This window comes from Novosphingobium sp. SG754 (assembly GCF_013149315.1).
GTDB classification, from domain to species: Bacteria; Pseudomonadota; Alphaproteobacteria; order Sphingomonadales; family Sphingomonadaceae; genus Novosphingobium; species Novosphingobium capsulatum.
In genome coordinates this window covers 1-56,341 of sequence record NZ_JABGCC010000001.1, presented here as the reverse complement: position 1 = coordinate 56,341, position 56,341 = coordinate 1, and the positions used below count along the sequence as shown (strand labels likewise).

Genomic DNA, 56,341 nt, shown 5'->3' with positions numbered 1-56,341 from the left:
GGTGCCGGCGCCGGCAGCGCCAATGAGAATGTCAACATGGCGAGCAGCGTCAACTTGCGTGGCCTCGGCGCCGATGCCACGCTGACCCTGCTCAACGGCCATCGCCTGCCTTACGATTCCTCGAACGGCGGCGTAGATATATCCGCGTTCCCGGTGGCCGCGGTCGAGCGGATCGATGTCGTCGCCGACGGTTCCTCGGCCCTCTACGGCTCGGATGCCGTGGCCGGCGTGGTCAATGTCGTGCTGCGCCCCGACTATGTCGGGCTCGCCACGTCGACCCAGATCGGCACGAGCACCCAGGGTGGCGATTTCCAGCAGCAGGCCGATCTGGTCACGGGTACGCGGTGGGCCTCTGGCGGCATGATGCTCGCCTATGATTTTGCTCACAATTCAGCGATTGCGGCCCGCCAGCGCGACTTTGCCGGGACCTTGTCAGCAGACAACACGCTCTACGGCGAACAACAGCGCCACGCCGTCACCGCCACGCTGCACCAGGATCTCGCGCCAGGGCTGACGCTGCGCCTCGACGGGTCTTATAGTACGCGCGCCTCGCAGACCGCCGGCGGCACCGATGCCTCGCGCATCCTCTTCCGCCCGCGCGTGACGATGCTGTCGCTCGCCCCCGAGTTGACCGCCGCGCTGGGCCGCGACTGGACCGCACGTATCCTCGGCACCTGGGGCCAGGACCATACCCGGCTCAGCTCGGACTTCGATATCACCAGCAGCAATCCCTCGATCAACAGCGGGTGCGTCTGCAACCGCGCCTGGTCGGCCGAAACCAATGTCGAGGGTCCGCTGTTCCGGACCCCCGGCGGCACCGCGCGTCTGGCGCTCGGCGGCGGCGTGCGGCGCAATGGCTTTGCCTATTCGGTCGTGAGCAATGGCGTGACAACGCAGGATTACAATGTCGCCCGCTCGAGCCGCTATGCCTTCGGTGAACTGAACTTGCCAATCATTGCTCCGGGCAACGCCGTCCCCGGCGTCACGCGCCTCAACCTTTCGGCGGCACTGCGGTACGAGGATTATCCTGGCATGGCGCGCATGACGACACCGCGCCTGGGCCTGATCTATGCGCCGGCTCGCGCCATCACCATCAAGGCCTCATGGGGGCGCTCGTTCAAGGCGCCAAACCTCTACCAGCAATATATGGGCTACCAGACCTATCTGCTGCCCGGCAGCTGGTATGGTTTGCCGAGCGGCAACCTGCTGCTGGTCAGCGGCGGCAATACCCACCTCACCCCCGAGCGGGCACGGACCTGGCAGGCCGGGGTAACGGTCGAGCCGGCAGCCGTGCCGGGCCTGCGCGTCGAAGCCAGCTATTTCGATGTCCAGTACCGCGACCGGGTCGCCGAACCTTTTCCCGGCAGCATTGCCAATGCGTTGAGCAATCCTGGCAACGCCGGGCTGGTCACCTTTTCGCCCTCCGCACCAGCATTGACCACGCTGGTCGCTGGTTCGCGCCCGGCCCTGGTCAACTACACCGGTGCGGCGTTCGATCCCGCGGGCGTCGCGGTGCTGGTCGACGATCGCTACGTCAATATCGCGCGCCAGGCCATCCGCGGGATCGACTTGCGCGCGACCTGGAAAAAGCCGCTGGACGATCGGCGCACATTGGCTTTCGACCTCGCCGGGGCCTGGCTGGACAGCGACCAGATCCTTTCGGCCGGTCAGCCGCAGACCCGCCTTGCCGGCGTGATTTTCCAGCCCGCCAATCTGCGGGCACGCGGCGGTGTCAGCTATGAAGACACCCGGTTCAGCGGCGCCGTGCATGTCAATTACATCGGTGCCCTGCGCGACCAACGCTTTGCCACGCCCGCACGCTTGTCGCCGCAGGCCACGGCCGATCTTGCGTTGCGTTATACGCTACTGCCAGCCCGCCGGTCGGGCGAGGATCCGGGCCTGGTCGTGTCGCTGACGGTCAACAACCTATTCGACGCGCAGCCGCCAGCGATCGGTCAGACCGGACCGACCGACACCCCATTCGATTCGACCAATTACTCAGCCATCGGTCGCTTCATCGCGCTTGGCCTGGCGAGGCGCTGGTAATGGCGCTCGCGCTTGCCCTGCTCCTGGCCGAAGCCACCATTGCCTGGCCCGTTAGTCCAGCGCCGGTAGCCGATCGCTGCGATCCACCGGCTACCCCGGCCTCGGCTCCACCAGCATCGCGTCTGGTCACGGCCCAGGATCTGGCCCGGCTGATCGATATCGGACGATCCGATCCCTATGATGCGCCGCCGCCGTTCGGCCTGTCACCGGATGGCAAGACCATCGCGGTGATCTTGCGCCAAGCCGATCCGGCCCACAACGCCTACTGCCAACGCCTGGTACTGGTCCCCGCCGTGCCGTCGGGTGGACCGCCGGTAGCACCCAGAGAAATCGACCGCGGCGGCGCGTTCATTCGGGCGACCTACCCGTTGCGCACGTTTCCGGCGCTGCGGGCCGGCTATGGCCAGGTCATCACGCCGCACTGGTCGCCCGATGGCCGGACGATTGCCTATATCAAGCAGACTGCCGGGCCACCCCAGGCCTGGCTGGTGCCCCGCGACGGTGGCCCGGCGCGGGCCCTGACCGCGCTGCCCGACGCGGTCGAGAACCTCGCCTGGAACGCCGAGGGCAGCGCCGTGATCATTGCGACCCGCCCTGCCCTGCGTCAGCAGAGCGAAGCAATCGCCGCGACAGCGGGCGAAGGCTATCTCTACGACGATCGCTTTGCGCCCGAACTGGCCGACCATCCCATTCCCTCGGCACCGATGCCCCTGGTCTACAGCCGTGTCGACATCGCCAGCGGCACGATCCAGCCGGCAACGTCGGCCGAACGGGCAATCCTGGTGCCGCCAACGGCACCAGGCCAACCCCCGCAGGCCAGCAGCGCGGCGCGCAGTGCCAATGGTCGCTGGGCCTGGATCGAGCCGGTCCATCCCGCATGGGTGGTCAGCGCGCGCCAGGTGGTGATCGAAGCGCCGGCACGACGGGGGCCGCAGCGCCGATGGCTGTGCCCCGAGGCACTGTGCGACGGCACCATGCATCTCTGGTGGTCGCGCGACGGCGCCACGCTCTACCTCCTGCAGCGCACCGGCTGGGGCCGCAGCCAGACCCGACTGCTGCGCTGGCGCAGCGGCGCGCCGCGCCCGGAAGCCGTGCTCACCACCGACGACGTGCTGGTCGGGTGCGTCCCCAGACCCGATGCGCTCTACTGCGCCCGGGAAAGCAGCGCGCATCCACGCGTACTGGTGCGTATCGACTGGCGCAGCGGGGCATCGCGCACCGTGTTCGATCCCAATCCGCAATGGGCCCAGTTCCGGCTCGGCACGATCCAGCGGCTCAAGGTGCGCAATGCCTACGGCGTCGAAAGCCATGCCGACCTCGTCTTGCCGCCCGACCATCGCCCCGGCGAGCGCCATCCCCTGGTCGTCGTGCAATATCTCAGCGAAGGCTTCCTACGCGGCGGCACCGGCGACGAAAATCCGATCCAGCCGCTGGCTGCGCGCGGCTTCGCGGTGCTCAGCTTTGCCCGTCCCGGCGCAGTATCGAGCGTGCGCGACGCGCCCGATGAAACCGAACTGATGCGCCGCGAGCACGTCGACTGGCTCGATCGCCGCAGCGTCCAGTCCGCGCTGGAAGAAGCGCTCCGCCAGGCCGTTGCGACCGGCACGGTCGATCCCGCGCGCATGGGCATTACCGGGATGAGCGAAGGCACGTCGATGACGCAGTGGGCGCTGCTCAACAGCAAGCTGTTCAAGGCCGCCGAACTGGGCGTGTGCTGCGAAGGCCCGACGATCTACCCCCTGGTCGCTGGGCCGGTGTTCGAGCGGCTCGGGCGCCAGCTGGGCACGGCCTGGTTCGAGCCCCAATCGGAACAGGTGTGGAAGCCGATGGACCTTGCCGCCAACGCCGAGCGGATCACGGCGCCGATCCTGATCCAGTCGGACGACAGCGAATATACCAATGCGCTCGATGTCGTCGCGCAGTTCCGCCTTCACGGCAAACCGATCGAAATGTGGGTCATGCCCGGCGAACCGCATTTCAAGTGGCAACCGGCGCATCGATTGGCGATGTACGAACGCACGATGGACTGGTTCAGCTTCTGGCTGCAGCGCCAGCGCGATTGCGACCCGAACAAGGCCACACAGTACCAGCGCTGGCTGGCCATGCCTGGCGCTCCCAGCAAAGACGAGGTCACCTGCCTCCCATCACGACCATGAGCGTGCCCAGGCCTCGGCTTCGACCAGATCGAGCAAGCGATAGATCCGGTCGTCGTCCGCCTGGGGATCGAGCGCCAGTGCTGCATCGATGGCAGCAAGGTCGAGCAGCCCCTGTCCGGCCAGCAGGCCATCGTGCAGCATCGCCCGCAACCGGACGCGGTCCCGCGCGAAGACCGCGCGCATGACCGTGTCCGGTCCGGCCTTGGCGACCCGCCCGGTGATCGCAGCCGGCAGCTCAGCGGCGAACGCCGCGCGCGCCGGCGCGCGGTTGATGCCGCCCTGACACCAGACCCAGGTCGGAATGCCCAGGCAGGTCTCGACCAGCGGCTGGCTGAACAAGGGTGAAAAGCGCAAGGGATCGTCCAGGCCATGGACGTGATGCTGGGCCGCCTCGATCAAGCGCAAGTGCGCCCGCGCCCCTGTCGCCGTCATCGGCACCTGCGCCTCCCAGTCCGTCAGCGGCAGCGAGGGGGCAGTCTCACCCGGGCCAGCTAGAAGACCAAGGTTCGGTGCGCGTCTCGCAGAGCGCTGGCGCCGCCACCATTGCCGCAGAATGGCGCGCACCAGGGTCGGGGCGTCGGCGCCGGTCAGTCGGCACAGGTCGACAAAGACCTCTGCCAACTGGCGCGACGGCCCCAGCGCGCGCCACGCATCAAGAAACGGCGCTGCCGAGTGGAGGAAGCAGAACACATTGTCACCGCCATTGCCGTCGAACACGCGCGCCGCGCCGACTGCGGCACAGGCTTCCCCGAGCTGACGCCGCAACTCGCCGACGAACATCTTGCCCACGGGCCGCGCACTGTGCGCAAAACTTGCCGCACCCGGATCGACCGCGGCGATTTCGTATTGGGCCGCACGCCACGAGACGTCCAGTCGCGCCGCAAGAGGGGCGACATAGGCGGTTTCGTCGCCGCTGGGATCGCGGGTGGAGACAGTGGCGCAGGCGAACGGCCGCCCTTCGACGGCCAGGGCCGCGCAGACCAGCGAGGAATCGACGCCACCGGACGCGGCGACAACAACCTGCCCGAAATGTCCCGACCAGGCGCGCATGACCATGCGCGCACAGTCCCGCACACGCTGCGCTGCGACCGCCAGCGTGATGTCGCCCGATGCCGGCACATGGAGCGCCGGTTGCCAGATTGCCACCTCATGCGCCCTTCGCTCAAGGGGGTAAAGCACGCCGGGCGACAGTTCGTCGACACCAGCCAAGCATGTCGCGCGCTGCCGGCGCTCGGGATCCTGCAGAAACTGCTGCACGTGAGGCCAGGAGACACTCATCGCAATGCCCGCCTGCGCGAACAATGCTGGGGCCGTTGCCAGCAGACAGCGACCAGCGTCGATACGCCGATAGAGCGGCAGCAGGCCGGAAGGATCGCGCAGGATCGCCACCGACTCACTTCGCGGATCGACCAGGACAGCGAACCAGGCGCCCCAGGTGTGGCGCACCAACCAGTGCGCCACGGCCGATCGGTCGGCCAGGGCCGGAGCGCCGGCCAGGGGATCCACCAAGACATTGCCGTCCCGATCGAAATTGCACCCCACCAGCCAGCCCCAGGCTCCCAGGGAACGGACGGACCAGCCCTCCCCCAGCCATAGGCCGCTGCGTGCCGCGCGCAGGTCGCGCAACTGGCGCAGCGGGACAAGCCCTTCGCCAAGCCCACCGTGCAGCGGTAAGACCAGTGCTGCGGCGAGGGGCTTCACAGCGCCAGAATCGGGGTGAAGCATGCCACGGCCTCAGGCGTGTCGTTGAGCACCATGCGTCCGGCCTGGACCCAGCAGTGGGCGGCAAAAGGGCCCTGCCGGACACCCAGCACGGCATGGGCGCGCCAGCCGCGCCGGGCGAGCAGGTCGACCAGCGCAAGGGAACGCGGCAGGCAGCGATCGGCCGCCGTTCGCAAAAAGCAGGCAAACTGAAACCCGCGGACCAGCCGCCCGGCGGCATCATCGATGCCGATCGGGCGTGGTGTCGCCTTCACCGTCAAGACCGCGAGTTCATCGCAGAGCGGAGCGAGACCGCGGCGCGCCAGAGCCCGCTCGTAGCTCCGTTGCTGGCGCAACGCCCGGGCGGTCTCCGCCAACGGCAACCCGCCATGGTTCAAGGCGTCACACGCCTGATCGGGCAAGGCCCAGCGGCAGGGTTCCAACGCCAGCGGCTTATCAGCGACGCCAGCCAGATCGCCAAGGCCCGCAGTCTGCAGCGCGATGCGATCGACCATTCCTGACGCGACAAGCGCACAGAATGCCTTGGCCTGGTGATCGGGAAGTCGAAAATAGCGGCCGCTGACGAGATCGAGAAATATGGGGTCGTCGCCGACAAGGCAGAAGTGCAGGCCCGGCCGCAAGAGTGATGGTGCCATTGCACGATCCTCCGGGCATGAGGGCGCGAGCCGGTCAGGTTCCGGCCCGCGCCCAAGTGGGAGGATCAGTCTTCGACGATGCCGAGCGCGAAGCTCTGCTGGCCGATGCTGGCATCCTGCCGGGCCACCGCTTGGCCGCGGGTCACGGTGGCGACATCGCCGAGGTCGATCAGGGCGGTGTCGGTCTGGTCACGGTCATTCATGGTTCAGTCCTTTCCGGTTGGTGCGACTCCTTGTGTCGCCCGGACAGGATGCGAGGCCCAACCTCGCATAACCATTTTATAATCGGTTTATTTTCAGTTAGAAGCACACCGCGAAAACTGGCCATTCACAGAGCATGAATGACGGAACCGACACGTCGGCCCCCCGGCGCGACCTAGCGCGCCGGGGACCATGTTAGTTAACGCGGGCATTTGATGAATTTGCCCTTGGCATCCCGGCACGGCTTCTTGGGGGCTGGCTTGGCAGCCGGACACTTGACGAAGCGCCCCTTGGCGTCCTTGCAGGGGGCTGCGTAGGCTGCGAGCGGCGTAGCAGCCATAGCCATGGCTGCGGTCAAAGCGATTGCAAGCTTGCGCATGAAGACACTCCTAGTTTGCACCCCAAATGCCATAGATACCCGATTTTGGCAGGACCGCGAGCCTGCAAATGTCAACAAGGGTCAAGACCGCGTCCAGCAGACGTCTGCGACCGAAATTGCGGCCATGACCCTTGGCGTCGCTGCAAAACTGCTGGTCTCGCAACACGAAGTCAGCCGCGCACCAAGGTTTAGATTGGCGCGCCCTGTGCCACGCAGCCCTGGAAGAGGGAGGAATTACCTTTCGATTGCAGATCGGTGGAATTCAGCACGTTTTCGCGCTCAAGGTCCACGATCACGATATTCGCCTCAAATCCAGGCAGCAGCCCGCCGTTGCGCGAAAGGAGCGCTTTCTCGTGCCGTCATTTCGGTCCGCGCTCGGATCAGGATGAGCTTATCAGCCGGGCAAAAAAGGCGGCAACATCTCCAATCTCGCTGCCGTACGACGAAGCGGCAAGACAGCCGGGCGGTGGAAGAGCGTTCTTGGGACGTCTTGTCGGCACCTTTAGCATCACGCCTGGACATGCGCGCCGACCACCCGGCTGATTATCGACTATACGGCAAGCGACCGCGCGCACGATACCAGACCTTTGCGATTTTGCCGTGCGAATTGAACGGCTTGTCTTTTCGCCGATCTGCCACCCTCATGGGCATGCCCTGTCTATACCAAGAACAGGGGAGCCCCCCTCCTCGCCCGGGGAATGGCTGCGCACGATAGCGATGACCATGCTGCGTCTCCGAGACAAGGAGCGCCACAATGGTCGTGCCCGATCCAGCCTGTGACTTTGCCAGCTATGCCCAGGAATTCCTGCGCAGGAACGAAGCCTATCGCGCGGCCTGGCTGGGCATGCAGCGCCACGGTCGCGCGCGAAGAAGGGGGTGGGCCCAAGCATGGGGCCTGGCGTTTTCCGTTCAATCCCGATGCTACAGTCCACGCCATGCCGGCACTCTGGCAGCCGACATGGCATCCCGCCACACTGGTCCTGGTCGCGGCGCCGCCCGGCACGCCCGGCCTGTCACGCGCTGCGCTCAGCGCCAGCCTTTATGCAGCATCGCCAGCGCCGACCAGTTGGCCCCATCATATGGCCGTACGCGCCGGCAATGGCTGGTTACGCTTACTTTTGCCGGAAAGCGACGATTGGCTGCACTTGACATGCTTTGCCACGCCCGATCGCCATTGGCGACTGCGCCGCTGCGCACTGGGACGCCTCCACAACCTGCTCAATGACGGACGCACTGCTGGCTGGGATACGATTGACAGGCCTAGCGCGTACCAGCGTCATCGCCTCGATCTGTTGCTGCGCCTGCTCGATGCCCGCCGGGCGCAGCCCGCCACCAGCATGCGCGAGCTCGCCGAAGCCGTGGTATTCCCCGGTGGGCGCTTCGATCGCGCGATTGACTGGACAACGAGCGCTGAGCGTCGTCAGGTTCATCGCTTGCTGAGCACCGCCGAAGCCCTGGTTGCCGGCGGCTATCGGCAGCTGTTGCATGCCACATCCAACAAGGGCTGAGGCGCAATGTCTCCAGTGGCTTGCCAGGGGCAACGATACTCGTCGGCAAAGATCCAATCCGTTTTGGCAATTGGGCATGGCGCCGCCGCCGGTACGCCTGACGTTGCACAAGCGTCAGACACAGATGATACCATTGTCCGTTGGCAATGGCAGCCAGGACCCGGCGCCTCACGGCGTCGCTCCGCTGGCCTCGAACACGAGATCACGCGTCACCAGGACGCGCACCGGATAGCCGGGGCGGATCGTCAAGGTGGGCGGCACGTCGAGCGCCCACGCCACGATCTGCGTGCCGGCGCGGTTGACGCTGTCCTGTCCGCCCTGGCGCAGAGCGCGGACCAGCGCATTGTCGCTATCGCTGCCCCATTCTGCCCCGACTGCGAGAAGCGTCGAGACCGCAGCCGCGCGCATGATGCCACCCCAGTGAAAATCCGTGCGATCCTCAAGCCCGGCCTGCCCGGCCGGATCCGTGCCGGGCAACCGGGCAAGGTCGAGCGAGCGACCATCGGGCAGGATCAGGCGTGTCCAGACCAGCAAGGCGCGGCGCTGTCCGGCTGCAATGGCGGCGTCGTATTCGCCGATCAGACGCGCGCCTTGCGGAACGAGCAGTTGCGTGCCGGACAGGCTGTCATAAACGTTCTGAGTCACTTGCGCGGTGATCTGGCCGGGCAGGTCGGAGCGCAGCCCGGTGATCAGCGCAGCCGGAATGACACTGCCGGCCTGCAGCACCGCCTGGCCACCCGGCGGCACGAGGCGCGCGGCCGAGATGGTCGACGCCGAGCCCGGGCGATCCAGGAAGGCCTGGCGCGCGTCCGTCACCGATGGCGGCGCGGAACCCGGCTGAGCGGCAGGGAGTATCACACCGGCAGCGGGTTGGCTGCTGACGCCACCCGTCTCTGCCAAGTTGTCGCCGTGATGGACCGCTTCGCTGGCAAACAGGCGGCTCTGGCGCGCGGCATCACGCTCGGCCTGGCGGCGCTGCCGTGCCGCGGCAAGGCTATCACCGCTCGGTCCAGCCGGCGGTGCGGCTGGTCCGCTCCCCTGCTTTTCCGCCATGGGCTGGTCATGGGGCCTGGTCGAACCGCTGCGCGGGTCCGACTGGTCACCAGCTTGCGCCTGATCACCGGGCAGGACGGAAGCAAGCCGGGGAACCTCGGTGTAATCGCGCGGTGCCTTGGCCAACACATTGCCAGGCTGGGCAGACGCGACCGGTGGCGTGTCCGCCTCTGACGATGCACGCCCGCCTTGCAGCCCGAAGGCAAAAGCCAGAGCAACAAGAGCGGCGCCCGTCGCCGTCAGAGCGAGGACCGCCTTGGACGACAGGCGCTCGACGACAGGCCAAGCGGGACGCAGGCGGACCATGGCTGCGGCCGCCACTTGTATGCCACCGCGCCGATCATGGGGCGCGGCGCCGTCGGACGCCTGCTGGTTCTGTGCAGCGGGGCTTTCGCCATCGGGTTCGCCGGCGGACTCGCCGTCGGGCGCCGTGGCGCCATGATCTGCAACAGCGCGTTGCGATCGCTCCCGAGCGGTCATGACCGTGCCTTCCTGGCAAGGGCGGTGATCGTCACGCGCTGCGCCGATTTGCGGTCGCCCAACCGCAGTTCGGCGCGATCGAACAGGCGATCGACCACCAGAAAACGACCAGCCACGCGGTAATTGACCAGTTCGACCTGGTCCCCAGGCCCAGTGACAAACAGCGGCGGCATGTCGCCCGCGGCAATGTCTGCAGGAAAGGCGATGTAGACCCGGTGGCCATCGTCGAAGACCCGATCAGGCCGCCAGCGCGGCTTATCCCCGCCGATCCTGTAGCGGAAATCGAGTGCACCCGGATCGATACCCGCTGCAATGAGTGTGGACTGCTGCGCGGCCTGGGCACGGGCGCGCAGGGCAACGAGCTCGTCCTCGGGATAAGTCCACGACACCGCAGCGAGCCAGGTCGAGGGTGTCGCGCGCAACTCGAGATAATAGGTGCGCCGATCGGTATTGATGACCAGGTTTGTGGTGATGTCGTTGCGGGTTGGCTTGATCAGAATGTGCACCCGTTGGGCCACCCCGGCGCCACTGGTGGTATCGCCGATGAGCCAGCGCACCGTGTCGCCGGCCGCGACTGGCCCACTGCCCACCAGGTGCTCGCCATCCTGCAGGGCAATATCGGTCACATGGCCGGGGCTGGCATAGACCTGGTACAGCGCACCGGTCGCAAATGCATAGCGCTGGATAGCATTGGCAAAACCCTGCGGGTCGGGCTCGACGCGCGCCGCGCCAGTGGCCGCGGCCACGCGCACGGATGCTGCCGACTGCGCCGCAACGCCATGATGGGCTGCGGCAACACGCGCTGCCTGGCTCGCGGCGCCAAGCGGCGCAATGGCCAGTAGCGACACCAGAGGCGTGATCATAGAGCGGCGCAGACGCGCGCAAAGGGCAGACCAGGCAAAGTCAGGCAGACAGGTCATGGCGTAAGCTCCCTCGACCAGTTGATAGCGGTGATGAACAGCCCGAGCGGGTTCTTGCGCAGCGCATCGGCCGAACGCGGCGCCTGGAGCGTGATGGTCAGGATCGCGCTCCATTGCTCGGTATCGGCCAGGCCGCCATCGCGATAATGGCGCTCGCGCCAGGCGACGCGAAAGCTGTCGGGTGAAGCGCGCACCACGCTGGTCACGTCGACCGCGACCTGCTCCTTGCCGATCCGCGCGAAGGGATCGTTACTGCGCGCATCGGCGCCAAGCGCCTGCCCGCCGCTGTCGCTCACGAAATCATAGGCCCGCAGCCAGTTCTGCCGAACAACCACCGGGTCGGCCGGGAGGCTGCGCACATCCTCGATGAAACGGGCAAGCTGGTAGGCAATCTGGGGATCGGTCGGCCGGTACCCGGCCTGAGCGGGCGCCACCGCGCGGACTTCGCCGAGCCGGTCCACTTCGACAACCCATGGCACGATCGTGCCGCGGGCACCTTGCCAGACAAGACCCGCAGCAAGCAGACCGGACAGGCCAAGCGCGGCCAGACAGGCGTAGCGCCAGTTGCGCGCCTGCACGCGGGCCGAGCCGAGCCGTTCGTCCCAGACCTGCGCGGCGCGCTGGTAGGGCGTGACCGGCTCTGGGGTCGTGGCATAGCGGATCGAGGAACGCCGAAACATGGATCAATCCTCCCTCTGCGAAGTGTCGATGCTGGTACCGGCGCCCTGGCTGTCGCCGCTGCGCAGCGTGTGGGCGGCCATCATCGCGCCCTGCCCCAGCGCCTGGCGTCGGCGCAGCGCGCGCGCCCAGGCCGGTGGACTGGCCGGTTCGGCAGATGCGCCCGCGCCCTTGGCTAGAGCAGGTTCACTCCGCCCACCCTCGCCTGATCCGACGCCGGCCTTGCGCAACGGTGCCGTGGCCCCGCGCGCAGCCGTGCTGCCAATCTGGCCAAGCCCGTGTGCGACGCCAGAAAGCCCGGCATGCCCCGCCGCGCCTTCGCGGTAGGCGGTCCCGGCCGCGCTGACGCCGCGCAGCGTGCCCATGGTCGCGGCGGCTGCCGCGCCGCCGGCAAGGCCAACGGCAGCAGCGCCACCCGCAGCAAGCCCGCCGGCACCTAGCACAGTGGCTGCCGCCGCACCGGCGCCGAGCTGCGGGCCACCCGACACCAGCCCGCTGGCAATGCCTGGGCCGAAGACCGCGAGCGCCAGGAGCGTCAGGCTGGCCAACACCAGCGTCATCGCGTCCTCGAGCGTTGGCGTGCCCGAGATGGCGGCGGTAAACTCACCGAAGATCGTCGAGCCGATCCCGACGATGACGGCCATGACCAGGACCTTGATCCCGGAAGCCACGACGTTGCCGAGCACGCGTTCCGCCAGGAATGCAGTCTTGCCGAACAGCCCGAACGGTACGAGCACGAAGCCGGCCAGTGTGCTGAGCTTGAATTCGACAAGCGTCACGAACAGCTGGATGGCGAGGACGAAGAAAGCGAGCACTACCAGGACCCAGCAACCGAGCAGGACGACGATCTGCACAAAGTTCTCGAAGAAGCTGACATAGCCCATGAGGTCGGAAATCGCCTGGAGCAGCGGGCGGCCGGCATCGAGCCCGACCTGGGCGATGCGGCCGGGCTGGAGCAGTTGCGCGGTGGTCGTGGCCGTGCCGCTGGCCTTGAGGCCCAGTCCGGCAAAGCTGGCGAAGACCACGCTGGCAAGATGATTCCAATTGCCGATGAGCCAGGCAAACATGCCGACGAACAAGGTCTTGCGCACCAGACGGGCAAGAATGTCTTCGTGCTCGCCCCAGGCCCAGAACAACGCAGCGAGCGTGATGTCGATCGCGACCAGCGTGCTGGCGATAAAGGCTACATCGCCATGGAGCAGGCCAAAGCCGCTGTCGATGTAGCGCGAGAAGACCGCGAGAAAGCGGTCGATGATGCCGGTGCCGTTCATGTCACCAGGCCTCCTTCGCCGGCGACGGAGCGGCAGCCGGCCCTGCCCCGGCGGACTGGCGCGTGGGCAGACCAAAAAAGCGGCGACGGCGGGCGTCCCACAACGCCGCGCAGGATGCCATGGCCGGGTCGTTCGGCGCGATCGTGGTGCAACGCCGCTCGGAGGGAGCGCCGAACGGCGGCGCTACGACAACGGGTCGCGGATCGGGCAAAGCGCCCGGTTCGTCGCTGCGCGGTGCCGGCAAAAGCGCCGCAATCAGCGCCATCATCGCGGCGAGGCCAAGCAAGCCGAGCAGCAGGATGCGATGGACACGGGGGTGCGCCATGGCGGTTACTCGTGAAACAGCGTGACGGGCTCAGCGACATAGCCGCGGCCGGGAGCCAGGAACCGACGCAACTGCTCGCGCGCCTGGGCCTTGGCCGCAGCTGCCGCCGCCGCGTCGAGAGTCTGGGCGCGCCCCTGGGCGACTAACGTCGCAGCAAGGTCGGCAAGCTGCTGCGACTGCACCGCCAGGATCTGGTTGCCCGCTTCGATGGCCTGGAGCGCGCCTGTGGCATCGTGACTCGCCTGCATCAGACTGGTCAGCGACTGACGCGTGGTATCGAGATGGCCGACCGTCAAAGCCTGGGTCCTGAGCGCATCCTCGAATGCCGCAACACTGTCTTGCCAGCGGCTTTGCGCACCAGTGACCAGCGCCTGGTCGGACGCCGACAGGTCGATCGCGCGATAGCGGGCGGAAAAGCCCGACTGAACCGTATCGACATTGTAGCTAAGTCGCTGCGCCTGGCGCAGCAGTTGCCGGGTCTGGTCGAGCTGCTGCTGGATCGGCGCGACCAGCGAGAGCGGCAGGCTGGCGAGATTGCGCGCCTCGTTGAGCAGCGACTGGGTCTGGTTCTCGATCTGGCGCAACTGGTTGTTGACCTGCTGCAAGGCACGCGCGGCCGTGAGCACGTTCTGCGCGTAGTTGGACGGGTCATAGACGATGCCGCTGAACTGGGCCTGGGCTGGCCCAGGCAAGGCGGCCAGCAGGCTGGCTCCCAGCCATGCGGTGACAGCGCGCGGCGCGCGCCCCAGATGAACACTCATCGCAGCAGGTTCTCCGCAGCAGGTGGCAGAATTTCAGGGAGCAGTTCCGCGGCCCAGTCGAGGCCGCGGGCGCGCAGCCAGGCGAGCGCAAAAGGCGTGCCTGCCCCGGCCTCGGCCAATGCGGTGATCGCCTGCTGGTCGCGCGGCCCGCCGGCTGCGGCAAAGGTCAGGGCAATCTCGCCCAGCCCGAGTTCGAACAGGCGGTTGCCGCTGCGCGACTGGCAGTAGTAGTCGCGCTTGGGCGTAGCTTCGCTGAGGATCGCGATCTGGCGATCGTTGAGGCCGAAACGGCGGTAGAGCCCGAGAATCTGGGGCTCGCGGGCCCGGGCATTGGGCAGGAACAGCCGCGTCGGGCAGCTTTCGATAATGGCCGGCGCGATGGTCGATCCGGCGATATCGGCAAGGCTCTGCGTGGCAAAAACCACGCAGGCATTCTTCTTGCGCAAGGTCTTGAGCCAGGCGCGCAGCTGGGCGGCAAAGGCCGGACTGTCGAGCGCCAGCCAGCCTTCGTCGATGATGATCAGCGTCGGCGCACCGTCGAGCCGGCGATCGATGCAGTGGAAGAGATAGGCCAGAACCACCGGTGCTGCCGGCGAACCGGCGAGCCCCTCGGTCTCGAAAGACTGGAACGTCGCTTCGCCAAGGTCTTCGTGCTCTCCATCGAGCAGGGAGCCAAACGCCCCGCCCAGGCACCAGGGCGCGAGCGCCTGCTTGATGTCCTGGCGCTGGAGCAGAATGGTCAGCCCGGTGAGCGTGCGTTCCACCGGCGGGGCCGAGGCCAGCGAGACCAGCGCGCTCCAGACATGGGCCTTGATGGCAGGATCGACGACAATGCCTTCGCCGCCGAGGATGGCCAGCAGCCAATCGAGCGCCCAGGCCCGTTCGGCTGCATCGTCGATCCGCGCCAGCGGCTGCAGCGCGAGGCCAAGACGCTCGGGAGGCTCCATGCTTTTGGTGCTGGCTGGGGCTTGGCCCATGATGGTCTGGCCCAGGTCCTGCCAGGTGCCGCCGCACGCCAGGGTGGTTGCACGGATCGCTCCGCCAAAATCGAACGCAAAGATCCGCGCCTCGGGATAACGGCGAAACTGCAGGGCCATAAACGCCAGCAGCACCGACTTGCCCGCACCGGTCGGGCCGATCACCAGGCAATGGCCGACATCGCCGACATGGAGCGCGAAGCGAAATGGCGTCGTGCCCTCGGTCCGGGCATGGAACAGTGGCGGAGCGTGCCAGTGCAGATCTTCGTCGGACCCGGCCCAGACCGCCGACAACGGGATCATGTGGGCGAGATTGAGCGTCGAGACCGGCGGCTGGCGGACATTGGCATAGACCTGGCCGGGCAGCGTGCCGAGCCACGCCTCTAGCGCATTCATTGTCTCGCTGATCACCGTGAAATCGCGGCCCTGCAGCACTTTCTCGACCTGCCGCAGTTTCTCGGTGGCCAGGGTCGGATCCTCGTCCCACACCGTGACCGTCGCTGTGACATAGGCGGCGCCGGCATGATCGGCTCCGAGTTCCTGCAACGCCAGGTCGGCATCGAGCGCCTTGTTGGCAGCATCGTTATCGACCAGGACAGCCGCCTCGTTGGTCATGACTTCCTTGACGATCGCGCCCAGCGACTTGCGCTTGGCAAACCACTGGCGGCGAATGCGGGCGAGCAGGCGCGTGGCATCGGTCTTGTCGAGCATGACCGCGCGGGTCACCCAGCGGTAGGCAAAGGCCAGGCGATTGAGCTCGTCGAGAATGCCGGGGAAGGTCGCCGACGGAAATCCGATCACGGTCAATGAACGCAAGTGCGCGGCGCCCAGCCGCGGCGCGAGGCCACCGACCAGCGGCTCGTCGGCGAGCAGCGCGTCGAGATAGACCGGGATTTCGGGGACGCGCACCCCGTGGCGACGGGTCGAAACGCAGGCATGGAGGTAGCGCAGCGTCGCCGCATCATCGAGCCAGGCGACGTCGGAGAGGAACCCCTCGACCAGACGCAGCAAGCGCTCGGTGCGATCGGCAAAACCCTGGAGCCAGTCACTGGCATTGCTGCTTTGCCCTGCGCGGCCTTCGAACAGCCAGCTTTCAGCGCGCGCGGCGTCCTCGGCCGGCGGCAGCCAGGTGAGCGTCAGGTAATAGCGGCTTTCAAAATGGGCGCCGTGCTCCGCAAACTGGGCCGCCCGCTCGCGCTCGACCAAGGCCGAGACAGGATCGGGAAAGGCATCGTCGGGATAGCCGCGCGCCGGATCGCGCGCGGCCTCGACAAAGATCGCCCAGCCCGACCCGAGGCGGCGCAGCGCGGCATTGAGCCGGGCCGTAACGGCGACAAATTCGGCCGGGGTGGCAGAATCGAGATCGGGACCGCGGAAGCGCGCCGTGCGCTGGAAACTGCCGTCCTTGTTGAGCACGATGCCCGGCGCGACCAGCGCAGCCCAGGGCAGGAAGTCGGCAAGGCGGCTCGCACCAGAGCGATATTCGCGCAGCGACATCATGACACCCTCACACCGCAAAATAGGCCGGGAAGCGCAGATGGCGCCGCGCGACGTCCACGAATTGGGGATCGCGGCGTCCGGCCCAGACGCCAAGCCCATGGCCCACCGCCAGCAGGGCCAGTCCGACCAGCCACAGCCGCAAGCCCAGCCCGACCGCACCGGCCAGCGTGGCATTGATGATCGCCAGGCCGCGCGGCGCGCCGGCAAGCAGGATCGGCTCGACCAGGGCGCGGTGCACCGGCACGGCAAAGCCGGGAACGATGGCGGGATCGGGAGCATCCTCGCTCACAGCACTGCCCCACCGCCGAATGAGAAGAATGAGAGGAAGAAAGACGAGGCGGCGAAGGCGATCGAGAGACCGAAGACGATCTGGATCAGGCGCCGGAAACCGCCCGAGGTATCGCCGAACGCCAGCGAGAGCCCGGCAGCGATGATGATGATCACGGCAATGATCTTGGCAACCGGCCCCTGGATCGATTCCAGGATCGATTGCAGCGGCGCTTCCCAGGGCATCGAGGCACCCGATGCCTGGGCTGTGCCCGCCGATGCCACCAGCAGGGCAGGCAGCAGCAGCGGGACAAGGCAGCGACGCGGCACGATGCGACAAGGCGTGGTCATGGCAGAGTTCCTTCAAGTGAGATGGCAGGGGCACGCGTCGCGGCCGCCGGGAGCGGAGCAAGCTGGTAATCGCCATCGGGCGTGAGGCCGGTGACGGCGACGAGGTCGGCAAGGCGGCGGGCCGGCCCGTCGCGAACCAGCACCGCGATGACATCGATGGTTTCGGCAATCAGGGCGCGCGGCACCGTCACGACGCGTTCCTGGATGAGCTGTTCGAGGCGGCGCAAAGCCGCGAGCGCGGATCCGGCATGGATCGTGCTGATGCCACCGGGATGACCGGTGCCCCAGGCCTTGACGAGATCGAGCGCTTCGCCGCCGCGCACTTCGCCGATGGGAATGCGATCTGGCCGCAGCCGTAGCGCCGAACGGACCAATTCGGACAGCGTGGCGATACCATCGCCCGCGCGCAGGGCGACGAGATTGGGCGCGGTGCACTGCAGCTCGCGGGTGTCCTCGATCAACACGACCCGGTCGGGCGAGCGCGCCACTTCGGCGAGCAGCGCATTGACCAGCGTGGTCTTGCCGCTCGAAGTCCCACCCGCCACGAGAATGTTGGCACGTGATGCCACCGCGTTGCGCAGCGCCTCGGCCTGGTCGGGGCGACAAATGCCGGCTGCGACATAATCGCCCAGCGTAAAGACCGCGCTGGCGGGCTTGCGAATGGCAAAGCTCGGCGCGGCCACCACCGGCGGCAGCAGGCCTTCGAAACGGGCTCCGCTTTCCGGCAACTCCGCCGAGATACGCGGAGCCCGGCCATGAACTTCAGCACCGACATGGTGCGCCACAAGCCGGACGATGCGCTCGGCATCCTCGCCTGAAAGGGTTTCGGTCGTTGCCACCAGCCCCTCACCAAGCCGGTCGAGCCACAGCCGGCCATCAGGGTTAAGCATGACTTCAACCACCGCGGGGTCATCGAGCCAGGCGCAAATGCGCGGCCCGAATGCAGTGCGCAGCATTCGCGTACCACGCGATGCACCAGGAGCATGCTCGGGCGACGCGCTGCGGGAAAGGGAAGAGGGACTGGACATCACGCGCCTTGCTCAATCCGCGCGGCCCGATGCCAGCGCGGCAAGGCCTCTTAAGAAGGCAGCAAATTCACCAAAGGCAACAGCTACTTGCCGCTCTCTCAGGCTGGCGTACAATCGGCCAGTCTAGCGCAGATTCTCTGCCGCACGCTCTTCTGTGACGACGAGGTTGACCTACCCAGCAGCAGTCGCATCAGTGGCCTCAGCGCGGTCCATGCGACAAGCGACCAAGCCCGTAGCGCTGCGCCCTGTCGCAGCGCCGTTGTCCCCATCGCGGAGCCCCGCTAACGACGCCCGATCGCAATCTCCTTGGAGAACAGACGCATGCGCCGATCCTTGATGGTTGTTCTCTCGCTAGCGCTGGCTTCGCCCGCCCACGCCTGGGGTCCCGAAGGCCATCGCATCACCGGCGCGATCGCCGATGCCAACCTCAGTGGCCTGGCGCGCGCGCAAGTCCACCTCCTACTCGGCTCGGAAGACCTGGCCCAGGCGGCAACCTGGCCCGACGAGATGAAATCCGATCCCGACCCGTTCTGGCAGAAGCAGGCCAGCCCGTGGCACTATGTCACGGTCAAGGGTGACGACTATGTCGCCAGTGACGCCCCGCCCGAAGGCGATGCGATGACAGCCCTCGCCCGGTTTACCGCGACCTTGCGCGACCCGTCAGTGCCGATCGAACAGCGGCGCATGGCCCTGCGCTTCATCGTCCATATCATCGGCGATCTGCACCAGCCGCTGCACGCCGGCGCCGGCACCGATCGTGGCGGCAATACCGTCCAGGTCACCTGGTTCGGCAAGCCGACAAACCTCCACAGCGTGTGGGACTCGGCCCTGATCGAGCAGCAGGGCCTGTCCTATTCCGAATATGCCGGCTGGCTCGCCCGCGCGATCACCCCGGCCCAGGTGGTGGCCTGGAACCAGCGCGATCCGCACGTCTGGATCCGCGAGAGCGTGGCCCTAAGCAAGACCATCTACCCCACCGACCCGGCACTGTCGTGGAGCTACGCCTACCAGCACCGTCCCGAGATCGAGGACCGCCTCAAGCGCGCCGGGGTGCGGATCGCGGCCTATCTCAATGCGGTGTTCGAACCGGCGCTTTGAGACTGACCTCAACGGCGCGGTGCGCGGTCTGATGCGGCAATGTCGGGGGCTTGCCGCGGCACCGCCATGCGATCGCTGCGCCACTGCTGGCGAGCGCCGGCGGCCATTGCGCGGCAGCGTTAGCAGCGCGCTTGGCAACCATACCGCAGGGCCCAGGATGATGGTGTCGCAGCATTTTTGGCAAAAAACCGGTTCCCCCTCTTTCGTGCGATGCTCTACGGCAGGTCATGATGCAGATACTGATCGACGCCGACGCCTGCCCCGTGAAAGAGGAAACCTACAAGGTAGCGCTCCGCTACAAGGTTCCTGTGGTTGTCGTCAGCAACAGCCCGATCCGGGTGCCGCACGACGCGCTCATATCGCGCAAGGTCGTGAGCGACGCATTCGACGCGGCCGACGATTGGATCGTCGAGAACACACTCGCCGACACGTTGGTAGTTACCGCCGACATTCTGCTGGCCGATCGTTGCCTGAAATTGGGCGCCACGGTCATCGCACCAACTGGCAAACCCTTCACGAGCGCCTCAATCGGTAGCGCCATCGCCATGCGGGCAATCATGTCCGATCTGCGCGCCGGTGGCGAGCAGTTGGGCGGCCCCGCCCCGTTCAGCAAGGCCGATCGCTCGCGCTTTCTCTCCGCGCTTGATGAGGCGCTGACCAAGCTGCAGCAACGGAGCAGATGACGCTGAGTTGGCCGATTTCGCCACACAGAGAGACGATTGGGGGTCAAATCAGGGGAGCACGCCTAGCTTTGATCGGTCAGGCTGCGATCCGCACCAAATGTGCTTGCGGCGCTGGCCCGGCAATGCCGGGCGAAGTCTCAAGCACGCTAATTTCGCTTAACGTCCGGCAACGGCCCTGCGACGGCGCGTATCGTCACCATAGCCGAAGACTTGCCCAAGTTTGCGCGCGCACCTTGCGCTGCCCCACCCGACGCAACCGGGCGCCTGTATCATGATGGTCCAGCGACAAGGAGGGGCGGCGCTTCCGGCTAAGCTGGGCGGCGCCGTCCTGTCCGGATCAGATCTGGGCCATGCCCCCATCAACGAACAGTTCGATGCCATTGACATAGCTCGACTGGTCGGAGGCCAGAAACAGCACTGCCTTGGCGACTTCTTCGGGCTGGCCCACGCGGCCGAGCGGCACCTGCCCAGCCATGAAATCGAGTAGGCCCTGCTGGGCTGCGGCGTCAGGGCCCGCCAGTTCAACCAGGCCCGCCGTCTCGATCGGCCCCGGGCTGACCGTGTTGACGCGGATTTTGTGGTCCTTGAGGTCAAGGATCCAGCTGCGGGCGAAATTGCGCACCGCCGCCTTGGTGGCCGAATAGACGCTGAAGGCCGCCGCGCCGGTGATCGCGGTGACCGAGCTGGTGAGCACCACCGAGGCGCCATCGCGCAGCAGTGGCAAAGCCTTTTGCACGGTGAACAGAACGCCCTTCACATTGGTGTCGAACGTCTGCTGATAGTGTTCCTCGCTGATGGCGCCCAACGGGGCAAAGCCGCCACCACCCGCATTGGCGAAGATCACATCGATCTGGCTATGGCGCTGCTGAACCGCATCGTAGAGGCAGTCGATATCGGCAAGCTTCGACATATCGCTACGCACGGCGGTTACCCGGCCGCCGATCACTTTCACCGCCGCATCCAGTGCGTCCTGGCGGCGTCCGGTGATGAACACCGAGGCTCCCGCTGCGGCGAACGACCGCGCGGTGGCAAGGCCGATGCCCGAGGTGCCACCGGTGACCCCTGCGGTGCGCGCGCTGATCGACCATCTGGCGGCAACGTTTCCGAAGTAACGAACGCGGCAGATGCTGCAAATTCCGCAATGTTTTTTGCACGATCGCCTGAAGCCAAAGCACCTGTCACGCATTCGGGCACAGGATAGCCGCCAACAGCAGGAACAGCGTATGATCACCGATAATAGTACCGCCCACAGCATGAAGTGAGTAGGCTTTTACCTGCAAGACCCTGCTCATTTGATGCAGGAGGATGGTTGTTATGGCGCCGTAGCCCAGCGATTGACCAGTTGGACTGCGCCGAAGGTGCATGCTTGCTCCTTCGGCGCACCGGAACTCTCTCTTGGAGGTGGGCGCAAAGATTGCCGCGACCCATTCCCATGATTTGACCCTCAGGGAAGCGGACGCGGCCAGCTTGATCGCAGCAGCCCAATTGCAGTGATGACGATGACGCCATCTACAACAAAACCCGCGAAGTCTGTCGCGCCGTGCATGAACTGCGTCGCATGTATTCCTGCGGAGGCCAGCAGCAGCACACCGGAGGCGATGCGTCCCGCACTGGCCAGGTCGGCTGCGGAGCTCGCCGTTAGCGCCGACGCGATGAGCGCTGAGAGAAGCGTGACCGTTGCCCAGACCGCTACCAAGGTCCCGTCCGGCATCCGGCCATGGAGCAGCAGAGCAAGCAGCACCGTCGTGGCTATTGCGACCGGTTGTCCCCAACTGATCGCCGCCCACAGCCGTTCCCATCCTGGTGCCGCTCGCCCTTTGTCGCGCCGCCGCGCCAGCCAAATGGTGATCCCCGATGCAGTGACGACGCAGAGCGCCAGACCCAACAACCCATAGGCGAGGCGAACGGCCATCCCACCGAACCAGCCAAAATGCAGCGGGCCCAGCGCGCCAAGTATCCGTTCACCGACGGTCAGGCCCGCAGGATGCTTTTCGGCAACTATCCTGCCGGTGGCATCAAAAGTGATATTGTCCTGCTGCGCGATCAACCGACGCCGCGATGCCGACAGTTCCAGCCGCATATCGCAGCGGCTCCAGTGGCTGACCTCGATCTGGCGCAGTTGCGCACCGGGCGCACGGTCGCGCGCTACGGCAATCAGCGTTGCTACATCGGGCATGGGTGCTGGCCGGGCGTCTTCCTTCGCCTGCGGCGGCGCCAGCAGGGCATAGACCTGCTGACTATCGCCACGAAACAACAGGAGCGCAAGAATGCCGACGATCACGGTGCTCAGTCCCAAGAGTGCGCCGGTGAGTGAGACGATGATATGAAAAGGCAGCGGCCAGACACCGAGACGGTTATGCAAATCCGCCTGCTCCAGCCGCAGCGACCCGCCAAGCCGCAAGTGAAAGGCGTCCCGGAAGATACGGGGATGGGCAAGAATACCGGAAATCAGCGACGAAAGGAGCGCAACTCCCGTCAGGCCGACCAGAAAGCGACCCAAGGTCTGCGGCAGGTGCAACCGCGTGTGCAGATCGACCAGAAAGTCAGTCCAGGGCGATTTCGCGCGCATTGCGAGATGGCCATTGGCATCGGCGTACCAAGCCTCGTCATCCGCGTCATTGCCCGACGAGAGCAGAAGACGCGGGAAGTCGTCACTTGGCAGCAGAACGTAGAAATTCTTGTCGGTCCCTACCCTGCTTCCCATCTCGACGACAGCGCGTCCGATCGCCGCATCGCTGGCGACCGGGAAGGTCGGGGCGGCCGGTTGCTCCCACCGCTGAAAATCACGCACGAAGACGCTGAGCGTGCCACTCAGGCAGACGATGTAGATCACGGCGGCAAAGGCGATGCCCAGCACAGAATGGCCGTTCAGCACGGCGCGCACGATCTCGCTACGCCAAAGGCCGCCACGTGGGCGTTCGGCAGGACGGCTCATGCGATGCCTCCCAGAAAGGCGAGGCCAAAACCGAGGATGGTTGTGCCCCCCAGCACGGCCGTCGCCCGGATAATCCGCTGGTCAGCGAGAGTCCAAGTCATGGCCAGCCCCCAGAGCGCCGGGACTAGCAGGGCGGCGACTAACAGGCGGGTTTGAATCGCACCGGGCGCCCAGGCAGCATAGCAGAATGCTAGTGCCATCGCCGCGAGCATCCCGAGGGGCCCGGCCAGAAGGGCCTTGAGCCAGCCACGCCATGCGCGCGACTTGCCGTCCAGCGGCGCAGGGGCAAGCCGTGCTCGCCGGGACTCGCGCGCCGCGCGTCTGGTTGCGCCGTGCACCACAACCAGCAGACTGCCCACAGGCAACAGCGTCAGGGCGTAGGCGAGACCGAGCATCGGCCCGATCCAGACCGCTGATGCGAGCAGAGCACCGACCAATATGCCCCAGCCGGTAAGCCTGAAGTCAGGGCGCTCCCGCTCCCGGTCTGTCCAAGCGCATCGCAGGAACCAGCTTCCGCCAATACCTGCACCCACGAACAGGGCGGACGTCAGAAACGGAATCACCAGGCCCCTCGCCACCCAGCGTATGCCTGGTTGATGCCAGTGCCGCCAACCGGCGCGAATGTATCTCCAAACAAGCTCATTGTCGCCCCATCTCGATCTTTTCGAGAGTCAATTAATGCAATTGACTCTCAAGAGCAACGTTAATAGTCGATGCGCAGCCAACTCGGGGGAATAGCCATGTCCAATATCGGCACGCGCTTCGGCGCGCTTGCAATGCTTCTGACAGCCGCGGGAACGGCCCATGGTGCCACACCGGAGATGGTTCCAGCGAATAGCCCGGAAGATCAGTCTGCTGGTCAGCAAGGCGCGGCAGAAATCATCGTTACCGGGCAGAAATCGAACCGGACGCTGCAGGACACACCGGCGAGCGTCGCGGTGACGACCAATCAGGCGATTACCAGCCAGAATTTGCTGAGCGTCTATGACGTCCTCGAGCGCACCCCCAACCTGTCGATCAGCGGCAATCGCACCACCTTTTCGATCCGCGGCATTGACGCGTCCAACGTATCGGGCAGCGGCGACGGCGCACTGGCAAGCGTATATCTGGATGGCGCCGTTCTCCCGCAGGTCGCGCTCAGTGTCGGGCCACTCGATCTTTATGATATCGCGCAGGTCGAGGTGTTCCGTGGGCCGCAATCGACCGTGCAGGGGCGTAACGCGTTAGCCGGGGCCGTCATCATTCGGACGACCGATCCGACCTATCAATGGAGCGGCAAGGCGCGGCTGCTCATGACCGACAAGGACGGCCAACGCCGTGCGGGCGCGGCGATCGGCGGTCCGCTTATCGATGGGCAACTCGCGTTCCGGATTGCTGGCGAGATTGCCCGCGCCGATGGCCTCGTCCAAAACGTCACATTGCACACCGATGGCGACCGACGCGAATCCGAGACCATCCGCGGCAAGCTGCTGCTCACCCCCGCGGCATTGCCCGAACTGCGCATTGTCGCGACCTATCTGCATGACCGCCACCAACGCGGCACAGATTGGACGCAATTTGATGCACCCTATACGCTCACGCAGCGCGTTGCGACCGAAGACGTTCCCGACATCCTCACCGTCAAGAGCGACATCGCGACACTTGAGGCCGACTATGACCTTGGCGGTGGCTTCAAGCTCACTTCGGTCACCAATTACAGCAATATTCGCAGCCTCAATACCTACGATCAGGATCGCAGCGCCACGCCGGGCCAGGTCGGCATGATCCGTGATCCGAGCAAGACGTTTCAGCAGGAACTGCGCCTGAACGTCCAGAAAAGCTGGGTACAGGGCCTGGTCGGTGCCTATTACCTGCGCGACGACAATCGCGATTATCTCTTCCGCGCCACGCAAAATCTGGGATTACGCCGCCTTGGCATCGACCGGACATTGCTGGGGATGGGGATGCCGCAGGCGACGGTCGATACGGTCATCAATCTGTATGGCGGCACGGTGCCGATCGCCAACACACTCACCCAGCCACGCCTCACCAAGAACCATGCCGCCTTTGCCGACCTGACGTTCCCCCTCACCAACAAGCTGCGCCTGATGGCCGGGCTGCGCTACGATCACGAAAGCCAGAATCGCGGCTCTGTCCAGACCGTTGCCATCACCGGCGCATTGCCAGATCCGACGGCATTATCTCCCGCACTGGCGCCGATCGTCACCCAGTTGAACGCCCTGTTGCAGGCGACCGCCGCGAACGCCACCAGCATTCTTCCCCAGCGCACAGTCACTTACCAGGCCTGGCTCCCCAAAGCGGGCATTACCTATGACCTGACCCGCGACGTGTCGCTTAGCCTGACGGCGCAGCGCGGCTATCGCGCGGGCGGGTCCGGCCTCAACCAGCAGCGCGGGCAGTATTATGAATACAACCCGGAATACACATGGAACTATGAGTTCGCCGTGCGCTCGCAATGGTTCGACCGCAAGCTGACGGTCAACGCCAACGTCTATTATATCGACTGGAAGGACCAGCAGGTCTCCGTCCAACTGACGCCGGGGTCGGTGTTCGATACGCAGGTCGTCAACGCCGGCAAGTCACGTCTCTATGGTGCCGAACTCGAAATCAGCGGGCGGCCCACACCGGAACTCAATCTCTTCCTGGGCGCGGGTTACAGCAATACCCGCTTCGAGAATGCCGCATCCTCGACCGGGACACTCTTCCAGTTCGTGCCTGGCAACCAGTTCAGCAGGGCGCCCCACTGGACGGTATCAGGCAGCGCAACCTGGCAGCATCCCACGGGGCTCTTCGCCAACGTCAACGCGAACTATCGCAGCGGCTATTTCCAGGACATCGTCAATCAGCCTGCGATCCCGCCCGAGCAGGATATCCGCGGCCGCACGCTGGTAAACACCAAGCTGGGCTGGCAAGGCGACCATTTCGGGGCGTTCGTCGTTGTCAGCAATATCTTCAACGTCCAGAAGCCGACCCAGAGCTTCGTTGATCTCAACGGTCACCTCCGCGGTGTCGTGAACGACCCCCGCATCATCGGCCTGTCGTTCGAAGGTCGATTCTGAATGAGATGGGGCCGCGTACAATAGCCATCACCGCCCATGGCCATCCCGGGCGAACTGCCGGGCAAACGAGGCATGCAGATGCACCTTGGTCCGGGGGCCTTGCGAACGCCCCGGACCATGTGCCCAGATTCAGGCTGGTGCCTGCCAGCCAGCCTGATCATCCAATGCGCGCGCTGCTGGAACCGCGCATCACGCTTGAACGCCAGCCTTTTCGGCGCGGTTCGGCCTAGCCGTTGACCGCGCGCCGACGGACTGTTTCACCTGTTGGTGCAGGGCGATCGCCAAGGATGCGCTGAGCGCGGCGGCGAATCGCTGCACCGGATCGCCGACGATATCGGTTATGAAACAGCAGACGCGTTCGATACCGCTTTCCGCGAACGCCTTCCGCATCCCACTGGCCCGCTTTGCCAGAATGACAGGAGGAGCATAATCCATCCAAAATTTCTGCCGTTCGGCTGCTTTTGCCACCGGCCAAAAGCTGTCCTTGGTTCACCGCAAGCCTGACCAGTCGCGGCCCGGGGTTGCGTTAGCTATTCGATCGGTAATGACTCGGCGCCACGCCGATCAGGCGTTTGAACATTGTCGTAAAGGCAGCCGGGCTTTCATAGCCCAGGTCAAAAGCAATGGTTGTCACGGCATCTCCAGCAGCCAAGCGCGGCAGCGCGATGAGCAGGCAGGCTTGCTGTCGCCAGGCACCGAAGCTAAGCCCGGTTTCACGTCGAAATGCACGCGTGAATGCGCGGCGTCCCATCCCCAAATCGGAACTCCACTGGTCGATCGTATCGTGGGCACTGGGCGCTTCCAGGAAAGTTCGGCATTTTCGCGCGATTTCGACATGCTGGGGAAAGGGGACGGCCAACGGCATTGTCGGTGCTCGGGCAAGTTCAGCGAGCAGAAGCGACATGACCAAACCATCGCGCCCATCGACATCATATTCGGGAGGTATGTCGCATGCGGCTTCCAGCAGGTGGCGGAGTAGCGGCGAGACTGGGATGACCTTGTTGGCATTTCCCAGCGAGCCGGGCACATCCGGTTCGATTAGAACGCTGCGCGTGCTCACTTCACCGACCATCCGCACAGCATGGCTGACACCGCCGGGCGTCCAGATGGCGCGTTCGGGCGGAGCGACCCAAGCGCCGTGTGGCGTGCTGACGACTACCACACCTCGAGCCGCATAAAGCAACTGGCCGCGGCGATGCTGATGCCAATCGAGCTCGAATGCAGGAGGGTATTCGTTGCTGATAGCGACAATGGGGCGGTCGATATGCTCAACCAAAGCTGGATCGGACCAAGGCATTTGGATGTCCCACATGAAGAAGTGAATGGCCCATACCGGAATGCGGGACAGCTTGGAACGCTCTAAGGAATGGCGCGACCACCACCAACGAGTGCCTGCCATGAACGCTACGAAAGCCGCCTCGCAATCAGCCGATACTACCGTGTATGGCGTGATCGTGGCGATCAGCTTCTGTCATTTGCTCAACGACATGATGCAGTCGCTGCTCCCGGCTATCTATCCCAATCTCAAGACGGAGCTCGGCCTATCGTTCAGCCAGATCGGCCTTGTCACCCTCGTTTACCAAATGACGGCATCGATTCTGCAGCCCCTGGTGGGGCTCTACGCAGACAAGCGCCCGACCCCCAATGCTTTGCCCGGCGGTACCTTGTTCTCATTGGCCGGGCTTCTCTTGCTTTCCGCTGCGCACAGCTACGAGCTCTTGCTGGTCGGCGCGGCCCTGCTGGGCATGGGCTCCTCGGTATTTCATCCTGAGTCGTCTCGCGTCGCGCGAATGGCCGCAGGTGGCCGCCATGGTCTGGCCCAGTCCATGTTCCAGGTGGGCGGAAATGCTGGCTCTGCGCTGGGCCCGCTGGCTGCCGCGATCGTGGTGATGCACTGGGGCCAGTCGAGCCTCGCGTTCTTCGCAATGCTTGCGCTACTGTCCTGTGCAATCTTGTGGAACGTCGGCCAATGGTACAGGCATCGAGGCCTGGCACGTCTCTCGCTCAGTGTCGCCGGCAAGCGGGCTGCGCCACCTCTGCCTAGGAAAAAGGCTCTCGGCGGGATTGCGATCCTGCTTGCCCTGATCTTCTCGAAATATGTCTATCTGGCCAGCCTCACCAGCTACTTCACGTTCTACCTGATCCATCGTTTCGCGGTGAGCGTGCAGGTGGCCCAGTTGCACCTGTTTGTCTTTCTTGGAGCGGTCGCGGTCGGAACCATCGCAGGTGGACCGCTGGGAGACAGGTTCGGTCGGAAACATGTGATCTGGTTCTCGATCCTAGGCGCGCTGCCGTTCACGCTGCTGTTGCCACATGCCAGCCTGTTCTGGACGGGGCCGCTGACGGTCATGATCGGCCTTATCCTGGCATCAGCCTTTCCCGCGATCGTCGTCTTCGCGCAGGAACTGGTGCCGGGGAAAATAGGGATGATTTCGGGATTGTTCTTCGGCTTCTCATTCGGAATGGGCGGCATAGGTGCGGCAGTCCTGGGCGAGGTCGCTGACCGATCGGGCATCGACGTGGTCTACGCGGTTTGCGCATTCCTTCCCGCGATCGGGTTATTGGCCGTCTTCCTGCCCAATCCCACAGAACGCAAAATCTAGAAGAAGCCGCGGGTTCCACCGCGAATATGGTGGCGGCACGCGGCGAAGGTCCGCTGTTGGGTACTTCCATGTTGTGTTTACGGTGCCCGCCGAGATTGCTGCCATCGCTTGGGAAAACTGGCCGATGGTCTGACGCGCGTGGCGGCAAGCCGGGCGCGACGGACGCGAGCGGCCGGCTCATCTACGATCACGATGAGAGGAGATTGATGATCACCCGACCGATTGACGGCCACCCGGCGACCGCGACCAATGGCGGAACTATCGGCATTGCTGCCATCGAAACTCCACCGTGTGAGCGTCCCAACGGTGCTTTCGCTGCCTATCTCCGGGGTCCGGACGCCACCAAACTCACCGCGCGGGCGAAAGCAGCGCGGTGACGCGCAGTGCTTGCGCTAATCGGGGCCTTGTAGGGATCCGGTGCGGATTCCGATTTGATGCCGGCCACGATTCCGATTTGATGCCGGCCGGGATTCCGATTTGATCCCGGCCACCATTCCGAGAAATTCCCGGTCACCTTGTTTGGGGTGCGGAGCCTGATCGTTGGCGCCATCTTTTCGGCTGAATAGCAGCCGGGAGGGATGGATGCCGACGAGGAGGCCAAAGATGCGCGATGTGCGCGAAGTGATGAGACTGCATCGCGAGGGTGCCGTGGCGATGCGGGAGATTGCCCGGATGACTGGGATCGCCCGTTCAACGGTGCGTGACATGATCCTGCGCTTCGATCGATCGAACCTTTCATGGCCCGTGCCGTCCGAGATCAGCGATGCAGAACTGGAGATGCGCCTATACGGCCCGGCCGGGGTGAAGCCGGGGCGGCGTAAGCTGCCAGAGCCGGACTGGTCGGTCGTAGCGCGCGAGATGAAGCGTAAGCACGTGACGCTGCAGGTGTTGTGGGAAGAATACATTGCCGAACACCCTGACGGCTATCGCTATAGCCGGTACTGTGACCTGTTCAGGGGCTGGGAAGGGCGGCTGCCGCTGACGATGCGGCAAAGCCACGGCGGCGGCGAGAAGCTGTTCATCGACTATGCCGGTGACAAGGTTCCGGTGATCGATCGCGAGACCGGCGAGGTCCGTGAGGCGCATATCTTCGTCGCGGTGATGGGCGGCTCGAGCCTGTCGTTCGCGCTTGCGACCTGGACCGAACAGATGGGCGACTGGATCGAAGGGCACAACGCTGCCTTCGCCTTCTTCGGCGGGGTGCCGCAGTTGCTGGTGCCCGACAATGCCAAGGTCGCGGTGATCAAGGCGTGTCTGTTCGATCCCATGGTCAATCGCAGCTACACCGATATGGCCCGCCATTACGGCACTGCAGTGCTGCCGACACGGCCCAGAAAACCACGGGACAAGGCCAAGGTCGAGGCTTGCGTCGGCATCGTCGAACGCTGGCTGCTGGGGCGACTGCGCAACCGGATATTCCATAGCCTGGCCGAGCTCAACGCTGCGATCACCGACTGCATGGTGCGGCTCAATGACGTGCGGGTGGTGCGCCAGTTCGGGAAGACCCGTCGCCAGATGTTCGAAGAAATCGACGTGCCGAGCCTGAAGCCGCTGCCGACCGATCCCTGGGTTCACGCCGAATGGAAGCGGTGCCGGGTCGGGCTTGATTATCACATTGCACTTGAGCGGCACCATTACTCAGTACCCTACCGCTATGCCCGCCGTGAGGTCGAAGCCCGCTTCACGGTGCGCACGGTGGAGATATTCCTCGGCGGTGAGCGCATCGCGGTGCACATGCGCGGCAGTGGCAACGGACGCCACACGACGATCCCGGACCATATGCCATCCAGTCACCGACGCTATGGTGAGTGGACGCCGGCGAAGATCCGCGAAGAAGCAACCCGCATCGGGCCGATGCTGTTGCTGTTAGTCGAGAAAATCATCGAGGGACGGCCCCACCCAGAGCAAGGCTACCGATCCTGCCTTGGGATCATCGGGCTTGAAAAGTGCTTCGGCGCTGAGCGGCTCGAAGCCGCGGCATTGCGCGCGCTGGAGATCCAGGCCCGCACTTACCCCTCGGTCAAATCGATCCTCGAAAAGGGGCTCGACAAGGTTCCGGTGCCCAAGTCCCCCGATCGCGCACCGATCGACCACGACAACATCCGGGGCTCACAATACTACCACTGAAAGGAACCAGAGTGCTCAAACATCCAACCCTTGATCTGCTGGACCAGCTTGGTCTGCCCGGCATGGCGCAGGCTTTTGCCGACCTTGCCAACAATGATGAAGCGGCCGGCCTGAGCCACGCCGAATGGTTGGCGCTATTGCTCGACCATGAAGCCACTTACCGCAATGACCGACGTCTGGCGTTGCGTCTGCGCCATGCGCGATTGCGCCATCACGCTGTGCCCGAGGACGTCAATTACCGCGCCCCGCGTGGTCTTGATCGCCGCCTGTTCGACATGCTGATCAAGGGGGATTGGATCGCAAAGCACGAGAACTGCGCGATTATCGGGCCAACTGGGATCGGCAAGAGTTGGCTGGCTTGCGCGCTTGGCCATCAGGCGTGCCGCGACAACCGTTCGGTGCTGTACACCAGGCTGCCACGGTTGATCGAGGAACTGGCACTTGCCAAAGGCGATGGCCGCATTGCCGCCCGAATGAAGAGCCTGGCCAGGGTCGATCTGCTGATCCTTGACGATTGGGGCCTCGATCCCCTCGACGGCAATGCCCGCCACCATCTGCTCGAAGTCCTTGAAGACCGATATGGTCGGCGCGCGACCCTTGTAACCAGTCAGCTCCCTGTGTCCCGTTGGCACGAACTGATCGGCGATCCCACTTATGCCGATGCCATCTTGGACCGCCTTGTTCATAACGCACATCGGCTAGAAATCAGCGGCGAGCCCATGCGCCGCCAAACCACCGCCGTCGCGGCTTGACCACCACCGAAACTCAGTGCCATTAGCAACCAGCGATCAGGCTCACGCTGGCCGGCATCAAATCGGAATCGTGGCCGGGATCAGATCGGAATAGCCGACCGGCATCGTCGGAATCCGCAGGGCGTGATTTGATGAATGTCCATCGGCTAGCTGGCGCGGAGCCGGCGGAATTCAGGCAGCAATTTCCTTGTATGTGTCGCTGCTGAGCAACCCTGCAGTGCCATGGAAGGAGTTCGTGAAGTCGGGTCTGGCGTATGTCCGCAATTCTGGCGAGGACGTTGGTGAACCAGGTAAGCGGATTGGCGTCGTCGACCCGGGCGGTAAGTTCGCAAATGAATGCAACCTCAAAACCGACATATCATCCAACCGGCAAGGCGCCGCTTTGCGGATGTCTACGCAGATGGCGCGACCTAAACACTCGGAAGACTACCAAAATCTCATGGCAGATTTCCGGGCAACGGTAGGTATCTACCCTCTTTGTCTTTCAGCCCAAGCCAGCGCCTAGCGTCTTGGCCGCAGAGGGCGCCGGCATCGCGCTGGCAACGTGCGCCACAGCCGTCTGCACCTGCCCAGCCCGCTCGCTGATTGCCGCAATCAGGCGGTCACGATCATTGGTGAAGACCGTCGCAGTTGCCCTGGCCCGGGATAACCCGACGTAGAAGCTCTTTTGATCGACCAGGTTGGTTGCCTTGCTATCGGCATGGATCAGGACATGGTCGGCGGTGCGGCCCTGGGCTGCAAAGGCCGTGTCCACATAGGCATGCCGGATGTGCTGATCGCGTGCTGAATCAAGCTGCAGCGTCTCCTTCTTACCCCGCGCCGTTCGGATAGTCGCGCTGCGTGATTGCTCGTCCACGGCGATCACCTCGCCGCGGTCTCCGTTGATGCGCCCTGCCTCACGGTCATTGCGGGTGAACTGGATACGGTCGCCAACCTTCAAGTCCAACTTCTGCGGCACGAACGCCTGGCTGTTGGTTGCCCCCCATTGCCGCAGACGCCAATCCACCTCCCCCCCGTCCTCGGATTTGAGCGTGATGGCCGCCTTGTCAGGGTCGATCGACTCGACCCGATAGGCTTCACCCCGGACCACGCCTTTGTCGACATAGTCGCGCGTGAAGCGCACAATATCACCCTTGTCGTAGGCCAAAGGGTCACGCGCATCGACACGGGTTAGTCCTTTGTTCGCCAGGCTGCGCATCCTGACCGCCGGGCCGGACAATGCGCCTGCTCGGGTCAAGGCATCACGGATCTCGACAGTGAGCGCGTCACGGCCCTCGCGTGATGGCTCGATCACCAGTGTGCGCGCGCGTACTGCCTTGTCCAGCCCGGCATAGTGCGTGGCCATGGCGGCAAAGCGTTCGGCCCGGTCAGCGCTTTCAACGATGCGCCCGCCACCCCGGTCCAGCGCGGCAAGTGCCCGTCTTGCATCGCCTTCGATGGAAGCCAGGACCGCTTCCTTGGTCGCCAAGTTGGTCTGCCGGACGATGTCATGCAGCCTTGCCGTGTTCATGCCGGCGCCTTGCAACTGGGCGAAGGCTGCACCTGCTTCAACCGATCCCAACTGCTGGACGTCGCCGACAAGGATGACGCGCGCGTTGTCCTTTTCTGCTTGCGCGAACAAACGTGCCGTGGCGCGGGCAGAGAGCAAGGATGCCTCATCAACGATCCACACTGCCGGCTGGCCCGAGTTGGTGCGTTGCGGAGTTAGCAAATGGCGAGCGACCGTTTCGCCCCTGGCGCCAAGTGCTTCGCCCAGCACCATAGCCGCCGCTGCCGTTGGTGCCAATGCCTTGACCGATGCGCCTTGCGCTTCGGCCTCACGCGCAAACGTCGCCAAGACAGTAGTCGTCTTGGCGGTGCCGGCATATCCCTGCAAAGCCGTAATCCGGCAACGGCTGGTGAGTAACTGCTGCGTCGCAGCACGCTGCTCTGCATTCCAGGCCATTCCTGCCCGCTCGGCCCGCATCGCAGCGTTGGCAACCGCCTTGGCAGCGGAGAGTGGAGAGGCGATCGGCGCCAATGCCCCGCGCCCCTTGGCTTCGATCTTGAGCATACTGGTCTCGATCTCAACATTCTCGCGGGTGGTGAAACCGGAAAACGCCGCGCCGCGACGATCTACGAATGTCCGCTCGATCAGGTTGCCAGCGCTGGTGGCCGCTTTCACGGCTGCACTGATTTCGGCATACCCGATTTTGCCCAGTCCGATCCGTCCCGCTTCCTCATGCAAGGCGGCACTGGCGAACACCGATTGCCGCTCACCCAGCTTCTCGGCAGCCTGGGCGACAGCGCGATTGGCCACGGTCGCATCTATCGCCAGTTCCCCTTGGTAAGCCGAACTTGCAGCCCTCTTCTGCGCCTGCTCGATCAGGCCTAATCGCGCCGCCGAGTCGAATCCGGCCCTGCTCGCCTTCTCCCGCCATTCCTCGACCAGAGCAGCAGAGTCGGCAGCCACCTTGGCGGGACGCGTGGCCAATGTGGCTATCTGCTTTTCGGCCGCGCTGGCCTCGATGCGGGAAGTGCCGCGCTCCGCCAGCTTGGCCTCAATGGCAGCACTGCGGGTGCTGAAGGTTGCAATGATCTCACTGGAGACACCTTTGATCTCAAACTGGGAATTCTTGCCTGCTTCGATCTCATAGCCGAGCTCGCGGACTTTGAGCGCCAGCTCCTGCCCGTAGATGGCGCCGATCTGCTTCTGCAGTTGATAAATCGCGCGAGGCTCCAGGCTGCGCCACCTGCCATCTTCGCCGTGTGTCGCGTTCATCACCACATTGTGGGTATGAAGCTGCGGATCCTGGGCCCGGCTGGTACCATGCTGGAAGCTAGCGATCACCAGATTGCCGGTTGTCTCGCGAACGGTTTGGCCGCCCTCCCGGACACGCGTTGCGGCCATGTGCTGCTCGACGTGGGTCATGGCAATGTGCACAGCTTCCCGATGCGCGGCAATCAGCCGTTGGTCGCCTGCGACCTCGGCCATGATCGACACTGACTTGGGCGCGCTCAATGTGATGTCCCATCCAGCACGATGTTCGCGGTTGCCATCCCGCATGGTACCCAATTGCTGCCCAGCGACATTGCCTTCGAGCATTGCCCGGAACTGCTCACGGTCCACTTCACCCGAAAGGCTCAGTGCCGCAGCCCCCTGGCCTTGCCAATACGATGGCGAAACTTCGCCCTCCGAGCGGAAATCATCAGCCTCGTAATAGCTAGCGACCTGCCCGGGATTGGTTAGCGCAAAGACGGACGCGACCATTACACAGGGCCCTGGCTTTTGGGTTGCTGACGCTTGGGTGGCTGTCGTGGCGCACTGGAAGCTGCCGCGGCTGTCGGCGCAGGCAACGACTCAGGCGCAGGCGCAGGTGCAGACAATGTCGGTGGAGTGGCGGCGGTCGCTTTTTCCCATAGCGTATGGCTGGGGTCACCGGGCACGAAGCCGGGCACGCGGGCAGGTCCACGCTGGGAGATATGATCGGCGGTCAGCTTGATTCGGGCCAGCGGCAGGCCATTGGGGAAAAGCAGGTAACCCTCGAACTTGGGAAGGCGCAGTTCACTCGGCAAGACGCGAGGGTTGACCTTACGCACGCTGCCCAACGTGGTACGCGAACCTGCCTCGCGCTTAGCCATGGCATCGGTCATGGTTCGGATCTCGACCTCGCACTCGCCTATGGTGCGGCTCGCCCATTGCTGGGTTTCTCCGTCGATGGTTTGCAGGAACAGCTTGGTGTTGCAGCAACCCAGTATGGATTCGGCGAGCTGCGCCCCATAGCGATGCTGCATCTGTCCCAGCGCCTGGAAGGTGAGGATGACGGCAGCGCCGAACTTGCGGCCCTCGGGCAGCAGTCGCGCCAGATTGTCGACCCGGGGCAGATCGGCAAGCTCATCTAACACAAACCAGATGCGCCGCTCCGGTGATGGCGCCAGGCCGAGCACCGCGCTGGCTGCGCACTCCAACCAGCAGGCCAGCAAAGGCTTCGAGGCCTCGAAGTAATCCTCCTTGCGCGGGACGAAGATCCAGGGACGGGCCCCCTCGCGCTTGTCGAGCCCGTGGATGAAATCGCGGAAAGCAAAGGGCACGCCCCCGCTGTCCTCGACACGCAGGAACTGGATCAGGTCGGCGGCTTTGGCGAGCATGAAGAGCACGCTGCCGGTCGCCCGGTCGGCATCGTCAGCGAAAGTCCGCGCTGACGAGGTGGCGGCAAGCCATGCTTTTAGATCGGCTTTGCTCCTGTTTTGGAGCGCGTCCAGCAAGTCGGCCAATGTCCATTTCTTCTCGCGCCAGAGGGCCCGAAGCATGTTGGCAACCAGGATACGGCTGGTTTCGAGCCACACATCGCTGTCATGCGTACCAGTCTCGGTGATGAGCTGGCGGGCGATGCGGTCTGCGTCGGCAGGATGGGCGATCTCGGCAAAGGGCGACCAGAACGCGCAGCGGGCGTCGAAAGGATTGAGGACGATATCGCCCCGCTCGGGGCAGTAATAGTGGGCGATGAATTCCCCGCTGGTGTCGTAGACCAAGGCAGCCTCGCCGCGCGCCTCGATGGCGTCGAGCAACTGGCGCAGGGCAGTCGTCTTGCCCGAACCGGTCGTGCCGATCATTGCCATGTGGCGGGTTTCCAGCTCCGTCGGGATCGGCACGGTGCCGATCGACAAGGGCAAGCGTACCGCCTCCTTGGCCGTCCGCCGCGCGAGACGCGTTTCTGTGGTAATCGCCGTCCCGGCCATCCATCTGTCAGCCAGCAAGCGGCCATAGCGGCGCAACGCCATGTCGCGCCTGGCAAGCAGGATACCGAGCCAGGCTAAGCAGCCCAGCACACTCCCCCACACGGCGTAGGTCCGAACCTGCCGGGCGCTGCGCGCAAAATAGGGATGCGCGATAATCGCGCGCGCCGACCGGTCTTTATCGATCTGGTTACCCCGTCTGACATCGACCCCGGTATCTTCGGTCCAGGCCGAGACGGCCCAGAGTTTGACACGCGCCCAATGATAGGTCTCGGCCGCGCCAACCACGTTCCGTTCTATGAAAACGCTCGGCAAGGCCATCGCACCCAGGGCAACGGAAACCAGCAAGGCGATCGCTTGCCGCTTGAAGTATGTCAGACTTCGCCCCTGGTGCTGCTTGTACAGCGCATCAGCATGGATGCGGCGATCCGACGAGCCGATCATTGCTTGCGCTCCTGCGCCAGCAGCATTTGCCGACGGTGGGCCGCGTTAATCTCTGCGGTGATTGTCTCATCGCTTTCTGCCAGCCCCAAGGCGGCGGCGCGCGCATAACCATACGCTGCGCAGGCCGTGAACAGCACCCGCTCGAGCATCCGCTCGGCATCACCCAACCGCGTACTGGCCAATGCCAGTTCCGTGATGATCTCCTGGACCGACGTGTCAGATCCAGGTGGCACGGCAAGGGTCTCCGCACCAACCTGCACACAGCGTTGGACGAGCGCGTAGACGCTGATCTCTTCGCGCTTGGCCAGAGCCCGAATGGCCTTGTCGACCTTGATTGGCACGCGCACGGTGTACTGCACCGGCCTCATCGTACCGCCTCCTCAAGAGTGCCTGCAGCACTCTTGCAAACATCGCGCAATGCGCTGCTCGGAGCATCAGCCCAGTCGGCAAAACCGCTGAACGCTCGGGAAAACTGGCGCTTAACCAGGATGCGCACGTGCGTAAGGTGTGGCGAAATATCATGGGCTCGATGCGAAGCATCGCAGCCCCTCGCACCGGCGAGCATCGCGGAACGATCGGGCATCTTTGCATCCTTTGTGGTAAGGGATGAACGGCGTGGACGGGATACCGCGTGGCGACCCGACGCGGCCGCAAACGCTCCCCCCGCATTGGTTGACAAGTCTGGTTCCTGTACGGCGGTCCACATCGGGATCAGCGCCTTGCGACCATGGCGCGCAGCTTGGCGATCACCGTGTGCCGTTGGCCAAAGACAGACGAAGCGAAGGTGGCCCAGGCGCCAAGGGAACATCGCCATGGCGGTCGCGTCCTGCCGGCAAATGCGGAGCAAATGGGGATCGGGCTGGGCTGCCTGATGCAGGCAGCAGGTCAGCCCCGAACCTGCCGCCCGATCTGCAGTGACCAAGGCAGGCCCATGCGAGGCCGCGCCGCGGCTACCGCTGACCATGCTAATCCCGTCCCAGGCCTGGCTATGACAGGCACCGCATGCTGGCGGCACAGCCACAACACGGGCAATCGCTGCGCTCCGCGGCGAGAGCGCCGCGTCTTTTCCGCCGCCTCCTGGCCTCCATGCCGACAGGCCGGTATCCGCAGGCAGCAATGCCTCTGGCCGCCAAATTGGCCGCAACGGTCCACGCTGCGCGGTCATGGCTGACGGCTCCCCCATTCCCGAGGAAACAGCCCCGCGCTGGGTAGCCCGACATCCGAGTCCACCGTGACCGGGCTCATCGCCGCGGCTGCTGCGGCAGGCTGGTGCGGCGAGGAAAACAACGGGGCAGCACGCCAGTCGGGTAATGCCGGATGCGGCTCTGGCATCGTGGGGTCAGCGGCACCGACATTCCCCGGCACGGCAAGCCGGGGGGCGAGGCGTGCCACATAACGCATCGTCTCGGCGGGCAAGGGACGCCCGCTGCGGAGATAGGCTTCGTAGCGCCCCGGTCCGGCATTGTAGGCGGCAAGAAAACCTGGACTGCCGTAGCGATCATGCAAACTGCGCAGATAGGCCGCGCCAGCAAGAATATTGGCGCGAGGGGCGAAGGGATCGTCACCCAAGCCATGCGCGCGGGACAGCGCGCGCCAGGTAGCCGGCATGAGTTGCATCAAGCCCATCGCGCCGACCGGCGAGACAGCGGCGGGATTGCCGCCGCTTTCGGCGGCCAGGATCGCCATCAGCCAGGCTTCAGGCAAGGCGAACCGCGCGGCCGCTTCAGCGACGAACGGTGCCCACGGCGATCGGCTAGCGGGGTCTGGCGCTGCGACACGCGGCACCGGCTTAGCGCAAGCCGGCACGGCAGGCAGTCCCAGACCACAGGCCCAGATTGCTGCCGGGACAGCCGCGACATGTCGCATGGCGCAGCGCCACAGCAATAGCCACGCCGGCCCAGAACGTGCCGGACAATAAGGCCTGTCGCTGGCGCGCAATAGCCGTCTGCACTGCGCCGCGAACCCGGACACAATGGCCTCTAGCCGGTATTCGCCAGCCCACTTGCCATCTCCGCCCGCCCGCAAACCCGACAGCAGCGCGCCTGACCAGAGCAACCTCAGCCCCGGGCGGCAAGCGCCCGCAGCCATCATGCGAAGTGGATCGCTCGGGGTCATGGCCGCATCCTTGGTAAAGGGGAAAGCGGAGGCGGGGACGCGCCAGCAGCGAACCACACACGTTGGCCGGTGCCACGCTCGTCGGTCCACACGGGGTGGGCAACGCCAAGCACCGCGCTGCGCGGCACTGGCCCGAAATAGCGGCTGTCGACACTGTCCCCGCGCGCTGGCGCGAGCAGGAACAACTGATCACGAGCGAGGTAGAGGCAACCTGACCAAACCGGCAGCGGGCGGCCAACGCGATCGCGCGCGCGCGCCACTGCCACCGGGCGGCCGGCAATCGTGACCTCTGGGCCAAATCGGCAGACGCGCGTGCCTGCTGCCGCTGCCAAGGGCTTGATCAGCGGCACGCCGGCCGGCAAGTAGCCGCGCCGCGCCATCAGCGTGGACGACGGCGCCGGCAGGCGCACCACGAGCCGCTCGCCTGGCAGCAGCTGCGTGGCCGGCTCGATCCAGTAAAGCCCGGTTGGCACGCTGGACGACGCGTTCCATACCAGGCGCGGCCGGGAAGGCAGCAGGGTCGGCACAACCAGAGCGGCCACGGCCAGCTCCATCGCAAGCAGGGTGCGCCGGTTCATGCTTGTCTCTCCCGCCCTGCGAGCCAGGCGGCCTGGCACCGGGGGTCGTTGATCCGCGCTGTCCGGCGCGCGGCAAGGCGGTGGTGGATGAGCCGCCAGTGATCCGCAGCGACCTCTTCGGGCGCAACGCCTAGCGCCTCGATCGCAGCGATTACGGCAAAGACGCGGGCTACACGGCGCCAGCCTTGGACGGCAAGGAGGATTTCGCCGCCCGGATCGACCGATGCGAGGCGCGAAACGGCGGTGCCGCGTGGCAGAGCGCGGACGATGGCAAGGTGAGATAGCGCAGTGCCATGGTCATGGCCGGCCCAGCGCACCAGCGCGAAGATCTGGCCTGGCGCATAGCTCTCGACGCGGCGCCCCCTCTCGCCGCGGCGGGTGGCGACCGGCTTGCCGAAACGCAGCCAGTGCTCGCAGCGGCCGTGCGGCCAGAACAGGGTGACATGGGTCAGCGGATCATCGGTCGCACCGCTAGCCGAGGCGTTGCTGGTCGCCGCCCCTGCGCACGCCGTTCTACCCAATCGGCCGCATTCAGCAGCGGATTGTCCACAGCATGACGGCGTTAGCAGGAATCCGGAGGATTCCTGGTTAGGTCGGTTAGGTGACGAATAAGCCTCTGAAATAACGGGGCGTTCCGCGCCAATCGGTTCCCGATCGTCCGAGAAAGCGGTTCCCGATGGTCTGAATGTCGGGGTTCCTGATCGTCCGTGTGTCATGACGACTTATCCACAGGCGCCAGCCCGACCCGCCGCAGGGCCACGGCGTAACAATCTTCGGGTGAGCGCACGAAGCGCAGCCAGTGCCGCCCATGTTCGGCAAACAGCGTGAGCGTATAGCCCGGCAGGGCCTGGCGACTGACGATATCGCGCAGCGCAAAGGCGAAGCGCTTGAGCGGCCAGAGCAGACCCGAGCGCATGTGGAGATGGGGCAGATCGAACGTCCAGCCGCCCACCTGGCGCCCACCATGCTTGCGCACCAGACGGTAGAGCCAGCGCTCGAGTCCGCCGGTGAGACCGAAATAGGCGCGATCGATCGTCAGCACCCACTGCGGCTGGAGTATGGCCTGATAGAACCAGTCGGACACGATCAGTTCGATGCCGCAAGCGCGGCCACGCGCATCGCTGCATTCGCGCCACGCGTTGATCCAGGAAAAGCATTGGCAGCGGCCGCGCTCTGGCTGGCGCAGGGTTGTAGCGATCATGGTCGACTGCAGGCGGTCGAGTGCGGCTTTCAAGCGCGCGTAACTAGCCTTGCCGGTGCCCCGCCGCGTGAAGGTGAGAATGTCGTGCGGGCGCGCTGCAATCATCCGCGATGTCGAGTGGCCCGCATCGCGGGCCTCGACGATCTGGCTCGCTGCCCAGATCAGCACGTCGGCATCCCAGATCGTGGCCATGCCGTGTTCGTGGGTAGCCTCCACCCGGATCGCGACGTCACCCATGCGGAAATCAATCGGACGTGTGCGGTGGTTCTTGGCGAGACTGAAGAACGGCCAGACCATGAGATCCTGTGCGTCGCGCGGCGCGATCGGGCCACGCCGGGGCACGAACAGGTCAGGCTCGTCGCGCGTTGACGGCTTGGTGCGCGCCGACGCGGCGGACAGGGCGCTCACCGCCGCACCGGCCCGGTGCCGGGCTGGCGGCGAGCCGGATGGACTACGCCGCGCCCTGGGTCACGCGTCGAGCGTCGCTGCCCCGGGTAGACCCAGGCATCGAGGTCGGCGAGCGCGTAGACAATCCGACCGCCAAGCTTGTGATAGACTGGACCGGTGCCATAGCAGCGATGCTTTTCGAGCGTGCGCGGCGACAACCCGAGATGGACGGCCGCATCAGGCGTGCGCAAATAGCGGGGATAGATCGGGGCAGGAATGGAGTTCATTGTCAGGCTCCGTCATGTTCCGACGTGCTGCGGCGTAGCGCAGTCGAGAGAGCCCAAGTCTGGCGTGGTTTTGGTGCCTTGGCGGAGTGACAAAAATGCCCCGGCTACTTTTGTCACACCGCCGGGGTCAGCGGCGCGACAAGCCGCAGCATTGGGCGCATGGCGATGTTTGGCCTGACCAAGGTCGCAGGCAGCGCACGCAGCGCTACCCCGCGAGAGGAGAAGCAACAGATCCGGCGGCAGGACGCTGGCCGCGCCGCTCGAGTATTATACTTTCGCGGAATTGTTCACGGTCTTGCCCGTGCGCGAGCAGGCAACGTCATCGCGTACGAGAAAGAATTGTGTGGCTGAGCCTTGCCGATCGGGACCGGGGCGGCCTGGTAAGCCGCCCCGGCTTGGTCAGAGAAACGCGATCTCGTCGGCGACAATTTCGGTGTTGTAGTAGGTACGGCCGTCCTGCTCGCTGCGGCGGTAGCGGATCTCGCCCTGGACGATCAGCTTGTCGCCCTTTTTCCTGTGGTTGGCGACCGTGTTGCCAAGGGTGCCGAACGCCTTGACCGTATGGAACTGGTCGTAGGTTTCGGGACAGCCATCCTCGCCATTGACCATTTGGCCATCCTTGATCACCGCACGTGAGGTAACCAGAGTGAAGCTGGCGCCGGCTTTGCTCTGCAGCGCGAGGGAAACATGCCTTCCGCCGCGGTGGTGCGGGCGCCGGCCGCAGGCCGGTAACACGGCCGGCAGAAGGGGTGTTGCAGGGGTTTCGCGCAGGCGCAGGACAGGCATCTCAACCAGCGGGAGACGACGCCGGCAAAACCAGTAAGCCTGACCGATGCCTTGGCTGTGCACGGCCGGGTTGCGGTGGCCCGCGCCGTCCGCCGAGCAAATGATCAGCGGTCATGGTTCGCGCATGCAAAACAGGCAGGCGGGAATGTCGGACGGCGCAACTAACTGCCGGCCCAGCGGTCTGCAGTTCGCTCGACCGACAGCAGGCCGGGCCAAGTCCGACACAGCGCAAACGCTGCCTCGGGCGTGCCACCCAGCCACGCGCTCCACTGATCCGGCCGCAGCACCACTGGCATGCGATCGTGCACGTCGGTCATCAACTCGCTGCTCTCGACCATGACCATGGCATAGGTCTGCCCCCATTCGGCGGTCTGGCGCCAGATCCCGCCGATCGCAAAGGCCTCGCCGCCGGGCATGCCATACCAGGTGCGCGTCATGCGGCCCGCCTCGCCTTCCGGCTCGGCCCACTGGCTTACAGGGATCAGGCAGCGCCGCCGGGCGAAGCTGTCGCGCCAGAACGGCGTGTGCAGCTTGTCGTCGCGGGCATTGGTGACGGGCTTGGGCTTGAGCGGTTGGCCCTGTTTGCCCTTGAGCACCACGGGAAAGCCCCAATTCATGGCGCCGACGCGACCATGCGCGACGACCAGGCCGGGATAGCCCGGATATACCTCGTCGGCATGGTTCACGCCCGGCACGGCCTCGGCGGCGAATATCTGGGCCACTTCAGCTTGGTTGGCGCGCAAGCGATAAAGATTGCACATCGTCCAAATGTCTGTCGCCCGCCGCGCAGAGTCAAATCGCGGGCTGGCTTGCGCGTTTGTTCCTATTATGTTCCAATTGTTGTCATGGAACGAATCGACCTCGACATCATGGCGGACGCGATCCTCGAGGCCCCTGGCTGGGCACGCGTCGGCATTACCGCCCCTTCCCCCAGCTTGCGCGAGGATGCCGCGCGCGAACTCGCCGGCGCCATCGCCGAACGCCTGCGAGCCGCACCGCCCAAAGCCGAGCAGCTCGGCCTGAAACTGTGACGCGCCATGCCGCGCTGGAACGCGGCGGGCCTGATAGAGCCCACCTCGCTCACCGATGCCGCTGCGCTACGCTTGGTCGTGCGGCCAGTCTGCCGGTGCGGGCATTCGATGACGTTCGATCCCCATGGCCTATGGTGGCATTTCCAGCGGCGCGGGTGGGATGATCGTCTGCCCGAAGTGCGCCGCCGGTTCTGGTGCATCGTCTGCATGGCCGGGCTGCGGCATAAGGTGCGGCCGGTGCGGATCGAGACGGCGAACGAGAGTGGCGCTGCTGTGGTGTTGCCAATGCCGCCGGAGCGGGAGTGGAAGCAGCAATCCCGCGCCTTGCGCTGAATGGCCGGGATAGATGGCTACGGGAGGCCGCGCGAGAGATCGAATGCCCATCGACCTCTAGGATCACCACAGAGACGAGCACAGGGGCTGCCACGGCGCCCGCAACGCTGCGGTCGTGCGGCCGGTAGGCACACCATGAGAGAAGCGTGACATCTGGTTTGCTTTGGGCCGGTCGACGCGATGGCCAGCTTGCGGGAACGGCCTGGCAGGCGCGGTTGGCGCGAGACTCGTCACACCATCCGGCGGAATTGCTCCGTTCCGACGGACTTGTGGCGCGCCAGGCCGCCAGGACGGTTGAAGGACACGCCTGCCCCCGGGACCAGGAAACAATGCAAGCCTCGGCCTGAGGCGGATCCGGCCGGCACGGCGCTGCTTGGAAACGGCATCGACGTCATCGGCTGGCCCTGCCCCGGTGCCATACGAGGCTGCCGCGGCAGGCGCAGCGGTTCGCCAGCGATCTGGCGCATTTCGCGTGAATGAGTCCTTGCCCCTGGGAGCGACGCCACAGAAGCTGCTAGCCGGCCTGCCGTGCGGTTGCTTCCAGCTCGGCGATGCGCTCTGAGCAAATGGCATGGACGACGCGGCCCAGTTCCTCAACCTGCTCGCCCAGCCAGGTCAATTCCTCTTCGGTGATCCGGTAGTGCTTGGAATAGCGCGCCTTGACGTAGGCTTCCTTGAGCTTCTCGAACATCGCCCGCTGCTTGCGATTGTCGCCGGGCCAAACGTGTACAAGGCGAACGTCCAGCCTTTCAGCCTGGGTCCTAAGGAACGCCAGATTATGGACGTGCGGCGTGTAAAAATTCACGACCAAAAGTACGCAGTGATAGAGGCTCTCGGTCGCCTGATGGAGCAAGAAAGCAGCTTTCTTGTTCCAACCTCGCCCAGCTGTGAATTTAGCGGTTTCAAGGAACTGAATGCCGCTGGGCATCCACTCCTCAAAATACTCCTTCGCCATGGCCAGCGCGGCATGCGGCGTCTTGGGCTTGGGCTGGTGCAATTCGGTATCATCGCTCTGGTAGAGCGCGATGCCATCGCGGGCCACGTCCATGAAGAAATAGCGCCCATGGGCCAGCCCGTCGTTCACCTCCTGCAGGGTGTGGACGATGAAATTGACCGGGGTCTTGATCGTGCCGGCAATGCCGTATTCGCGCATCAGCCGGTCATCGACCTTGGCCCAGTACTTCACCCGGTCGGTCAGGCGCTTGTCGTTGACGATGATCAGCAGGTCATAGTCCGACTGGTAGCCCTTGGCGGTATGCGGCTCATCGACCCAGCCGCCGCGCGCATAGCTGCCATAGAGAATGACCTTGAGAATGCGGCCCTTCTTCTTCCACTCGTGCGAAGCCAGGGCCAGCGCGTCCTCGAATTCCTCGAAGACGATCTGCACCACGCGCTCCAGCTCGCGCTGCTTGTTGGCGGGAAGATGGTCGAGATCGCTGCGCATGATAGCGGCACCCTGTCGCGATGGCCGCCCGATGGCAAGTCATCGGGCGGCCTGAATTTTTCACCACGGCCACCAGCGTTGCCACCAGTGCCCATAGACCGCACGGGTCAGAGTGGAGAGAGCCTTGGCCAGCTCGGCCTGCACCGCCTCGACACTGATGCCATGGCGCTGGGCCAGCTCGGCATAGCTGGCGCTCTCAAAGCGCACGGCTCGGAAGATATCCCGCTGGCGCTTGGTCATGCGGCGCAGGCCGCGCTGCCCCCGACGCCAGAATGCGCGCGGCGACAAGGTCGGCAGGACGGGTTCGCCCCATTCGGGCGGGAGAGGCGCGCTCATGGCCGATCGTCCCCACAGGCCAGCAGGAAATCGGCCGCCTTGCTGGCCGCACTGGCGGCGCGGAAGATTGCCTTCTCGTCGGCGCACAGCACCTCGAGCCAGGCGCCGATGTAATCGGAATGCCGCACCGTCGGGACAATGCCCAGCGCCGCGCAGGCAAAGGCACTTGCCATTTCCGCAACAAGTTCCTCTTTGGCATAGGACGCAGAACCAAACTCGCCGGTCTGGTTGCGGTCCAGCCGGCTCTTGTGGCCTGTGGCGTGGCCAAGCTCGTGCAGGGCCGTGCGGAACCAGTTGATCGGCTCGAGGAAGGCAGCCTGGGGCGGCACCTGCACCACGTCATGCGTGGGGGAATAGAACGCTTCCCCGCCACCGATGCGAAAGGTTACCCCGCTGTTCTGGATCACGCGATCCGCGCCGGCAATCGCCAGCTCGGGCGCAATCGGCACCACCGGGGCAATCACGTCTTCGGGCAGGTCCTCACACTGGTCGAGGTTGAACACGGTAAAGCGCTTGAGGAATGCCACCGTGCGCGCTTCGCGGTCTTCGTCCCTGGCCTTGGCGGCTTCCTCGCGCGGGGTGAAGCGATCGGCATAGCAGACCACCGTGCCCTTCTCGCCGCGCCGGACATGGCCCCCGGCTGCTTCGGCCTGGCGATAGGTCAGCCAGCGCTGCGAGGAAAAGCCCTGCTCGATGGCAGAGGTCCAGAGAATGAGAACGTTTATTCCGGAATACGTCCGGCCAGAGCCGGCATTGTGCGGCAGCGTGCAGGGACAGCGGCTGGCGTCCCAGGGCTGCACCCAGGGCAGGCGCCCGGCTTCGAGTTCGGCAATGATGCGGTAGGTCACCTCGGCATAGAGGGACTGGCGTTCGCTCGTGTTCACGGTGCTCATGATCTTCAGGCTCCTAAAACCGCCATGGCCCGGCGCCGGAGTGGCGGGGGGCGGCAGGAGCGGACCGACAGCCCCGCATCAGGCGGCGGGGTGCACCGAAGGGCGCAACAGCGTGGAGCACCCGGACCCGCGCAGCGGGCCGGGTTGCACCCCGGCGCGGCGGGGCTACAGGGCCGTGACGCCCCCCGTCACTCTGGAGCCGAGGCAGACGCCGCCGCGCATCCAAAGCGCGGCGACAATTGGAGGGGAGCCAAGAGCGGACCGACAGGACCGGCCAGCAAGGCCGGGCCCCGCGTCAGCGATCGCACCGGCTCTGCCGACGAGACGGCGTCGCCGGCTCGGCTGGAGCGCAGCGGAAGGAGAGCGCGATCAGGCCGCGACGGCCTGAGACGCCAGACCCGCATCGACCCAAGTCCTATTCGCACACAGATATAGGCAGCCTCCGAGGAGTAACATGGCTGAGCGCCACCCTCGGCTCGGATTTCACTACACGTGCAGCCATCCCTGAGACCGTGGATCTTGTTCGGCAGGAGCAAGACTAACGACAATCGCCGGCGCCCCATCTGTCTTTCCAGTCCAGCGCTCTCTGGACGGACGCGTCAAGGTAACCGGTGACCTTTCAAGGCAAAATGCAGCAGGCTACGCCTGCCGAACAGGTCCCCCTCGCGCGACATTTGCTGCCCGCGCGCAGCCGCAGTCGACGCAGCGATGCATAGGCGCAGGCGCAACAGTGTGCATAACGCGCCTGGACGTCACCAGCAGGAGGTGGAATGCCTAGGACATCCATCAGCCCGGATAGGCTTCCGGGGCGCTTCACTGGAGGAAGGAGCGCCAACGCTGCAAGGCGCCCAACCAGGGGGCGACAGATCCGCAGCTTGTGCGCCCTAGCCTGAACAAATGGTTGGCCCACAGCGCCTGCCACGATGCTGGCAGTGTGACGCATAGTGGCAGGGGCCAAGCTTCCGGTATAAGGCGCAGCGGCTTGCACGATACGGCTGCCCAGCCGCCCTGTCAGCTTCGCTGAGTGCAGGAACGAAGTAAACTGGTGCCGGCCGTGACAGGCAGACGCGCCTGACAACCGTCGGCAGCCCTGCACTGGCCACCGCGTAAGGCAATATCCCCTGGTCATTTCTTCGCACATGCAGCATGATGGGCTATGACCTTTGTTGCCCGCTATCATCACGTTATCGACCAGATTGTTGCTGCTTGCCCGGCTCCGGACAAGTTCGCACACACCTATGCCGGCATGGCGATCTGGACGACCACGCTGGCGCTGACCAGGAAGCGCATGGGACATGCGCTGCCCTTGCTCATGGTGATCATACTGGAAAGTGGCAACGAGGTGCTCGATGCGCTTTACGCCGGCCGCGTCGACATCCCGGACACGCTCGGCGATTTCCTGGCGACCTGTTTTTGGCCCGCGATCCTTTTTGCGGTGGGCCGAGCGCAAAAACGATGATGTGAAAGCCTTATTTGTCCGAGCGAAGAATTGCTATTGCGAGAACAGTCGGCGACAATCGCCCCATACGATACCCGGCTTCCAGCCGAACAAACGTACGCAGCGTTGACGACATGGCACGATCCCCTTGTTAGGCGATTCCCGCCGTCAAGCGTGGCAATCAGAGGTTCGAAGGCCCCAGAACGTCACTGTGGCAAGATCCACGCGCCTCAGGGTTCTATACTTTCTTCAAGCTTGCCCAGCCGCCACTGCGCGGGCGTGTCCACACGGACTGTGCGCATCAGGCCACAAATCCCCCAACCCCAGGCTCCATACAGCCGCTGACTGTGCAATTGCAGCATAAAAATCGTTGACGGTCTTGCTCTCGAGATCGCATAGACGTCGACGTGAAAGTACGGCGATGTCTGGCGCCGAAAGCCAGGTCAACGGGCGCAGGTGCTGGTAAGTTTGCCAGGCTTGCGCGCAACTTGCGTGAGTAGCTCGGAATGAAGATCGCAGTTTTTGGCCTGGGCTATGTTGGGCTTTCCAATGCCGTGCTTCTAGCACAGCACAACCAGGTCGTTGCGGTCGACATCTCTGCCGAACGCGTCGCATTGCTGAATCAGCGCAAGTCCCCCATTATCGATGCCGAACTCGAAGAGTTTCTGGCGAGCCGCTCGCTGAACCTGACGGCGACGCTTGATGCGCAGGTAGCACTCGAGGGCGCCGGCTATGTCATTGTTGCCACGCCGACCAACTACAATGTCGAAACCAACAAGTTCGACACCTCCTCGGTCGAAGCGGTGATCCGGCTGGCGAAGGAGCATAATCCGACTGCCACTGTGGTGATCAAATCCACCATCCCGGTAGGCTTCGTAGCCGACGTGCGGCAGCGCCTGGCTACCGACCAGGTGATCTTCAGCCCGGAGTTCTTAAGGGAAGGCCGCGCCCTCTATGATAATCTCCACCCTTCGCGCATCATCGTGGGTGAAGAATCTGAGCGCGCCCGCGTCTTTGCAGAGTTGCTGCGCGAAGGTGCGGCGAAGAAGGACGTTGAAATCCTTTTTACCGGTCCGGCGGAGGCGGAGGCGATCAAGCTGTTTGCCAACACTTACCTCGCCATGCGTGTGGCGTTCTTCAACGAACTGGACAGTTATGCCATTGCGGGCGGCATGGACACACGCCAGATCATCAATGGCGTATGCCTCGATCCTCGCATCGGCACTCACTACAACAACCCGAGCTTCGGCTATGGCGGCTATTGCCTGCCCAAGGATACCAAGCAGCTTCTGGCGAACTATTCCGAAGTGCCACAGAACCTGATCCGGGCGATCGTCGACGCAAACCAGACACGCAAAGACTTTCTGGCCGATCAGATCATTGCCCGCAAACCGACCAAGGTTGGCGTTTTCCGCTTGGTGATGAAGGCCGGATCCGACAACTTTCGCCAATCGTCGATCCAGGGGATCATGAAGCGAATCAAGGCCAAGGGCATTCAGGTCGTCGTTTACGAACCATCGCTCTCCGAAGATGAGTTCTTCGGATCTCGTGTGGTTCGTGATCTCGATGTCTTCAAGCAGGAATGCGATGTCATCATTGCAAACCGCATGACGCCCAGCATCGCCGACGCCAAAGATAAAGTCTTTACACGCGACCTTTTCGGCTCCGACTAGGGGGCGTGTACAAATTGCTCCGTCCGTTTGCCGTGCGTGATCTTTGCTAGGTGCGCTTACGTGGGCAAGATGGACGCGTGGGTGATTGGAATGACAGCGGCTGCGAAATATGTCGGCATGGGATTTTATCAGGTGGCAACGGCCTCCCTGAGCATATCGTGACAAGTCTGAAAGCTCACGCACATTTGCGACGATGCCGGACATGCGGCGCATGGTGGGAAGAGAATGGACGTGAAGCGCACGTTATTTCCGACAGTGATGCGCCCCCGGGATTGCCGGAGACCTGAACTCCTGAGAGGACAGGTGTATGAGCAAGACGACGAACAAATTTGCCCCTGAAGTGCGCGAGCGTGCTGTGCGCTTGGTTTTGGAGGGGGAGAAGGAGCATGTTTCCCGCTGGGCAGCGATGGTGTCGGTGGCGGAGAAGATTGGCTGCTCGGCCCACACCCTCAATGAATGGATCAAGAAAGCGGAGGTCGAGAGCGGTCAGCGTGCGGGCGTGCCAAGCGAGATGGCGGCGAAGCTGAAGGCGCTGGAGCGGGAGAACCGTGAACTGCGGCAAGCCAACGAGATCTTGCGCAAGGCGTCAGCATATTTTGCCCAGGCGGAGCTCGACCGCCCGTTCCGCAAGTGACTGCATTTATTGACGATCATCGTGCTGAGTATGGGGTCGAGCCGATCTGCCGGACCCTGCAGGTCGCCCCATCTGCCTATCATGAACGCGTGGCGCAGCGCCGCAATCCGGCACGCCGTTCGGTGCGAGCGCGCAAGGATGATGCACTCAAGCCAGATATCCTGCGTATCTTTGCCGAGAACTTCAACGTCTACGGCGCACGCAAGGTATGGCGGCAAATGCAGCGCGAAGGCTTCAAGGTCGCACGTTGCACGGTCGAGCGACTGATGGCCGATCTGGGCTTGCAGGGTGTCGCGCGACGCTCTGGATGAGAAAGCGCGACAATCAAGATGAGAATCCGGTGTGTCGGGACCGGCGCAGGGCGTAGCCCGTAGCCGGTCCCGACACACCGGAGGCACTCTTTGTTGAGTGCCTGTGATGGTCTTGGCGGCCGCTATGCATCGGGTTTTCCGGGGAGGAGGACCTGGCGTGTGGCCGGCCGACACATCAACGATCATCAAGTGAGACTTTTCATGATCAACAGGCGTAATGACCCCGTCGCCCTGGCGGCGGCGAAGGCCGGGTTCAGTCCGGCGACGGGCTATCGGGTTTTGCAGGACACCCGGCTGCCATCACAGCAGCAAGCACCGCGCAGCCGGCGCCGACCCGATCCCCTTGCTGGTATTTTCGATGAAGTTGTGGTGCCGATGTTGGAGGCAGCCCCGGGCCTTCGGCCCATAGCGATCTTCGAGGAACTGCGGCGCCGATATTCCGAGACGGAGTTTGGCTCCCGGCGAACCCTGGAGAGGCGCATTCGCGACTGGCGAGCCATTAACGGGCAAGATCGCGAGGTCATTTTCCGGCAAGTGCACGAGGCCGGGCGGCTCGGCCTGTCCGATTTTACGTGCATGGACGATCTGGCAGTTTCGATCGCCGGACAGCCCTTGGACCACCTGCTCTATCACTTCCGGCTTCCTTGTGGCGGCTTCGAACACGGGCACATCATCCTGGGCGGCGAGAGCTTCGTCGCCTTGGCCGAAGGGCTGCAAAACGCGCTCTGGTCCGCAGGCGGTGCGCCGAAGCTCCATCGTACCGACAGCCTCTCGGCCGCTTTCCGCAATCTGGACGCGGATGCCAGGATCGACCTGACCAAGCGTTATGACGCGCTCTGTGCCCATTATGGAATGGAGCCCACAAGAAACAACCGGGGCGTTGCCCATGAGAACGGCGCGATCGAGAGTGCCCATGGCCATATCAAGGCTGCCATAAAGGATGCGCTGCTGCTGCGCGGGAGCGCCGACTTCTCCGACCTTGCCGACTATCGCCGCTTCATCGACGAGGTCGTAAATGCGCGCAACCGACGGCACGGCCCCGGGATCGATGCAGAACGCAAGTTCCTGCAGCCGCTGCCGGACGTGCGCACCACCGATTACGAGGAGGTCCTCGTGACGGTCACATCCTCGGGCGGCTTCACATTGCGCAAGGTGTTCTACACGGTCCCATCCCGCCTGATCGGGCACCGTTTGCGGGCTCGCCTGTATGATGACCGCCTTGACCTCTTCATTGGCGGCACGAGACTCATGACCCTGCCGCGCGGCCGCGCGGGCATGAACGGGAAGCACGGTCACGTTGTCGATTACCGTCACGTGATCCATTCTCTGCGCCGTAAGCCCATGGCACTGCTAGGGCTGGTCTATCGCGATAGCCTGTTCCCGCGAGAGGCCTATCGCCTGATGTTCGACCACCTGCTGGAAGTTCAGGGTGAGCGGGAAGCCTGCCGCATCACCGTCGAACTTCTGGCCATGGCCCACGAACGTGCATGTGAGGCCGAACTCGCAAAGCTGCTGACCGAGGACTTGGCGGCGCGCCGAGCGCCCTGTCTGACAACCTTGCGGGCCCGGTTCTGTCCGGACCCTGCCGATCTGCCCGAAGTCGTGGTCGAACTGGCGCCGCTCTCGATTTACGACGAACTTATCGAACAGGGAGAAGCCGCATGAACGCAACTCCCATGATCGATGCACAGCGTCTCAGCCTCATGCTCAACGAACTGCGCTTGCCCACCATCAAGCACATCTGGGGCGACTTCGCCGCCCAGGCAGACAAGGAAGGATGGCCCGCCAGCAGATTCCTCGCCGCGCTGGCCGAGCACGAACTCGCCGAACGAGATCGCCGCCGGATCGAACGCCACCTGGCAGAGGCACATCTACCCGCTGGCAAGACCCTCGACTGCTTCGCCTTCGATGCCGTGCCAATGATCTCAAAGGCTCAGGTTATGGCCCTATGCGCCGGTGATGGCTGGCTCGAGCAAGGTGCCAACCTCATCCTGTTCGGTCCGCCGGGCGGCGGCAAAAGCCATCTCGCCGCAGCTATCGGCCTGGCGCTGGTAGAGCGGGGCTGGAGGGTTTTGTTTACTCGGACCTCTGACCTCGTGCAACGCCTGCAGGTCGCGCGGCGCGAACTCGCGCTCGAATCTGCGATGGCCAAGCTCGACAAATACCACCTGCTGGTTCTTGACGACTTCGCCTACATCTCGCGCGACCAAGCCGAGACGTCGGTCCTCTTCGAGTTGATCAGCGCACGCTACGAGCGACGGTCGTTGCTGATCACCGCCAACCAGCCCTTCGGCGAGTGGAACAGGGTCTTCCCCGATCCCGCGATGACGCTCGCCGCTGTCGACAGGCTCGTCCACCACGCCACCATCTTCGAGATGAACGTCGAAAGTTACCGGCGACGCACCGCTCAAGCCAGACGCACCGGTGCCGGGCGGCCCGCCGCATACACCACGCCAAAGGTCCTCGAGACCATCCGCGACAATCAGGATGAGAACGAGGAACTTGCCAGCGACAACCTAAACAGGCACTGATCGACGCGCCGCGACAATCACATTCTCATCCTGATTGACGCGCAATCATCATCCAGTTTGTCGCGCTACATGCAGGGTGTAATCCGCGGCAAGCCGGTCAAGACAACCGTGAGCGACAAGGCTGCGCCGTGTCCGCTCGACCAGGTCAACCGACAGTTCCATGCATCCGCGCCTAACCGGCTGTGGGTATCTGATTTTACTTACGTTTCTACCTGGAACGGCTTTGTCTACGTGGCTTTCGTAGTCGATGTTTTCGCCCGTTATATCGTGGGCTGGCGGGTCAGCAGGACTGCCCACGCCAGCTTTGTTCTCGATGCCCTCGAGCAGGCAATCCATGATCGGCGACCTGTTCATCGTGGGGGCCTCATCCATCATAGCGACCGTGGATCCCAATATCTTTCAATTAGATACACTGAGCGCTTGGCCGAAGCCGGGATCGAGCCATCCGTGGGAAGCGTAGGCGATTCCTACGATAATGCCTTCGCCGAGACGATCAACGGTCTCTATAAAGCTGAGGTGATCCACCGATGTGGCCCGTGGAAATCCTTCGAAGCGGTGGAATTCGCTACACTGAAATGGGTTTTCTGGTTCAACAACAAGCGCTTGCTTGGACCGATCGGTAACATCCCGCCGGCAGAGGCCGAAGCCTGCTATTACGCTACGCTGGACGAGCAGCCATTGGCTGCTTAATTTGATCAAATAGGTCTCCGGTAATCCCGGGGCGCATCAAACAGCAATGGCAGCTTCCACTTCAGGGCCAGTTCAGCCGCAACCAAAGCCAGAAACAGATAAACCAAACTTGGCATTGCCCGCCATGGGCGACACTTAACCCATACCCGCCTGGGTCAGTTCTCCGTGATAATCCCAGGTCAATTCTCAGCGCTACCCAACACAATATGGATCTTGTCTGAAGCAGGAACGGCTCCAGATTTGCGCCGGCTGTCGTTCAGTGCCTGCCTCCCAGGCGCCTGCACCGGCAAACGCCCAGGGAGGGTTTGGGATTCACCTCCGCCCTTCCTCACTACGGAGAAGTCCAAACCCTCATTGGATCACCACCCTAAATCTCTATCAAGGTCATTAGAATCAACAAATAAACATTGTCACTATAAAAATATTCAAGCTGGATTCCTGGAAGAATAAAGCGTAATATTCCGAATATACATATAATATGGGATATTTTTGACGTGCGATCCTGCGCCAGCTATGATATAATAGTGGTGACTTGGCATCCAGTCGACGTCATATTCGGGTGTTGCGATACCATCCAACCACCATCGAGCTTTGTGTCTGTTTGCGACATAGCTAAATCCAAAGGTGTGCCACGCCGTACGATCAAGCGGGATTGCGGATGTCCCTGGGCCATAAATCCTTGTCCGCTGATAGCCAGGCCATTTGCCTTCCCAATTTATGATCACGCCATGAGTGCCGGTCTTTGCAAAACCACCTTCATCTACGTCAATCTCGACCCATTTTTCATAATCTTTCGGCCGCCCAGGGTATTGATCTGTGTGGGCTCCATTATGTTCGATTGGCATAATCCAAACGGCAGGCCAATGATCGGGATCGTTCGAAGATAATTTGACTTGAAACTCGACCTTAAAGCTCCGCGAGGAATCAATCAGAGGAAGAGCGCCCGGCTGCGACTTGTTTGAAGCCGTGCTAATTTCCCCCCCGAGTGGAATTTGAAGCCCATCAGAGGTGTCCTTAAATTCGGAAGAAGGAAGGTGGAATTTGCGCCACCATTGCCCACTATAGAAATTATGTGTGTCAGTTCCATTGGAGGAAATGTCCTTTACGGTAGGATGCATTACAACCTCCGGAACCCAACTTTCTGGAGGTATACTCTGTCCCGCTGCTGACCCAGTAACGGTTAAAAGCAATGCCGCGCTGCCCAACATTTGGCTTAACCTCAACTTACTTCTCCGTCTGGACCCAAAAAAAGGGGGGGTTGCCGTAACTCCTTGCATATAGACCACCGCGAATGCGAGCGCTAGACTGGCCGATCAGAATCGACAGGCTGCCCCACACGCGAGAGATTTTTATGCCGCAGGCAAAGTTTGAGGATTTTACGATCAGCCAAGTTTCACGCTCCAATACAACGAGAAAAGAAAAATTAATAAAATTCGTACTATCAATTGCTATTTATGTTTTACTATTTTCAAATTTAGAAGTAGTCGGAATAGTTGTGCAATTTATTTCAATTGCACTTCTAGCGCTGACTGCGCTATTTTCAACATCAGGAAGAATACGGGTTGGCAGGCTATCGTTATTTGAAATAGCGGTTTACTTTTGCTCTTTTGTAAGCTTGCCTGCTGCAATGTTTGTATCCGGCAGATATTATCCCGATTCAACGTTGAACGTCGTTCTTTATTCAGTTCTAACATTTATGGTAATATCGTTTATTGGCGTAATTTGCGCGTCAATTAACATTAATCATGTAATGAATTCTTCTTCTCGCGCGTACGTCGCTATGCTAGTTACAATACTTCTGTTTAATTACCAGGATTTTTTGGATGCACTCACGCCTGGAGCCTTAAACCACTGGGCTCTTCGTGCTCGAGCATTTAATCTTCACCCCAACTTGGAGGGATTGATTTTCGCTGGCGGCTTTCTCATACTTCTGAGGCAGGCAACACTTTCTCGGGGTATTGCAAAAATTATTTATTTTATTTTTTCGATAATCTCTTGCATCGTCGTTATGGGCGCATCTGCTCGAGCCTCACTCTTGGCAATGATTTTATCTTTCACACTGATGTTGGCCATTTCTTTTCCAAAGCTGCCGCGCAAATATAAGCAGTTAATATTTTTTATTTCCATAATTGGATTAATTGGGGCATTCATCTTTGGCGGTGCAATTTGGAATTATGTCTATGATATTCTCGAATTAGGCTCCAGCACCCGAGGTTTAGATTCGGGCGGATCGGGACGAACTGAGCTTTGGCAGAAAGGCATTGCCCTATTTGCAAGTAGCCTGCCGCAGTCCGTCTTTGGAGGTGGTCTTAGATGGTCCACTGCCGACGTCATCGGATTTTCAGTCGAAAGCTCTTACATTACAATTTTTCTTGATTCCGGCATTTTAGCGGGTGGTTTTCTTATTATATCCATACTTTTTTCCCTGTTCAGGTCTGCTTCTTGGGCGCTTCGCAGACGAAATTCTCGTTTACAAGATGTGACCATCACAACTCTTATACTTTTTTCGATGTTCCAAGGCCTATTTAACCGATATCTTTTTGCTATCGGAAATCCTTTTTCATTGATTATGCTTTTTATCTTTACATATGCATCACGAGGGCAGTCCATAACGAGTCCCGATGATTAGCAGCAGGTTCCCCCTAGCCCGGCTTATTCATAAGGCCCGGCGTTAAGGGTTGTTCGTGGTTGATTGGTCGATGGCGGCATGGTGCGGGCGGCGCGATCAGCGGCCTTTTCACCGCGACCTGAACCGCCCCGGCTTTCCTGGAAGCCCCCATTTGTGAGAAGGAGCTTTCGTTATGAGCAAGACCCGGAACAAGTTTTCACCTGAAGTTCGCGAACGCGCAGTGCGCATGGTTGGCGAGCACCGTGCTGATTATTGCTCGGCATGGGAGGCGATGGTAACTGCTCAGGTGGTTGGCAAAAAGGGCTTGCGCGTGGGGGCAGGCGATGATTCAAACTACCCATGGCACCGCCCCCGCTTCATGTCCTGACC

54 protein-coding genes, 3 pseudogenes and 1 other annotated feature (1 of these 58 cut by a window edge) are annotated in these 56,341 nt (G+C 63.5%); of the genes and pseudogenes, 21 read left to right on the top strand and 36 right to left on the bottom strand.

Annotated elements, in window-relative coordinates:
• A protein-coding gene (locus tag FHW97_RS00280; RefSeq protein WP_171797717.1) for a TonB-dependent receptor crosses the window boundary here: on the top strand, positions 1-2,046 show its 3' portion. It extends 513 nt beyond the left edge of the window; 2,046 of the gene's 2,559 nt are visible here — the last part of the coding sequence; its start codon lies off the left edge, out of view; its stop codon occupies positions 2,044-2,046.
• A complete protein-coding gene (locus tag FHW97_RS00275; RefSeq protein ID WP_171797716.1) occupies positions 2,046-4,202 on the top strand; it encodes an Atxe2 family lasso peptide isopeptidase in 2,157 nt (718 codons plus the stop codon). Before FHW97_RS00280 ends, FHW97_RS00275 begins: the two co-directional genes overlap by 1 nt.
• On the opposite strand, the gene FHW97_RS22315 is transcribed toward FHW97_RS00275, so the two are convergent.
• The 4 genes from FHW97_RS22315 to FHW97_RS00255 form a co-directional block, all read right to left on the bottom strand.
• Entirely contained in the window at positions 4,191-5,903 is a 1,713-nt protein-coding gene (locus tag FHW97_RS22315) for an asparagine synthase-related protein (protein WP_171797715.1), read from the bottom strand. The two genes, FHW97_RS00275 and FHW97_RS22315, sit on opposite strands and share 12 nt — an antisense overlap.
• A complete protein-coding gene (locus tag FHW97_RS00265; protein WP_171795492.1) occupies positions 5,900-6,544 on the bottom strand; it encodes a lasso peptide biosynthesis B2 protein in 645 nt (214 codons plus the stop codon). Before FHW97_RS00265 ends, FHW97_RS22315 begins: the two co-directional genes overlap by 4 nt.
• 80 nt (positions 6,545-6,624) lie before the next feature.
• Positions 6,625-6,762 (bottom strand): hypothetical protein, encoded by a 138-nt coding sequence (locus FHW97_RS00260; protein ID WP_156306644.1) that lies wholly within the window; start codon positions 6,760-6,762, stop codon positions 6,625-6,627.
• A 197-nt stretch (positions 6,763-6,959) separates the two neighbouring features.
• A complete protein-coding gene (locus tag FHW97_RS00255; protein WP_171797714.1) occupies positions 6,960-7,139 on the bottom strand; it encodes a hypothetical protein in 180 nt (59 codons plus the stop codon).
• Positions 7,140-7,893: 754 nt separating this feature from the next.
• Between FHW97_RS00255 and FHW97_RS22310 the strand changes: the two are divergent.
• Positions 7,894-8,031: pseudogene (locus tag FHW97_RS22310) on the top strand (transcriptional regulator domain-containing protein); the annotation flags it as partial.
• A gap of 43 nt (positions 8,032-8,074) precedes the next feature.
• Complete coding sequence (locus FHW97_RS00250; RefSeq protein WP_022676513.1) at positions 8,075-8,647, top strand: DNA -binding domain-containing protein; 573 nt, start codon at positions 8,075-8,077, stop codon at positions 8,645-8,647.
• Between the two features lie 168 nt (positions 8,648-8,815).
• Here the strand turns inward: FHW97_RS00250 and FHW97_RS00245 are convergent, their stop codons facing one another.
• Genes FHW97_RS00245 through trbB form a run of 10 tightly spaced genes read right to left on the bottom strand, consistent with a single transcriptional unit; the run spans position 8,816 to position 18,258 of the window.
• Positions 8,816-10,180, bottom strand: a complete 1,365-nt coding sequence (locus FHW97_RS00245; protein ID WP_253941497.1) for a TrbI/VirB10 family protein — start codon at positions 10,178-10,180, stop codon at positions 8,816-8,818.
• Positions 10,177-11,043 (bottom strand): P-type conjugative transfer protein TrbG, encoded by an 867-nt coding sequence (gene trbG, locus FHW97_RS00240; protein ID WP_253941496.1) that lies wholly within the window; start codon positions 11,041-11,043, stop codon positions 10,177-10,179. Before trbG ends, FHW97_RS00245 begins: the two co-directional genes overlap by 4 nt.
• Positions 11,044-11,096: 53 nt before the next feature.
• Entirely contained in the window at positions 11,097-11,780 is a 684-nt protein-coding gene (gene trbF / locus FHW97_RS00235; RefSeq protein ID WP_171795489.1) for a conjugal transfer protein TrbF, read from the bottom strand.
• A gap of 3 nt (positions 11,781-11,783) precedes the next feature.
• Positions 11,784-13,049: a P-type conjugative transfer protein TrbL gene (trbL, locus tag FHW97_RS00230; protein WP_171797712.1), complete on the bottom strand. Its 1,266-nt coding sequence runs from the start codon at positions 13,047-13,049 to the stop codon at positions 11,784-11,786.
• A gap of 1 nt (position 13,050) precedes the next feature.
• Positions 13,051-13,374 carry a putative entry exclusion protein TrbK-alt gene (gene trbK-alt, locus FHW97_RS00225; RefSeq protein WP_171797711.1) on the bottom strand — a complete coding sequence of 108 codons (324 nt, stop codon included), beginning with the start codon at positions 13,372-13,374 and terminating at the stop codon, positions 13,051-13,053.
• A gap of 5 nt (positions 13,375-13,379) precedes the next feature.
• Positions 13,380-14,135 carry a P-type conjugative transfer protein TrbJ gene (gene trbJ / locus FHW97_RS00220; RefSeq protein ID WP_171797710.1) on the bottom strand — a complete coding sequence of 252 codons (756 nt, stop codon included), beginning with the start codon at positions 14,133-14,135 and terminating at the stop codon, positions 13,380-13,382.
• Positions 14,132-16,612: a conjugal transfer protein TrbE gene (gene trbE, locus FHW97_RS00215; protein ID WP_171797709.1), complete on the bottom strand. Its 2,481-nt coding sequence runs from the start codon at positions 16,610-16,612 to the stop codon at positions 14,132-14,134. The genes trbJ and trbE overlap by 4 nt, the downstream gene beginning before the upstream one ends.
• Positions 16,613-16,619: 7 nt before the next feature.
• Positions 16,620-16,901, bottom strand: a complete 282-nt coding sequence (locus tag FHW97_RS00210; RefSeq protein ID WP_171797708.1) for a VirB3 family type IV secretion system protein — start codon at positions 16,899-16,901, stop codon at positions 16,620-16,622.
• Positions 16,898-17,230 (bottom strand): TrbC/VirB2 family protein, encoded by a 333-nt coding sequence (locus FHW97_RS00205; RefSeq protein ID WP_171797707.1) that lies wholly within the window; start codon positions 17,228-17,230, stop codon positions 16,898-16,900. The genes FHW97_RS00210 and FHW97_RS00205 overlap by 4 nt, the downstream gene beginning before the upstream one ends.
• Entirely contained in the window at positions 17,227-18,258 is a 1,032-nt protein-coding gene (gene trbB / locus FHW97_RS00200; RefSeq protein ID WP_171797706.1) for a P-type conjugative transfer ATPase TrbB, read from the bottom strand. Before trbB ends, FHW97_RS00205 begins: the two co-directional genes overlap by 4 nt.
• Before the next feature lie 321 nt (positions 18,259-18,579).
• On the opposite strand from trbB, the gene FHW97_RS00195 reads away from it, so the two are divergent.
• Positions 18,580-19,356, top strand: a complete 777-nt coding sequence (locus FHW97_RS00195; protein WP_171797705.1) for a S1/P1 nuclease — start codon at positions 18,580-18,582, stop codon at positions 19,354-19,356.
• A 230-nt stretch (positions 19,357-19,586) separates the two neighbouring features.
• Positions 19,587-20,039, top strand: coding sequence for a YaiI/YqxD family protein (locus FHW97_RS00190; protein ID WP_028657620.1), 453 nt, complete (start codon positions 19,587-19,589; stop codon positions 20,037-20,039).
• 337 nt (positions 20,040-20,376) lie between these two features.
• Here the strand turns inward: FHW97_RS00190 and FHW97_RS00185 are convergent, their stop codons facing one another.
• Positions 20,377-21,078, bottom strand: coding sequence for an SDR family oxidoreductase (locus tag FHW97_RS00185; RefSeq protein WP_370525313.1), 702 nt, complete (start codon positions 21,076-21,078; stop codon positions 20,377-20,379).
• On the opposite strand from FHW97_RS00185, the gene FHW97_RS22305 reads away from it, so the two are divergent.
• Entirely contained in the window at positions 21,026-21,151 is a 126-nt protein-coding gene (locus FHW97_RS22305) for a hypothetical protein (protein WP_354491126.1), read from the top strand. The genes FHW97_RS00185 and FHW97_RS22305 overlap by 53 nt on opposite strands.
• Positions 21,152-21,217: 66 nt before the next feature.
• Here the strand turns inward: FHW97_RS22305 and FHW97_RS00180 are convergent, their stop codons facing one another.
• The 3 genes from FHW97_RS00180 to FHW97_RS00170 all read right to left on the bottom strand — a co-directional run bounded on the left by FHW97_RS00180 (position 21,218) and on the right by FHW97_RS00170 (position 23,537).
• Positions 21,218-21,403, bottom strand: a complete 186-nt coding sequence (locus tag FHW97_RS00180; RefSeq protein ID WP_171797703.1) for a hypothetical protein — start codon at positions 21,401-21,403, stop codon at positions 21,218-21,220.
• Between the two features lie 80 nt (positions 21,404-21,483).
• Positions 21,484-22,974: a PepSY domain-containing protein gene (locus tag FHW97_RS00175; protein ID WP_171797702.1), complete on the bottom strand. Its 1,491-nt coding sequence runs from the start codon at positions 22,972-22,974 to the stop codon at positions 21,484-21,486.
• Positions 22,971-23,537 (bottom strand): hypothetical protein, encoded by a 567-nt coding sequence (locus tag FHW97_RS00170; protein ID WP_171797701.1) that lies wholly within the window; start codon positions 23,535-23,537, stop codon positions 22,971-22,973. The genes FHW97_RS00175 and FHW97_RS00170 overlap by 4 nt, the downstream gene beginning before the upstream one ends.
• 150 nt (positions 23,538-23,687) lie before the next feature.
• On the opposite strand from FHW97_RS00170, the gene FHW97_RS00165 reads away from it, so the two are divergent.
• Positions 23,688-26,033, top strand: coding sequence for a TonB-dependent receptor (locus tag FHW97_RS00165; RefSeq protein ID WP_253941495.1), 2,346 nt, complete (start codon positions 23,688-23,690; stop codon positions 26,031-26,033).
• Positions 26,034-26,222: 189 nt separating this feature from the next.
• On the opposite strand, the gene FHW97_RS00160 is transcribed toward FHW97_RS00165, so the two are convergent.
• On the bottom strand, positions 26,223-26,501 hold the full coding sequence (locus FHW97_RS00160; protein ID WP_171797700.1) for a hypothetical protein: 279 nt from the start codon (positions 26,499-26,501) through the stop codon (positions 26,223-26,225).
• A gap of 58 nt (positions 26,502-26,559) precedes the next feature.
• Positions 26,560-27,432, bottom strand: a complete 873-nt coding sequence (locus tag FHW97_RS00155; protein ID WP_253941494.1) for a helix-turn-helix domain-containing protein — start codon at positions 27,430-27,432, stop codon at positions 26,560-26,562.
• Between FHW97_RS00155 and FHW97_RS00150 the strand changes: the two genes are divergently transcribed.
• From FHW97_RS00150 to istB (FHW97_RS00140), 3 genes are all read left to right on the top strand, one after another.
• Positions 27,431-28,636: an MFS transporter gene (locus tag FHW97_RS00150; protein ID WP_171797699.1), complete on the top strand. Its 1,206-nt coding sequence runs from the start codon at positions 27,431-27,433 to the stop codon at positions 28,634-28,636. The genes FHW97_RS00155 and FHW97_RS00150 overlap by 2 nt on opposite strands.
• A 603-nt stretch (positions 28,637-29,239) precedes the next feature.
• The gene (istA, locus tag FHW97_RS00145; RefSeq protein ID WP_082350231.1) at positions 29,240-30,763 is read left to right on the top strand and encodes an IS21 family transposase; all 1,524 of its coding nucleotides are present in this window, start codon (positions 29,240-29,242) and stop codon (positions 30,761-30,763) included.
• 11 nt (positions 30,764-30,774) lie between these two features.
• Positions 30,775-31,515: an IS21-like element helper ATPase IstB gene (istB, locus tag FHW97_RS00140; RefSeq protein WP_171797698.1), complete on the top strand. Its 741-nt coding sequence runs from the start codon at positions 30,775-30,777 to the stop codon at positions 31,513-31,515.
• 22 nt (positions 31,516-31,537) lie between these two features.
• On the opposite strand, the gene FHW97_RS00135 is transcribed toward istB (FHW97_RS00140), so the two are convergent.
• The 12 genes from FHW97_RS00135 to FHW97_RS00080 form a co-directional block, all read right to left on the bottom strand.
• The gene (locus tag FHW97_RS00135; RefSeq protein ID WP_171796500.1) at positions 31,538-31,849 is read right to left on the bottom strand and encodes a transposase domain-containing protein; all 312 of its coding nucleotides are present in this window, start codon (positions 31,847-31,849) and stop codon (positions 31,538-31,540) included.
• A gap of 150 nt (positions 31,850-31,999) precedes the next feature.
• Positions 32,000-34,765 (bottom strand): MobF family relaxase, encoded by a 2,766-nt coding sequence (gene mobF, locus FHW97_RS00130; protein WP_171797697.1) that lies wholly within the window; start codon positions 34,763-34,765, stop codon positions 32,000-32,002.
• The gene (locus FHW97_RS00125) at positions 34,765-36,675 is read right to left on the bottom strand and encodes a type IV secretion system DNA-binding domain-containing protein (protein ID WP_171795475.1); all 1,911 of its coding nucleotides are present in this window, start codon (positions 36,673-36,675) and stop codon (positions 34,765-34,767) included. The genes mobF and FHW97_RS00125 overlap by 1 nt, the downstream gene beginning before the upstream one ends.
• On the bottom strand, positions 36,672-37,043 hold the full coding sequence (locus FHW97_RS00120) for a hypothetical protein (protein WP_169042010.1): 372 nt from the start codon (positions 37,041-37,043) through the stop codon (positions 36,672-36,674). The genes FHW97_RS00125 and FHW97_RS00120 overlap by 4 nt, the downstream gene beginning before the upstream one ends.
• A complete protein-coding gene (locus FHW97_RS00115; RefSeq protein ID WP_169042009.1) occupies positions 37,040-37,258 on the bottom strand; it encodes a hypothetical protein in 219 nt (72 codons plus the stop codon). The genes FHW97_RS00120 and FHW97_RS00115 overlap by 4 nt, the downstream gene beginning before the upstream one ends.
• A gap of 578 nt (positions 37,259-37,836) precedes the next feature.
• A complete protein-coding gene (locus FHW97_RS00110) occupies positions 37,837-38,541 on the bottom strand; it encodes a lytic transglycosylase domain-containing protein (RefSeq protein WP_169042051.1) in 705 nt (234 codons plus the stop codon).
• Positions 38,542-38,786: 245 nt separating this feature from the next.
• On the bottom strand, positions 38,787-39,368 hold the full coding sequence (locus FHW97_RS00105; RefSeq protein WP_171797696.1) for a S26 family signal peptidase: 582 nt from the start codon (positions 39,366-39,368) through the stop codon (positions 38,787-38,789).
• Positions 39,365-39,889: a DUF2840 domain-containing protein gene (locus tag FHW97_RS00100; protein WP_169042007.1), complete on the bottom strand. Its 525-nt coding sequence runs from the start codon at positions 39,887-39,889 to the stop codon at positions 39,365-39,367. Before FHW97_RS00100 ends, FHW97_RS00105 begins: the two co-directional genes overlap by 4 nt.
• A gap of 191 nt (positions 39,890-40,080) precedes the next feature.
• The gene (locus FHW97_RS00095) at positions 40,081-40,968 is read right to left on the bottom strand and encodes a replication initiator protein A (RefSeq protein ID WP_370525314.1); all 888 of its coding nucleotides are present in this window, start codon (positions 40,966-40,968) and stop codon (positions 40,081-40,083) included.
• Between the two features lie 5 nt (positions 40,969-40,973).
• Complete coding sequence (locus FHW97_RS00090; RefSeq protein WP_022678177.1) at positions 40,974-41,243, bottom strand: AlpA family transcriptional regulator; 270 nt, start codon at positions 41,241-41,243, stop codon at positions 40,974-40,976.
• 399 nt (positions 41,244-41,642) lie between these two features.
• Positions 41,643-42,029: a single-stranded DNA-binding protein gene (locus FHW97_RS00085; RefSeq protein ID WP_169042006.1), complete on the bottom strand. Its 387-nt coding sequence runs from the start codon at positions 42,027-42,029 to the stop codon at positions 41,643-41,645.
• A gap of 161 nt (positions 42,030-42,190) precedes the next feature.
• Positions 42,191-42,790 (bottom strand): SOS response-associated peptidase, encoded by a 600-nt coding sequence (locus tag FHW97_RS00080; protein WP_169042005.1) that lies wholly within the window; start codon positions 42,788-42,790, stop codon positions 42,191-42,193.
• Between the two features lie 84 nt (positions 42,791-42,874).
• Here FHW97_RS00080 and FHW97_RS00075 point away from each other — a divergent pair, with 84 nt between their 5' ends.
• Both FHW97_RS00075 and FHW97_RS00070 read left to right on the top strand, forming a co-directional pair.
• Positions 42,875-43,060, top strand: coding sequence for a DUF6771 family protein (locus tag FHW97_RS00075; RefSeq protein WP_169042004.1), 186 nt, complete (start codon positions 42,875-42,877; stop codon positions 43,058-43,060).
• Between the two features lie 6 nt (positions 43,061-43,066).
• Positions 43,067-43,393 (top strand): hypothetical protein, encoded by a 327-nt coding sequence (locus FHW97_RS00070; protein WP_169042003.1) that lies wholly within the window; start codon positions 43,067-43,069, stop codon positions 43,391-43,393.
• A gap of 514 nt (positions 43,394-43,907) precedes the next feature.
• On the opposite strand, the gene FHW97_RS00065 is transcribed toward FHW97_RS00070, so the two are convergent.
• Genes FHW97_RS00065 through FHW97_RS00055 form a run of 3 tightly spaced genes read right to left on the bottom strand, consistent with a single transcriptional unit; the run spans position 43,908 to position 46,066 of the window.
• On the bottom strand, positions 43,908-44,837 hold the full coding sequence (locus FHW97_RS00065; RefSeq protein WP_169042002.1) for a nucleotidyltransferase and HEPN domain-containing protein: 930 nt from the start codon (positions 44,835-44,837) through the stop codon (positions 43,908-43,910).
• 60 nt (positions 44,838-44,897) lie between these two features.
• Positions 44,898-45,173, bottom strand: coding sequence for a sigma factor-like helix-turn-helix DNA-binding protein (locus tag FHW97_RS00060; protein ID WP_171797695.1), 276 nt, complete (start codon positions 45,171-45,173; stop codon positions 44,898-44,900).
• Positions 45,170-46,066 carry an ArdC family protein gene (locus FHW97_RS00055; RefSeq protein WP_171797694.1) on the bottom strand — a complete coding sequence of 299 codons (897 nt, stop codon included), beginning with the start codon at positions 46,064-46,066 and terminating at the stop codon, positions 45,170-45,172. Before FHW97_RS00055 ends, FHW97_RS00060 begins: the two co-directional genes overlap by 4 nt.
• A 1,156-nt stretch (positions 46,067-47,222) precedes the next feature.
• On the opposite strand from FHW97_RS00055, the gene FHW97_RS00050 reads away from it, so the two are divergent.
• The 6 genes and pseudogenes from FHW97_RS00050 to FHW97_RS00020 all read left to right on the top strand — a co-directional run.
• Positions 47,223-47,525, top strand: coding sequence for a hypothetical protein (locus FHW97_RS00050; RefSeq protein ID WP_169041999.1), 303 nt, complete (start codon positions 47,223-47,225; stop codon positions 47,523-47,525).
• Positions 47,526-48,010: 485 nt separating this feature from the next.
• Entirely contained in the window at positions 48,011-49,177 is a 1,167-nt protein-coding gene (locus FHW97_RS00045; RefSeq protein WP_169041998.1) for a nucleotide sugar dehydrogenase, read from the top strand.
• Positions 49,178-49,484: 307 nt separating this feature from the next.
• A pseudogene (locus tag FHW97_RS21980) lies at positions 49,485-50,110 on the top strand (IS3 family transposase); the annotation flags it as partial.
• Positions 49,766-49,882: a sequence feature (AL1L pseudoknot), on the top strand. (Overlaps the previous pseudogene by 117 nt.)
• 201 nt (positions 50,111-50,311) lie before the next feature.
• Entirely contained in the window at positions 50,312-51,787 is a 1,476-nt protein-coding gene (istA, locus tag FHW97_RS00030; RefSeq protein WP_370525315.1) for an IS21 family transposase, read from the top strand.
• Complete coding sequence (gene istB, locus FHW97_RS00025) at positions 51,784-52,653, top strand: IS21-like element helper ATPase IstB (RefSeq protein WP_171793671.1); 870 nt, start codon at positions 51,784-51,786, stop codon at positions 52,651-52,653. The genes istA (FHW97_RS00030) and istB (FHW97_RS00025) overlap by 4 nt, the downstream gene beginning before the upstream one ends.
• Positions 52,654-52,722: 69 nt before the next feature.
• A pseudogene (locus FHW97_RS00020) lies at positions 52,723-53,343 on the top strand (IS3 family transposase); the annotation flags it as partial.
• Between the two features lie 425 nt (positions 53,344-53,768).
• On the opposite strand, the gene FHW97_RS00015 reads toward FHW97_RS00020, so the two are convergent.
• On the bottom strand, positions 53,769-54,461 hold the full coding sequence (locus FHW97_RS00015; protein WP_169041996.1) for a hypothetical protein: 693 nt from the start codon (positions 54,459-54,461) through the stop codon (positions 53,769-53,771).
• 173 nt (positions 54,462-54,634) lie between these two features.
• Here FHW97_RS00015 and FHW97_RS00010 point away from each other — a divergent pair, with 173 nt between their 5' ends.
• Together FHW97_RS00010 and FHW97_RS00005 are read left to right on the top strand one after the other, a co-directional pair.
• Entirely contained in the window at positions 54,635-55,972 is a 1,338-nt protein-coding gene (locus FHW97_RS00010; RefSeq protein WP_171797691.1) for an O-antigen ligase, read from the top strand.
• Positions 55,973-56,144: 172 nt separating this feature from the next.
• Complete coding sequence (locus tag FHW97_RS00005) at positions 56,145-56,339, top strand: hypothetical protein (RefSeq protein WP_171797689.1); 195 nt, start codon at positions 56,145-56,147, stop codon at positions 56,337-56,339.
• Positions 56,340-56,341 lie beyond the last annotated feature (2 nt).

What these genes read in the sequence shown, in the direction of transcription:
- FHW97_RS00275 (WP_171797716.1), top strand. Translation starts at nt 2,046, where the DNA reads ATGGCGCTCGCGCTTGCCCTGCTCCTGGCCGAAGCCACCATTGCCTGG.
- FHW97_RS00260 (WP_156306644.1), bottom strand. Translation starts at nt 6,762, where the DNA reads ATGAATGACCGTGACCAGACCGACACCGCCCTGATCGACCTCGGCGAT.
- FHW97_RS00255 (WP_171797714.1), bottom strand. Translation starts at nt 7,139, where the DNA reads ATGCGCAAGCTTGCAATCGCTTTGACCGCAGCCATGGCTATGGCTGCT.
- FHW97_RS00250 (WP_022676513.1), top strand. Translation starts at nt 8,075, where the DNA reads ATGCCGGCACTCTGGCAGCCGACATGGCATCCCGCCACACTGGTCCTG.
- FHW97_RS00245 (WP_253941497.1), bottom strand. Translation starts at nt 10,180, where the DNA reads ATGACCGCTCGGGAGCGATCGCAACGCGCTGTTGCAGATCATGGCGCC.
- trbG (WP_253941496.1), bottom strand. Translation starts at nt 11,043, where the DNA reads ATGATCACGCCTCTGGTGTCGCTACTGGCCATTGCGCCGCTTGGCGCC.
- trbF (WP_171795489.1), bottom strand. Translation starts at nt 11,780, where the DNA reads ATGTTTCGGCGTTCCTCGATCCGCTATGCCACGACCCCAGAGCCGGTC.
- trbL (WP_171797712.1), bottom strand. Translation starts at nt 13,049, where the DNA reads ATGAACGGCACCGGCATCATCGACCGCTTTCTCGCGGTCTTCTCGCGC.
- trbK-alt (WP_171797711.1), bottom strand. Translation starts at nt 13,374, where the DNA reads ATGGCGCACCCCCGTGTCCATCGCATCCTGCTGCTCGGCTTGCTTGGC.
- trbJ (WP_171797710.1), bottom strand. Translation starts at nt 14,135, where the DNA reads ATGAGTGTTCATCTGGGGCGCGCGCCGCGCGCTGTCACCGCATGGCTG.
- trbE (WP_171797709.1), bottom strand. Translation starts at nt 16,612, where the DNA reads ATGATGTCGCTGCGCGAATATCGCTCTGGTGCGAGCCGCCTTGCCGAC.
- FHW97_RS00205 (WP_171797707.1), bottom strand. Translation starts at nt 17,230, where the DNA reads ATGACCACGCCTTGTCGCATCGTGCCGCGTCGCTGCCTTGTCCCGCTG.
- trbB (WP_171797706.1), bottom strand. Translation starts at nt 18,258, where the DNA reads ATGTCCAGTCCCTCTTCCCTTTCCCGCAGCGCGTCGCCCGAGCATGCT.
- FHW97_RS00195 (WP_171797705.1), top strand. Translation starts at nt 18,580, where the DNA reads ATGCGCCGATCCTTGATGGTTGTTCTCTCGCTAGCGCTGGCTTCGCCC.
- FHW97_RS00190 (WP_028657620.1), top strand. Translation starts at nt 19,587, where the DNA reads ATGCAGATACTGATCGACGCCGACGCCTGCCCCGTGAAAGAGGAAACC.
- FHW97_RS22305 (WP_354491126.1), top strand. Translation starts at nt 21,026, where the DNA reads ATGAACACCGAGGCTCCCGCTGCGGCGAACGACCGCGCGGTGGCAAGG.
- FHW97_RS00180 (WP_171797703.1), bottom strand. Translation starts at nt 21,403, where the DNA reads ATGCACCTTCGGCGCAGTCCAACTGGTCAATCGCTGGGCTACGGCGCC.
- FHW97_RS00175 (WP_171797702.1), bottom strand. Translation starts at nt 22,974, where the DNA reads ATGAGCCGTCCTGCCGAACGCCCACGTGGCGGCCTTTGGCGTAGCGAG.
- FHW97_RS00165 (WP_253941495.1), top strand. Translation starts at nt 23,688, where the DNA reads ATGCGCAGCCAACTCGGGGGAATAGCCATGTCCAATATCGGCACGCGC.
- FHW97_RS00150 (WP_171797699.1), top strand. Translation starts at nt 27,431, where the DNA reads ATGAACGCTACGAAAGCCGCCTCGCAATCAGCCGATACTACCGTGTAT.
- FHW97_RS00155 (WP_253941494.1), bottom strand. Translation starts at nt 27,432, where the DNA reads ATGGCAGGCACTCGTTGGTGGTGGTCGCGCCATTCCTTAGAGCGTTCC.
- istA (WP_082350231.1), top strand. Translation starts at nt 29,240, where the DNA reads ATGCGCGATGTGCGCGAAGTGATGAGACTGCATCGCGAGGGTGCCGTG.
- mobF (WP_171797697.1), bottom strand. Translation starts at nt 34,765, where the DNA reads ATGGTCGCGTCCGTCTTTGCGCTAACCAATCCCGGGCAGGTCGCTAGC.
- FHW97_RS00125 (WP_171795475.1), bottom strand. Translation starts at nt 36,675, where the DNA reads ATGATCGGCTCGTCGGATCGCCGCATCCATGCTGATGCGCTGTACAAG.
- FHW97_RS00120 (WP_169042010.1), bottom strand. Translation starts at nt 37,043, where the DNA reads ATGAGGCCGGTGCAGTACACCGTGCGCGTGCCAATCAAGGTCGACAAG.
- FHW97_RS00115 (WP_169042009.1), bottom strand. Translation starts at nt 37,258, where the DNA reads ATGCCCGATCGTTCCGCGATGCTCGCCGGTGCGAGGGGCTGCGATGCT.
- FHW97_RS00110 (WP_169042051.1), bottom strand. Translation starts at nt 38,541, where the DNA reads ATGCGACATGTCGCGGCTGTCCCGGCAGCAATCTGGGCCTGTGGTCTG.
- FHW97_RS00105 (WP_171797696.1), bottom strand. Translation starts at nt 39,368, where the DNA reads ATGAACCGGCGCACCCTGCTTGCGATGGAGCTGGCCGTGGCCGCTCTG.
- FHW97_RS00090 (WP_022678177.1), bottom strand. Translation starts at nt 41,243, where the DNA reads ATGAACTCCATTCCTGCCCCGATCTATCCCCGCTATTTGCGCACGCCT.
- FHW97_RS00085 (WP_169042006.1), bottom strand. Translation starts at nt 42,029, where the DNA reads ATGCCTGTCCTGCGCCTGCGCGAAACCCCTGCAACACCCCTTCTGCCG.
- FHW97_RS00080 (WP_169042005.1), bottom strand. Translation starts at nt 42,790, where the DNA reads ATGTGCAATCTTTATCGCTTGCGCGCCAACCAAGCTGAAGTGGCCCAG.
- FHW97_RS00075 (WP_169042004.1), top strand. Translation starts at nt 42,875, where the DNA reads ATGGAACGAATCGACCTCGACATCATGGCGGACGCGATCCTCGAGGCC.
- FHW97_RS00070 (WP_169042003.1), top strand. Translation starts at nt 43,067, where the DNA reads ATGCCGCGCTGGAACGCGGCGGGCCTGATAGAGCCCACCTCGCTCACC.
- FHW97_RS00065 (WP_169042002.1), bottom strand. Translation starts at nt 44,837, where the DNA reads ATGCGCAGCGATCTCGACCATCTTCCCGCCAACAAGCAGCGCGAGCTG.
- FHW97_RS00060 (WP_171797695.1), bottom strand. Translation starts at nt 45,173, where the DNA reads ATGAGCGCGCCTCTCCCGCCCGAATGGGGCGAACCCGTCCTGCCGACC.
- FHW97_RS00055 (WP_171797694.1), bottom strand. Translation starts at nt 46,066, where the DNA reads ATGAGCACCGTGAACACGAGCGAACGCCAGTCCCTCTATGCCGAGGTG.
- FHW97_RS00050 (WP_169041999.1), top strand. Translation starts at nt 47,223, where the DNA reads ATGACCTTTGTTGCCCGCTATCATCACGTTATCGACCAGATTGTTGCT.
- FHW97_RS00045 (WP_169041998.1), top strand. Translation starts at nt 48,011, where the DNA reads ATGAAGATCGCAGTTTTTGGCCTGGGCTATGTTGGGCTTTCCAATGCC.
- istB (WP_171793671.1), top strand. Translation starts at nt 51,784, where the DNA reads ATGAACGCAACTCCCATGATCGATGCACAGCGTCTCAGCCTCATGCTC.
- FHW97_RS00015 (WP_169041996.1), bottom strand. Translation starts at nt 54,461, where the DNA reads ATGCATCCTACCGTAAAGGACATTTCCTCCAATGGAACTGACACACAT.
- FHW97_RS00010 (WP_171797691.1), top strand. Translation starts at nt 54,635, where the DNA reads ATGCGAGCGCTAGACTGGCCGATCAGAATCGACAGGCTGCCCCACACG.
- FHW97_RS00005 (WP_171797689.1), top strand. Translation starts at nt 56,145, where the DNA reads ATGAGCAAGACCCGGAACAAGTTTTCACCTGAAGTTCGCGAACGCGCA.